This window comes from Glycomyces albidus (assembly GCF_009451885.1).
Lineage (GTDB): Bacteria > Actinomycetota > Actinomycetes > Mycobacteriales > Micromonosporaceae > Glycomyces > Glycomyces albidus.
In genome coordinates, this window is sequence record NZ_WIAO01000041.1 from 1 (window position 1) to 41,719 (window position 41,719).

The 41,719-nt window shown below is 71.6% G+C and carries 32 protein-coding genes and 1 riboswitch; of the genes, 16 read left to right on the plus strand and 16 right to left on the minus strand.

All coding sequences use genetic code 11. The annotated features are described in order from the left end of the window. The 5 genes from GFD30_RS22685 to GFD30_RS22705 all read left to right on the plus strand — a co-directional run. On the plus strand, window positions 1–1,518 hold a 1,518-nt coding region (locus GFD30_RS22685; protein ID WP_153027444.1), incomplete at its 5' end, for a glycosyltransferase. Continuing rightward, on the plus strand, window positions 1,515–3,113 hold the full coding sequence (locus GFD30_RS22690; RefSeq protein ID WP_153027445.1) for a glycosyltransferase family protein: 1,599 nt from the start codon (window positions 1,515–1,517) through the stop codon (window positions 3,111–3,113). The genes GFD30_RS22685 and GFD30_RS22690, both read left to right, overlap by 4 nt. Window positions 3,114–3,702: 589 nt before the next feature. Further along, entirely contained in the window at window positions 3,703–4,389 is a 687-nt protein-coding gene (locus tag GFD30_RS22695; protein WP_153027446.1) for a hypothetical protein, read from the plus strand. Then, on the plus strand, window positions 4,386–5,807 hold the full coding sequence (locus GFD30_RS22700) for a hypothetical protein (RefSeq protein WP_153027447.1): 1,422 nt from the start codon (window positions 4,386–4,388) through the stop codon (window positions 5,805–5,807). The genes GFD30_RS22695 and GFD30_RS22700 overlap by 4 nt, the downstream gene beginning before the upstream one ends. A gap of 102 nt (window positions 5,808–5,909) precedes the next feature. Then, window positions 5,910–6,311, plus strand: coding sequence for a hypothetical protein (locus GFD30_RS22705; protein WP_153027448.1), 402 nt, complete (start codon window positions 5,910–5,912; stop codon window positions 6,309–6,311). Between the two features lie 65 nt (window positions 6,312–6,376). Here GFD30_RS22705 and GFD30_RS22710 read toward each other — a convergent pair whose 3' ends face one another. The 7 genes from GFD30_RS22710 to GFD30_RS28105 all read right to left on the minus strand — a co-directional run bounded on the left by GFD30_RS22710 (window position 6,377) and on the right by GFD30_RS28105 (window position 13,262). Beyond that, window positions 6,377–6,979 carry a hypothetical protein gene (locus GFD30_RS22710; protein ID WP_153027449.1) on the minus strand — a complete coding sequence of 201 codons (603 nt, stop codon included), beginning with the start codon at window positions 6,977–6,979 and terminating at the stop codon, window positions 6,377–6,379. Window positions 6,980–7,010: 31 nt separating this feature from the next. Further along, window positions 7,011–7,952 (minus strand): hypothetical protein, encoded by a 942-nt coding sequence (locus GFD30_RS22715; RefSeq protein WP_153027450.1) that lies wholly within the window; start codon window positions 7,950–7,952, stop codon window positions 7,011–7,013. A 29-nt stretch (window positions 7,953–7,981) separates the two neighbouring features. Beyond that, window positions 7,982–8,425, minus strand: a complete 444-nt coding sequence (locus GFD30_RS22720; protein WP_153027451.1) for a hypothetical protein — start codon at window positions 8,423–8,425, stop codon at window positions 7,982–7,984. A 147-nt stretch (window positions 8,426–8,572) separates the two neighbouring features. Further along, the gene (locus tag GFD30_RS22725; protein ID WP_153027452.1) at window positions 8,573–9,475 is read right to left on the minus strand and encodes a carbohydrate ABC transporter permease; all 903 of its coding nucleotides are present in this window, start codon (window positions 9,473–9,475) and stop codon (window positions 8,573–8,575) included. Further along, window positions 9,475–10,452, minus strand: coding sequence for an ABC transporter permease (locus GFD30_RS22730; RefSeq protein WP_322633520.1), 978 nt, complete (start codon window positions 10,450–10,452; stop codon window positions 9,475–9,477). Before GFD30_RS22730 ends, GFD30_RS22725 begins: the two co-directional genes overlap by 1 nt. Further along, window positions 10,449–12,110: a type 2 periplasmic-binding domain-containing protein gene (locus GFD30_RS22735; RefSeq protein ID WP_153027453.1), complete on the minus strand. Its 1,662-nt coding sequence runs from the start codon at window positions 12,108–12,110 to the stop codon at window positions 10,449–10,451. Before GFD30_RS22735 ends, GFD30_RS22730 begins: the two co-directional genes overlap by 4 nt. A gap of 144 nt (window positions 12,111–12,254) precedes the next feature. Then, complete coding sequence (locus GFD30_RS28105; protein ID WP_322633521.1) at window positions 12,255–13,262, minus strand: hydroxyacid dehydrogenase; 1,008 nt, start codon at window positions 13,260–13,262, stop codon at window positions 12,255–12,257. 299 nt (window positions 13,263–13,561) lie between these two features. On the opposite strand from GFD30_RS28105, the gene GFD30_RS22745 reads away from it, so the two are divergent. From GFD30_RS22745 to GFD30_RS22755, 3 genes are all read left to right on the plus strand, one after another. Next, entirely contained in the window at window positions 13,562–17,839 is a 4,278-nt protein-coding gene (locus GFD30_RS22745; RefSeq protein ID WP_153027454.1) for a putative Ig domain-containing protein, read from the plus strand. Window positions 17,840–18,204: 365 nt separating this feature from the next. Beyond that, the gene (locus tag GFD30_RS22750) at window positions 18,205–18,612 is read left to right on the plus strand and encodes a hypothetical protein (RefSeq protein WP_153027455.1); all 408 of its coding nucleotides are present in this window, start codon (window positions 18,205–18,207) and stop codon (window positions 18,610–18,612) included. Window positions 18,613–18,667: 55 nt separating this feature from the next. Then, window positions 18,668–19,060 (plus strand): VOC family protein, encoded by a 393-nt coding sequence (locus GFD30_RS22755; protein WP_153027456.1) that lies wholly within the window; start codon window positions 18,668–18,670, stop codon window positions 19,058–19,060. A gap of 49 nt (window positions 19,061–19,109) precedes the next feature. Here GFD30_RS22755 and GFD30_RS22760 read toward each other — a convergent pair whose 3' ends face one another. Continuing rightward, on the minus strand, window positions 19,110–19,250 hold the full coding sequence (locus GFD30_RS22760; protein WP_153027457.1) for a GNAT family N-acetyltransferase: 141 nt from the start codon (window positions 19,248–19,250) through the stop codon (window positions 19,110–19,112). Between the two features lie 405 nt (window positions 19,251–19,655). On the opposite strand from GFD30_RS22760, the gene GFD30_RS22765 reads away from it, so the two are divergent. Continuing rightward, window positions 19,656–21,359, plus strand: a complete 1,704-nt coding sequence (locus tag GFD30_RS22765; protein ID WP_153027458.1) for a metallophosphoesterase family protein — start codon at window positions 19,656–19,658, stop codon at window positions 21,357–21,359. A 96-nt stretch (window positions 21,360–21,455) separates the two neighbouring features. Here the strand turns inward: GFD30_RS22765 and GFD30_RS22770 are convergent, their stop codons facing one another. Further along, entirely contained in the window at window positions 21,456–22,994 is a 1,539-nt protein-coding gene (locus tag GFD30_RS22770) for a peptide MFS transporter (protein ID WP_153027459.1), read from the minus strand. Window positions 22,995–23,185: 191 nt separating this feature from the next. Between GFD30_RS22770 and GFD30_RS22775 the strand changes: the two genes are divergently transcribed. The 7 genes from GFD30_RS22775 (at window position 23,186) to GFD30_RS22805 (ending at window position 33,558) form a co-directional block, all read left to right on the plus strand. Then, window positions 23,186–24,139 carry a hypothetical protein gene (locus tag GFD30_RS22775; RefSeq protein WP_153027460.1) on the plus strand — a complete coding sequence of 318 codons (954 nt, stop codon included), beginning with the start codon at window positions 23,186–23,188 and terminating at the stop codon, window positions 24,137–24,139. Window positions 24,140–24,428: 289 nt separating this feature from the next. Continuing rightward, window positions 24,429–26,057, plus strand: coding sequence for a chaperonin GroEL (groL, locus tag GFD30_RS22780; RefSeq protein ID WP_153027461.1), 1,629 nt, complete (start codon window positions 24,429–24,431; stop codon window positions 26,055–26,057). A gap of 335 nt (window positions 26,058–26,392) precedes the next feature. Then, complete coding sequence (locus GFD30_RS27645; protein WP_153027462.1) at window positions 26,393–28,291, plus strand: right-handed parallel beta-helix repeat-containing protein; 1,899 nt, start codon at window positions 26,393–26,395, stop codon at window positions 28,289–28,291. A 24-nt stretch (window positions 28,292–28,315) separates the two neighbouring features. After that, complete coding sequence (locus GFD30_RS22790; protein WP_153027463.1) at window positions 28,316–28,516, plus strand: hypothetical protein; 201 nt, start codon at window positions 28,316–28,318, stop codon at window positions 28,514–28,516. Between the two features lie 63 nt (window positions 28,517–28,579). Further along, entirely contained in the window at window positions 28,580–30,886 is a 2,307-nt protein-coding gene (locus GFD30_RS22795; protein ID WP_322633522.1) for an AAA family ATPase, read from the plus strand. Window positions 30,887–31,498: 612 nt separating this feature from the next. Next, complete coding sequence (locus GFD30_RS22800) at window positions 31,499–32,440, plus strand: NAD-dependent epimerase/dehydratase family protein (protein WP_153027465.1); 942 nt, start codon at window positions 31,499–31,501, stop codon at window positions 32,438–32,440. 98 nt (window positions 32,441–32,538) lie between these two features. After that, window positions 32,539–33,558 (plus strand): glycosyltransferase, encoded by a 1,020-nt coding sequence (locus GFD30_RS22805; RefSeq protein ID WP_194202078.1) that lies wholly within the window; start codon window positions 32,539–32,541, stop codon window positions 33,556–33,558. Window positions 33,559–33,562: 4 nt separating this feature from the next. On the opposite strand, the gene GFD30_RS22810 is transcribed toward GFD30_RS22805, so the two are convergent. The 7 genes from GFD30_RS22810 to GFD30_RS22840 all read right to left on the minus strand — a co-directional run. Next, window positions 33,563–34,600 carry a GNAT family N-acetyltransferase gene (locus GFD30_RS22810; RefSeq protein WP_153027467.1) on the minus strand — a complete coding sequence of 346 codons (1,038 nt, stop codon included), beginning with the start codon at window positions 34,598–34,600 and terminating at the stop codon, window positions 33,563–33,565. A 377-nt stretch (window positions 34,601–34,977) separates the two neighbouring features. Beyond that, a complete protein-coding gene (thrC, locus tag GFD30_RS22815; protein WP_153027468.1) occupies window positions 34,978–36,240 on the minus strand; it encodes a threonine synthase in 1,263 nt (420 codons plus the stop codon). A 14-nt stretch (window positions 36,241–36,254) separates the two neighbouring features. Then, window positions 36,255–36,368: riboswitch (SAM riboswitch) on the minus strand. A gap of 162 nt (window positions 36,369–36,530) precedes the next feature. Next, the gene (folP, locus tag GFD30_RS22820) at window positions 36,531–37,328 is read right to left on the minus strand and encodes a dihydropteroate synthase (protein WP_153027474.1); all 798 of its coding nucleotides are present in this window, start codon (window positions 37,326–37,328) and stop codon (window positions 36,531–36,533) included. A gap of 89 nt (window positions 37,329–37,417) precedes the next feature. Continuing rightward, complete coding sequence (locus GFD30_RS22825; RefSeq protein WP_153027469.1) at window positions 37,418–38,512, minus strand: hypothetical protein; 1,095 nt, start codon at window positions 38,510–38,512, stop codon at window positions 37,418–37,420. Window positions 38,513–38,517: 5 nt separating this feature from the next. Continuing rightward, entirely contained in the window at window positions 38,518–39,423 is a 906-nt protein-coding gene (locus GFD30_RS22830) for an HAD family hydrolase (RefSeq protein WP_322633524.1), read from the minus strand. A gap of 236 nt (window positions 39,424–39,659) precedes the next feature. Next, window positions 39,660–40,817 carry a DUF5667 domain-containing protein gene (locus tag GFD30_RS22835; RefSeq protein ID WP_153027470.1) on the minus strand — a complete coding sequence of 386 codons (1,158 nt, stop codon included), beginning with the start codon at window positions 40,815–40,817 and terminating at the stop codon, window positions 39,660–39,662. 316 nt (window positions 40,818–41,133) lie between these two features. Next, on the minus strand, window positions 41,134–41,719 hold a 586-nt coding region (locus GFD30_RS22840; RefSeq protein ID WP_153027471.1), incomplete at its 5' end, for an ECF subfamily RNA polymerase sigma factor, BldN family.

Here is a 41,719-nt window from a genome sequence, read left to right on the forward strand (position 1 = left end):
ATGGTCTTCGCGGCCGTCCCGGCGCTCGCCGCGGCGCTGATCCTGACCGGCGCCGCGCCGCCCGCACCGGTCGCCCTCGGCGCGCTGTGCCTGCTCGCCGCCGCCGGCCACCTCGCCCTGCGCCGGGCGCTCGACCGGGCCCGCATCGCCGCCGCGAAACCCGGGCACGGCAAGCCCTCCCGCCCGGGGCACCTCCCCGAATCGAAGCGCCTCATGCTCGAGCAGCTCGAGTCCCGGCTCCTCCACGGCTGGTCGGTCTCCGCCGGCGCCGCACTGACCGAGATCGCCGAATCCGACTCGGGCCACTACGAGAGCCAGGTGCGCGCCCTCGCCGCGCTCTGCGCCCACCGTGCGGCATGCGCCGGCCGGACCCCGCGCGAACTCGACCTCGACATCGTCATCGTGTCCACATTGAACCTCCGCGGGGGGACGACCTCCGCGAACGAGGCCGAGATCCTCGCCTACCGCTCCGCCGGCCTCAAGGTCGGCCTCGTGCACCACCCGGTCAAGGACCGCGCCATGGACCGGCCCCTCGAGCCCCGGCTGCTCGAACTCGTCGACGGCGAGCACGTCGTCCGCATCCACCCCGAGGACACCGTCCGCTGCGACCTCGCCATCGTCCGGTTCCCCGTGGCGCTGAACGACCTCATGGAGGACCGCCCGCGGATCGAGGCCGCGAAGATCGTGCTGCTGGTGAACCAGACCCCGTTCGAGGAGTACGGGCTCGACGGCGGGTACGGGACCGCCTGGAGCATCCGCGACGTGCACCGCAACGTCACCGAGTGGCTCGGCCCCCACACCTGGTACCCGATCGGCCCGGCCGTGCGCAAGGTCCTGCTCGAGCACCACGCCGACGAGATCGCCGGGATCGACCTGGCCGCCGACTACTGGTACGAGACGATCGACGCCGCCGCGTGGACGCCCGAGCGGCCGCGGGTCCGCGCCGGCGGCGAGCCGTTCCGGCTCGGCCGGCACAGCCGCGACCACGTCACCAAGTTCCCGAACATGGCCGCGCGCCTGCGCGCCGCCTATCCGGACGCCGACGACGTGGAAGTGCACGTCCTCGGCGGCCACAACTCGCTCAGGCGCCTGCTCGGGGAGATCCCGCCGCGCTGGACCTCGCACCCGTTCGGCTCCATGTCCGCAGTGGACTTCCTGGCGGGCCTCGACGCCTACTCGTACTTCATCGACGAGAACCTCGTCGAAGCGTTCGGCAGGGCGCCGCTGGAGGCCATGGCCGCGGGCGTGCCGTGCATCCTGCCGCCGAGCTTCGCCGAGCTGTTCGGCGACGGCGCCCTCTACTGCGAACCGGACGGCGTCGCCGCCCACGTGCGCCGCCTCGCCGACGACCCCGACTACCGGGCCGAGCGCGCCGCGGCCGGCCTGCGCGTGGTGCACGAGCGGTTCTCCCCGGCGGCCCTGCTGCACCGGGTGAGCGGGCTCGGTGTCGCCCTCGACCGCCCGCGCGTCCCCGCACCGAACGCGCCCGCCGTGCCCAGCCTTGGAGGCGCCCGATGAAGCCGACCGCGACCCCGCCCGCCCGCCGCCGGTTCGACCGGCGGGCCGCCATCGTCGCCGTCGCGGCCGCCACCGCAGCCGCGGCACCGATCGCCCTGCCGCCCTTGGCCGCCGCAGCGGTGACCGGGTTCGCGGCCCTCGGCTTCGCCGGGCTCTGCTGCCGCACCGCCGTCCGGCTCCGGCGCCTGCGCCGCGACGTCGCGGCGGGCGAGCGGACGGCCCTGCTGCTCCACCGGCTCGCCCGCGCCGCCGCGCACGACCCGGGCACCGTCCGGCGGATACGCCGCGTCGCCGAGGCCCTCGCCGGAGGCTTCCCGGTCTCCGCCGCCGACGAGGCCCGCGCGGTCGCCCGATCCGGCGGAGCCCACATCAGCGAACGGCTCGCGCTCGTGCGCTCGATCGCCGAATGGCAGCGCGCCGACCGGCAGTCGCCCCCGCCGGCCGGCCGCGCCGGGTTCGACATCGTCGTCGTCTCCCACTTCGGCCTCCCCGGCGGCACCACCTCCGCGAACGAGGCCGAGATCAAGGTCTGGCGCGACCACGGCCTCAAGGTCGGCCTGCTCCACCACCCCGTCTACGACTGGGAGCCGAACGCGCCGGTCCACCCGCGCATCCAGGCCCTCGTCGACGGCGGCGCGGTCAGCCTCATCGACCGGGAAGCGGCCGTCGAGTGCGACCTCGCGCTCGTGCGCCTGCCGATCGTGATGATGAAACCGCTCGAGCGCCGCCCCGAGATCAGCGCCCGCCGCACCGCCGTCCTGGTCAACCAGACCCCGTACCAGTACTACGGCGACACCGGGCCCCGCCGCCCCGCCTGGGACGTCGCCACCGTCGCACGCAACGTCGAGCAGTGGCTGGGGCGCCCGCACTGGTACGCGGGCGGGCCGCGCGTCCTCGCCGCCCTGCATGAGCACCACGCCGCGGAGATCGCCGGACTCGACCTCGACCCCGAACCGTGGAACGAGGTCATCGAGGTCGCCGACTGGCGCCTCGACGGGCGCCGCGAACCAGACGGCCGCATCCGCATCGGCAGGCACTCCCGCGACCACGAGCTGAAATGGCCCGAGGACCGGCGGACGCTCCTCCAGTGCTACCCGGAGCGGGACCCGTTCGAGATCCACGTCCTCGGCGGTGCCGAGGTGCCGTCCCGGATCCTCGACGGCCTGCCCGCCAACTGGACCGTCCACGAGTTCGGCGCCGTGCCCGCTCGGGACTTCCTCGCGCGGATCGACGTCATGTCGTACTTCATCGCCTCCGACGGCCTCGAGGCGTTCGGGCGCGCCCCGCTCGAAGCGATGGCCGCCGGAGTGCCCGTCATCATGGACCCGCAGTTCGAACCCACGTTCGGCCCGGCCGCCGTCTATTGCGGACCGGCGGAGGCGGCGGCCGCCGCCGAGCGGCTCGCCGCCGACCCGGACGCGTATGCCGCGCAGCGGTCCGCGGCCTGGGACCACCTCGACCGCCACTTCTCGGCCCGGGCGCTCATGGAGCGGCTGCCGCTCGGCTCCGCCTCGGAACGGCCGCGGCAGTGGACCGCGCCGGGCCGGGCAGGCGATCGTCGCCGGGTTCCGGCCGCGGCCGACGACCGGGGATGAGCCTCCCAGGCGCATCGAACGGGTAGGGCAGGTTCGCGGCCGGCTCGCAGCCGAGCCGGTTCCGCGTGGCCGCCGCCGTCGTAGTCGCCGACGGCGGCGGCCGACTTCGAACGTCCCGGCCGCAGTAGAACCGGCCGCTGTCGAGCCGGCCACGATTGGGCCGGGCCGAGGTCGGTCGGGCCGCAGTAGCACCAGTCGCTGTCGATCCGGCCACAGTTGGGCCGGGCCGCCGTCGAATGGGCCGCAGAAGAACCCGGCACGGTCCAACCGGCCACAGTCGAACGGTCACACGGTCGAACAGGCCGCACAGTCGAACGGTCACACAGTCGAACGGGCCGCACAGTCGAACCGCCCGCAGTCGAACCGGCCGAGGCGCGACGTCCGCGCCGCTCGGCCCGGCGTCGAAGGACAGCACTCGGGCCGCCGCGCCGCCCCTCCCCGAATCGCATGGTCCGCCCGTGGCGGGTTTGAACCGGCCGGTGCACCCCGGAACACGACCGTCCATATTCGGCGTCGAATCCGAAAGCGTTTCAGGACGAAATCATTCCAAATAGGTGCAACATCGCAGAAAATCGCTAGGCTCCGATTCGTGATCCTCGCTTTCATGCGGCGGCACCGCCTCGCCGTCGTCGCCGCCGTCGTACCGCTCGCGGTCCTGCTCGCCACGGCCGTGACTGCCGCGCCGCCACCGGACGGGACGTCGCCGCGCACCGTCCAATCAGAACAGCAGACGGACGGGAACCCGGAAGCCGGCCGAGTCTCACTGGCGAGCCCGGGCGCGACCTTCGACCTCCTCGGCCGACCCGAACCGCTCGGCACCGGCGCGCTGACAGGGGTGGTCGACCTCTCGCAGCAGCCGGGGGAGCAGGCCGTCACGACCGCGAACCTGGTCCTCGCGGGGGCCGGCGGGCCGGGGGCCGACTTCGGCAAGACCTCGGTCTCCCTGCGCCCCGACAGCCCCGCCGACTACCGGTACAACCCCGCCGAGGAGGCCATCGTCGTCGAGACCGGCCTCGAATTCCAGGTCGAGCGCGCCCCCGGCATCGGCGTCGACGGCAAACCCGTCTTCTTCTACACCAGCGCACTCCGGCTCCTGCCGACAGAGGCCGCGGACCCGGAGGTGCTCCCCCTCGACGGCCGGACGTTCGCCCTGCCCAGCCCGGTGCTCCTCTGGGAGGGCGCGGCAGGGTTCACCGGCTCCGAGCCCGTCGGCATGCTCAGCGGCCTCGAGATCACCGTCACGCTCCCCACCCAGTCGAAAGGACACGGGGCATGAAGTCGAAAGCGCGCCGGCGCTTGGCGGTGCTCGCCTCAGGAGTCATGTCAGCGCTCATCGCCGGCATCCCGTCGTTCGCGCAGGAGACGGCCGACCGCGGGCCCGTCCTCGAGTTCGCGTCCGCCACCTGCGGCGCCGGAGGCGACCTGGAAGCGGAGTTCCTGCTGACCGAGCCGATCGGCGCACCCGCCCATCCCGAGTACTCGTACGTCGTCGCCGACGCCCGCGTCGAGGCCGCCGGCGCGCAGCCGTCAGCGGTCGCGGGCACCCTCCAGCCCGGCGCCGAACTGCCCGGCCCCGGTGAAGGCTCGCTCTCCGGCAGCGCGTTCGTCGCGCCCGGCGGCGACCGCGTCACGTTCACGGTCGAACTCGACCGGGTCCCCGGCGGCGGCACGAGCACCGTCCGGGGCGAGACCGTGCTGGAACCGTGCGAGCCGGCCGCTCCCCGCGACCCGGCCGCTCCCCGCAACGAGCTCGAAGACCCCGACCGGGTGTGGGGCCCGTACGGCGCCAAGCGGACCATCCCGACCCACGTCTCGCCCCCGGGCGGCCAGACCACCCATCCGAGCGTCCTCCACATCCCCGGCGGCTGGAACGGCTACCGGTACTGGATGGCGCACACCCCCTATCCCGGCGGCAACTCCGCGCACGAGGACCCCAACATCGTCGCCTCCAACGACGGCGTCACCTGGGTCGTGCCGCGCGGCCTGCGCAACCCGATCGACAACCAGCCCGGGCTGCCCGGGCCCTACAACTCCGACACCGAACTGGCGATGGGCCCGTCGAAGACGATGTACCTGTTCTGGCGGGTCGTGATCCCCGACCGGGCGGAGGAGCGCATCAAGTACTCGACCTCGTCCGACGGCGTCCACTGGTCGGCGCCCGCCGAGGCGCTCCGCAGCTCCATGCGCGTGCGCCGGCCGCTCTCGCCGGCATTCCTCTACGAGGACGGCCGCTGGGTCATGTGGGCGATCGACATCCTCCGATCCCCTAACCGCGTCGAGTACGCCGAGGGCGGACCGACGCCCGCGAAGGCCGGCTGGGACTCGCCGGTCCGGGTGGACGTCGGGTCGATGCAGCGGAACAAGGAGCCGTGGCACCTGTCGATGACCAAGGACGGGGACGACTACATCGGCCTGCTCAACGACACCGTGATCGGCTCCACCGGGCGCGAGGGCGACCTGCTGTTCCTCGCAGGCGAGACCCCCGACGAGTTCGACAACTCCGGCACGTCGGTCGTGCCGCGGACCCAGCCGAACCGCCACGACCACCTGTACCGGGCGACCATGGTCGTGGACGACGGGTCGGGCGAGCCCGGGTACCGGATGTGGTACTCGGCGCGCTTGGCGCTCAACCCGGACGTCTGGAACGTGTTCGACACGGTCCTCCACGGCACCGAGGTCCAGCCGGCGCGGTAGCCCGTCAGCGCGATGTCAGCACCGTGTCAGCCCGCCCGCCGACACTTGCTCCATCAAGGCGAAACCGCCGACGAACACCACCGCTAGAAGGAGCGAACCGACATGCCGAACCTGACCCTCACCGCCCAGGACGAGATCACCATCCGCACCGCCGCCTGGGGCACCGTCTCCCTCATGTCCGCCGCCGGCATCGCCGGGTCGGCCCACAAGGTCGGCACCGACGCCTCGCTGGCGCTGGCCTCGGCCACCGGCGCGGTCGGCCACGTCGTCGCCTCCGCCAAGGGCGCCAAGCTCAAGGGCAAGTCCACCGCAGAACTCGCCGACCACGTCTTCCCGGCCCTCACCGAGTCCGTCCGCATCCTCGGACAGGACCCGGAGGAGCTCGAGAACTTCCGGACCCTGATCGGCATCGTCATCGACGCGGCGAACCGCGCCCACCGCGGCGGGCCCAGCCCCGTCATGGCCGAGATGGCCCGCAAGATCAACGAGGCCCTCGACGCGTAGCACCCCGACCTCCTCGGGCCCGAACGAAGGGGCCGGCCGCATCGGCGGACCGGCCCCTCGTCGCGTCATTTCCGGAACACCGACCGCACGAGTTCTCCGATCTCCACGGTCAGATCCTCTACGGACTTGCCGGCGGGACCGAAGTACTCGTCCTCGAAGCCGTTCCCGCCTGGGATGTCCCGGCTCTCGACGGTCAGCCGGAGGTTGCCGGCGGAAGCGATGCATTCATACCTGGACGTGTCGAGGTCGGTGTTGACCTGCCTGCAGAGGCCGTGCTCCCAGCCGTCGAGGGATTCGCGCTCCGCATACCAGTCCTCGGACCCGAGGCCCAGGCTCTCCTCGACCGATGGGTCGAACGGACCGAACTCCCGGTCATCGTCGAGCTCGATCGTCATCGTCAACTGCTGCCCACCGCCGTCGGGTGAGGCCGACCTCCAGATCCACACGCATTCATAGCGGTGGAAGGACTCGCGATCCGCCACTTCGGGCGGCTCGGCGGAGGGTTCCTCCCAGTCGAGGAGCCCCGCGGCGGTCGACTCATCGCCCAGGCAGGTGTCCGACCAGGATTCAGGGACGGCGAATCGGTAGTCGAGGTCGAACCGCATCAACCAGGGAATCAGTCCGAGGACGGCGGTCAGGCCGACAACGACGCCCCCCGCGAGCAGCATCCGCCGCCTGGACCAGGGAGCCCATTTCCACCTAGAGGCTGGATTCATGACTGAAGGTATCCGAATCCACCTCTCCCGCGCCAGGTGGCGCAGGAATCGCGATCTTGCTCATGGTCCACTCGCTGCGAAGCGCGTCGATCTCGTCGAAAATGTCCTCATCGGCGGTGTTGACGGCCGTCTCCAGCTCCGTGAGATTGCCGTCGATCCCGTTGACGAACTCCCCCAGATTCTTCGCGGACATCTCCTTCTCCGACTGGTACACGCTGTACGCGCCGGAGGCCAGGGCGCCGGCGCCGCCACCTATGGCTGATAGGAGGGCCGCCGCACCGGCGGCGGCGGCCAGACCGAACCCCATGGTCGCGAGGCCGATGACCGTGACCGCCACTGCGACGGTCAGGGTGGTCTGCGACTCCCAGTAGGCTTCGATCAGACCCGTCGCCAGCTCGATCGCGCCTTTGATCTGGCTTCGGAGAGCCTCGTTCGCCTGGGTGACCGTGTCGTCAAGGGACTTGCACGCGTTGATCGCCGCAGCGAGGAGCTCCGCTTGGCGCGCCTGGGCAGGGGCATATCCCGAGAAGTACTCCTCGAACGCTTCAGCAGCGTCCCCGTACCAGTTTCCGATTTTGTTCAGTATGTTCCCCGGTGCGCCTTCGAGATCGACCATTTCCAAGGCGATCGATTCGAGCGCGGCCTGGGCGACTCGAAAGGGCTCGGGCTCGATGCCGGCGATGCGCCTGCATCGATCGGGGAACACGCCGAGAATGTCCAGGCCGCCACCCGGATACCGGTCGTCGACCTGCCCGAGCGCGTTCTCGTAGTACACAGGGAAGCTCGGGGCACCGGCGAGCGAGGCGGCTGCGGTCAGCACATCCCAGTCCGCCACCGCCTCTTCAAGGGCGGCCAGCTCCCTGACTTTGGCCGCCAGCTCGGAGAGATCGTTCTCGAGCTGGTCGAGCGTGTACCGTTCTGCCACCGCAGTCGATTCCTTCCGAGGTAATGGGTTCAGCCGTTCTGGAGGGGGTTGCCGCTGTCCGCGTCCGGATAGACCGGCGCCGGCGTCGGCCGAGGTGTTGTGCCCGTGGGGAAGTCCTCGGCTTTGAAGGACTCGAAGTCGGCTCGGGTCGTATCGTCCGTGTCGGCGTAGTTCTCGGTGACTTCGACAAGGGTGGCCGCGGCCGTCTCGATGTTCTCGCTGCTTCGCGCGAAGGCGTACTGGACATCGTCTCGGAGTGACACCAGTGCAGAGCCTGAGCGGAGGGCGCTTTGGCCTCGCCCTACGGATCCGCCCACCGGGGCCGGGTCCAGATTGCAGGAGCGGGTCTCATCGACCGTTGAAGAGAAGTCGCCGTAGAGCCGCGCGAGCGGGCGAAGTTCGTTTTGGGCCACTTCATACAGCTCGTAGAGGTCGGCGGTGAACTGGCCGCCATCGCCGGGGGAGTCGGGCATGCGGGTGCTCCTGGGGTCACAGGGGAAAGGCGCGTCGTTGCGGGGTTACTGGAGGTTACTACGGAATTGTGCCGGTTGGGGTACACGGTTGCCGGGGCACTGCGAAGGGGCCGGCCGCATCGGCGGACCGGCCCCTTGTTCGCGTCCTCAGCCTTTGATGGCGCCGGTGAGGACGCCGGAGGTGAAGTAGCGCTGGAGGAACGGGTAGACGACGAGGATGGGGACGGTGGCGAGGACGATGACGGCCATTTGGAGGGTGACGCCGGGTGGGGGCGGGGCGTCGCCGGGGAGGGTGGCGCCGGGGATCTGGACGCCGGCGAGGACGTATTGCTGGAGGACGACCTGGATGGGCCATTTCTCGGCGTCGTTGAGGTACAGGAGGGCGTTGAAGTAGGTGTTCCAGTAGCCGACGGCGTAGAACAGGCCCGTGACGGCGAGGACCGGTTTCGACAGCGGCAGGACGATCTGGAGGAAGATCCGCCATTCGCCGGCGCCGTCGATCCGTGCGGCTTCGATGAGTTCTTCGGGGAGTCCTTGGAAGAAGTTGCGGATGACGATCATGTTGAACGCGGAGATGAGGCCGGGGATGATCAGCGACCAGGTCGAGTCGAGCAGACCGAGGTATTTGATGAGCATGAAGTTGGGGATGATGCCGGCGGAGAAGAACATGGTGGCCAGGACCATGATCAGGACGGCTTTGGCGCCGGGGACTTGCCGCGTCCTCGCCAGGCCCCAGGCGAGCATCGAGGTGGCCGCGAGGGACAGGACGGTGCCGACGACGGTGATGAACAGCGAGTTCTGCAAGCCTTGAGTGACGGTGCCGCCGTTGAAGATGGCGCGGTAGGCGTCGAGGGAGAACTCGGTGGGGAAGACGACGCCGGCGCGGGCCTGGGAGGGGGCGGCGAAGCTCATCGCGATCACGTAGACGAGGGGGTACAGCATGGTGATCACGATCAGGGCGATCACCACGGCTTTGACCGCGCGGATGCCCGGGGAGGGCGGACTGAGCCAGGGAGCGCCGGCGCGGCGCTGCTGCGCGAGTGAGGCCATCAGTAGATCCCTTCTCCGCCGAGTCGTTTGGCGATCTTGTTGGCCGACAGCACGAGGATGGTGCCGATGACGCCTTTGAGGAGCCCGGCGGCGGTCGCGATGCCCCATTGGCCGCCGAGGACGCCTCTGAAGTAGACGAACGTGTCGAGGACTTCGGCGGCTTCGGCGCCGACCATGGGCTGCTGCAGCAGGAGTTGTTCGAAGCCGACGGTGAGGATCGACCCGATGTTGAGGATGAGCAGGAGCGTGGCGACCGGGACGAGGGCGGGGAGGGTGATGTGCCAGGTCCGCTGCCAGCCCGAGGCGCCGTCGATGGCGGCGGCCTCGTAGCGGTCGTTGGGGATGCTCGCGATCGCGGCGAAGAAGATGATGGTCCCCCAGCCGCAGTCCTTCCAGATCACCTGCGCCACGACGAGGAGCTTGAAGGAGTCCGCGTTCGTCATCGCGTCGAACCCGGGCATCCCGAAGTCGGCCAGGAGGTTCGCGACCATGCCGCCGCCGCCGAGGACCTGCTGCCACACCGAGATCACGATGACCCACGACAGGAAGTACGGCAGGTACACCACGGTCTGGACCATGCGCTTGACCCGCTCCGACAGGAGCGAGTTCAGCAGCAGCGCGAGCGCGATCGGCGCCGGGAACGCGAAGACCAGTTGCAGCACCGCGATGACGAGCGTGTTGCGCAGGGCCATGAGCACTTCGGGGTCGGCCGTGATGGCCGCGAAGTTCGCGAAGCCCACCCACGGCGAGCCCTCGATCCCGCGGAACGGCGTGTACTCCTGGAACGCGACGACGTTGCCGAGCATCGGCACGTACGCGAACACCAGGAAGAACAGCGCGCCCGGGACGATGAACGTGTACGCCCAGCGCTCCCGCCAGATGCGCTGGCGCAGCGACGGTTTCCGCTGCTTCGGCGGGGTGGGCCCCGGGGCCCGCTCGCTGCGGGTCCCGGGGTCGGCGGCGGTCTGGACGCTCACTTGCCCGCGTCCTTGAGCGCCTGCGTGTACTCGTCCTTGACCATCGTGCCGCCCTGCGACATGTAGTTGTCCACGAAGGACTGGAGGTCGTCGGCCGATTCGCGGCCGGTGACGACGCCGCGTTCGAAGTCGTCCCAGAGGGTCTGGAGCTGGGCGCCCTTGGCGACGAACGTGCTCGAGGCGCCTTCGAGGCCGGTCAGGGGCCGGTCGACCGAGTTCTGCGCCATGGCCTCCATGACCTGGGAGAAGGACTCGGCCCACGCGGCCTGGTTCGGGTGGCCGCGGTAGGAGTTGTCGCCGGAGACCACGCCGACATACTGGACGTTGAGCTCGGTGGCGTGCTCACCGGTGGCGACGGGGATGCCGTTCTCGTCGAAGGTGAAGTGGCGTCCTTCGATGCCGCTGGCGATGAAGAGGGCCTCTTCGGACCCGTACGGGGCCGAGAGGTAGTCGAGCACGTTGAGGATCTCGGTGAGCCGGTCCTCGTCCTCGGCGGCCGCGGCGGAGACGCAGGTGGAGCGGCCGTAGGGGATGTTGCGGACGACGAGCTGCCGCGTGCCGTCGAAGCCGGGGAGATCGAAGTAGTCGAAGGTGGCTCCGGGCAGGTCGCGCTCCTTGAGCGCCAGGCCGTCCGGGCCGGTGAACATGGCGCCGACGGCTTCCCAGGAGAAGGCCGCGCCGGAGACGATGTCGGCCGGGTTGGTGGTCATGGCGACCGGGTCGAAGACGCCTTCGGCCCACGCCTGGGCGAGCCATTCGAGCATCGCCTTGTAGTTCTCGGTCTCGGTGGCGTGCACGAGCTCGCCGTCGTCGCCGAGCTGCCAGTCGGGGCCGACCTTGAACAGGCGGCGCCACATGACGGGCTCGTACTTGTTGATCCCGTAGACCTGCTGGCCGCCGGGGCCGGTGCCGAGCGCGGTGACCTCCTTGAGGACGGTGAGGAGCTCGTCGGCATTCGCGGGCGCGAGGCCGACGCTGGTCTGGCCGACCAGGTCGGTGCGGACGATCGGGAGGTTGGTGAGGGCCCAGACGGTCGAGGGGACCTGGTAGATGCGGCCGTCCTTGAGGCTGGCCTGCCAGATCTCCTCGCGGCGGGCGGCGAGGTTGGGCCACTTGAGGATGTTGTCGCCGGAGAAGACCTCGGAGAGGTCGGCGAAGGCGCCGTCCCTGATGCCCTGGAGGTTGACGGCCGACTGGTCGTTGACGAACACGAGGTCGGGGACCTCGCCGGAGGCGAGCATGGTGGCGAACTTCTGGTCGAAGGTCGGCTGCGGCACGAACTGCGGCTCGAAGCTGACACCGAGGCGCTCGTTGAGTTCGGCCCAGTACTCGTTGCCGTCCTCGAGGGGCATGGACGGGTCGCCCCAGGTGAGCTGGAAGGTGGTGACGGCGCCGCCGGAGCCGGGTTCGCGGTCGACGGACTTGAAGAAGGTCTTCACCGGCTCGGTGTAGACGTTCTCCATCCCGGGGGTGTCGCTGGTGAAGTAGGGCTGGACGTCGAGTTCGGGCGCGGCCTGGAACGTGGGCATGTCGTAGGCGCCGCCGACCGCGCCGCCGACGCGGTTGTCGGAGCAGCCGGCGGTCGTGGCGCCGACCGTGGCGGCGGTGGCGGCGGCGCCGACCGCGCCGAGCAGCCTGCGGCGTGAGAATTCGACCATGTGAGGGGCCTCCTTCGAAATGGTTCGGACTATTGAGGGATCTTGCAGGTCAGAAGGTAGAGAACGGTATCATTAAATATCTATATGAGTCAATAATGCTCGCCCTCTTGCTGGATGACTGAGAGAGAGAACGCTTTCTAAGCGTCATGCCTGCCTCCAGAGCGTGTCCGGGTCGACCCGGTGGACCAGGGCCTCGCCGCGCGCCCAGCGTTCGGCCTCCTCGACCATGAACAGCCCCATGCGGGACAGCTCGTTGCCGTGCGAGCCGGCGACGTGCGGGGTGAGGAAGGCGTTCGGCAGGTCGTACAGCGGGGACTCGGCGGGGAGCGGTTCGGGGTGGGTGACGTCGATGACGGCCGAGAGGCGGCCCGCGGCGACCTCGGCGGTGAGCGCGTCGGTGTCGACGAGGCGGCCGCGGGCGGTGTTGACGACGACGGCGCCGTCCTTCATGGCGGCCAGGCGCTCGGCGCCGATGAGGCCCGCGGTCTCGGCCAGGTCGGGGGCGTGGACGCTGACGATGTCGCAGCGGGCCACGAGCGCGTCGAGGTCGACCAGTTCGGCCCCGAGCGCGGCCGCTTCGGCCCCGTCGAGGTACGGGTCGGCGACGAGGACCTCGAAGTCGAAGGGCCGCAGCAGTTCGATGACGCGGCGGCCGATCTTGGAGGCGCCTATGACGCCGATGGTGCGCCCGAAGTTGCCGATCCCGGGGTGGACGTAGCCGAGTTCGAAGGACCGCTGCGCCCGGAACTGCTCCCGCAGGGTGAAGATCCCCTTGCCCGCCATCAGGATCGAGGCGAGCGTGTACTCGGCCACGGGCAGTGCGTTCGCGCCGGACGAGGACGAGACCGCGAGGCCCCGCGCCCAGCCCTCCTCGCCGATGATCGACTTCACGGTCCCGGCCGCGTGGAGCACGGCCCGCAGCCGCGGGGCCTTCGCGAGCGCCTCGGCGTCGAGCCGCGGGGTGCCCCAGCTCGAGACGAGCACCTCGGCCTCGGCGAGCACCGGCTGCACGGCAGGGTCGGCGTAGTCCCGGGCGATCAGACCGGGGTCGAGGTCGAGCGCGTCGCACAGGCGCCGCAGGAGGGGCTCGGGGAAGAGGAGGGGGAGGAACTCGGGGCTCATGGCGAGCAGCGCCCTCGGTCGGTCAGCCACGCGGGGTCCTTCGATCAGCCGGATAGATATCGGTTTCTAGATTAGAGATCGTTCACCGACTTGTCGAGCCTCCGCCATCGACGAATCCGCATGGCTCGCCATGGCCGGGGCATATCGAGTGAGCGATCTTCCTGCTAGAAAACCTGATACGGGAATATAACGATTCGGCAACCGCATCGGTGGCTTCTCCTGGATGCTTCCGATCATGCAGAGACCGTTATCTGCAACGGTCTTGATCCGGGCTCCGGCAGCCGCTATCGTCCGCATAGACATATGCCGATATCCGGAAGGACAGTGCATTGGAACGACGTTCGACGGGGCATGTCCCTCGACGAAGGCGCCTGAGCCTCACGGCCGCGGGCGCCGCCCTCGCCACCGGCCTGGGCCTGCTCGCGCTGCCGGCCCAGGCCCAGGCGGCCGGCTACGACGACCTCCTCACCGACCACGTGGTCGCGATCAACGAGACCGTGAGCGACGCCGGGTTCGTCCACCCCGGCGTGGGCCTCACGGCCGACGACCTGCGCAACGCCCAGGAGATGGCCCGATCCGGCCAGGAGCCGTGGGCCTCGTACTTCGAAGCGATGGCCGCGACCTCGTTCGCGTCCACCGCGTACCGGGCGTCGAACTCGCAGTCCGCGAGCCGGCCGGACGTGGCGCTCGACCCGAACTTCACCCACGTGGGCCTGCGCCACCGCGAGACCAACGACGCCTTCGGCGCCCTCACACAAGCCCTCATGTGGACGGTCACCGGCGACGAGGTCTACCGCCGCAACGCGATCCAGGCCCTGCGCACCTGGGCCAGCATGAACCCCGACGGCTACGCGTACTTCGCCGACGCCCACATCCACACCGGGCACCCGCTCTACCAGTTCCTCATGGCCGCCGAGATCATCCGCGCCACCGAACCGGTCCCCGACGACACCCCCGGCACCTACGGCGGCTACGACGTCACCTGGTCCGCCGAGGACGACGCGGACCTCGTCGGCAACTTCGCCCAGCCGGTCGTCGACACGTTCCTGTACTCGAACGAGCGGTGGATGAACCAGCACAACTTCGGCCTGTTCGGCCGGATCGCGACCGCGATCTACGCCGACGACGCCGAGGGCTACGCCACCGGCGTCGAGTGGTTCACCGTCAACTCCGGCGACACCGCCTACGACAACGGCGCCATGGCCCCGCAGATGCCGCTCATCGACGCCGACGACCCGGCCAACCCGTACGGCGCCGACTTCGTGCAGGTCCGCGAGATGGGCCGCGACCAGGCGCACGGCGAGTGCAACATCGACAACTTCACCGGCCTCGCCCGGATGCTCGAAGTCCAGGGCACCAGGGTCGACCCGGCCGCCGGCACCGTCTCCGACGCGCCGGACGCCGTCAGCGCCTACGACTTCCTCGACCGGCGCCTCCTCGACGGCGCGAACGCCTTCTGGGGCTTCATGATGGGCGCACCCACCCCGTGGATCGACGAGACCGGCGAGGGCGGGTACCTCTCCCAGGCGTACCGCGGCCGGCTGTTCAACCCGGTCAACGAGCTCTACTACGAGTACGCGCTCGAACGCGGCGTCGACGTCGCGGCCGAGGCGCCGCACGTCGCCGAGCTCGCCGACCGCATGACCGGCCCCTACTACTGGTACGGCACGGGCGTCGCGAACTTCTGGGCGCCGGGCGACAAGAACCCCGAGTACTGGGTCGCCTTCCCCGAGGAGCTCGCCGGCACCGAGCCGCCCGCGCTCCCCGAGACCCCGGAGCTGTCCTTCGCCGACGCCGGGCTCGCCCTCGACGAGGGCACTCGGCTCGTCACCGAGGACGGCGCGACCTTCGCGCGCGCCTCGCCCTCCGAGGAGGGCACCACGAGCGTCGTCTCCCGCATGATGTACGGCGCGAACGCCCGCATCGGCGTGCGGTTCCGCAGCGACGGACCCGCCCGACTCGACGTCCTGTCCAAAGAGGAGGCCACCGGTCTGAACCCCGACGAGCAGGAGGCGAAGGTCCTGGCCTCGCTCGAACTGCCCGACACCGGCGGCGAATGGCGGTACGTCACCTACCCGGCCGGCGGCCAGAACGTCAACTTCTTCCGCCTCACCGGCGCCGAAGGGACCGCGGTCGACCTCGGCGGCGTGACCCTCTCGGGCGCCACCGACCTCACCGCCCCCGTCTTCGACGCCGCTGAGGACGCCTTCTACCTGACGGCGCGCGAGGAGTCGGTGATCGACCTCTCGGCCACCGACACCGAAGGGACCGTGGCGTACTCGGCCACGGGGCTCCCGCGCGGCGCCGCGTTCGACACCGCCACCGGCATCCTGACGTGGGAGCCGGCCAAACGCGACAACCGCCGCTACGACGTGCAGATCACCGCCGACGACGGCGAATCGGTCGCGGCCCGCACCGTCGAGCTCGTGGTCGCCCCGAACCGCCGGGGCACGATCGACGCCGCCGTCAAGGACGGCACCGACCGGCACGCCGTCTACACCACCGCCACCCGCGAACCGTACGAAGCCGCACTCGACGCGGCCCGCGACGCCGCCGGCGGCACGCAGGCGGGGTTCGAGGCCGCCCTCGCCGCCCTCCAGGACGCGATCGACGCCCTCGAACTGCTCGATCCGCGCCTCGCCGACGACACGTTCGACTACTCGGATGCGGTGACCCCCACCGGCATCAGCGCCGCCGCGGTCGACGCACTCGCCGACGGCGACACCGGCTCCCACAGCGGCGACCTGCGGTCGGGCTCGTTCACGCTCGACTTCGGCACCCGGTACCGCATCTCGGCCGACGCGTTCGCGTTCCAGGCCCGCGTGCTGTTCCCGAACCGCTCGCAGGGCACCAACGTCTACGGCTCGCACGACGGCATCGCCTGGGACCTCCTCACCGAGCACCCGACCACCGAGACGAGCCGCCCCGAGACGATCCCGGTCGTCCCCGAGCACGCCGGCGAGGCGTACCGGTACCTGAAGCTCCAGGTCGACGAGCCCGGGACCCCGACCGACCCGGCCTACCCGGGCATCTGGTCCATCGGCGAGTTCCGCATCCACGGCGAGCGCAGCGAAGTGCCGGGGACCGTCACCACCGTCTCGGTGACCTCCCCGGACGCCTTGGCGGGCAGGGTGACCGCGGGCGACACCGTGCACGTGTCGTTCGCCGGCCCGACCGCGATCACCGACGTGGCCGTCACCATCGCCGGCCAGGCCCTCGATGCCGCCTCGGAGGACGGCCTGACCTGGACCGCCACCGGCGTCCTCGGCGACCTCGAGGGCGGCGGCCGGCTCGACCTCGCGATCGACCACACCACCGCCGCCGGCGACGCGGCCGCCACGGTCCACGGCTCCACCGACGGGACCGCCCTGTACGGCTCCGACGAACGCAACCTCGTCGACCTCGCCGCCGCCGACGTCGTCACCGCCGCAGGCGAACCCGACACCGCGAAGGCCCCGCACGCCGCCGCCGTGCTCGACGGGAACGCCGCCACGTTCAGCGACGTGCCCGCCGTCGACGGCGAGTCCTCACTGATCTGGGACCTCGGCGACGGCGCCCGGCTCGCACTCGACCGCGCCGACTTCCTCGCCCGCCAGGACAACAACGGCATGATCCGCATGGCCGACCTCGTCCTGGAAGGCTCGAACGACCTCCGGGAATGGACGACGCTGACCGACCCGACCGTGAAGACCCTGTCCTGGCAGCATCTCGACGCCTTCGGCGAGGACGGCTTCCGCTACCTGCGCGTCGTGAACGGCGCCGCGATCGCCATCGCGGAGCTGCGCGTCTTCGGCAGCCTCGACCTCGACCTGGAGGCGATCCTCGCCCGCGCCGACGCGGTCGACCCGGACGCGCACTCGCGCGCCTCGGCGATCCGCTTCCAGCGCGAAGCCGACGAGGTGCGGGCCCTCGCCGCCGAGCCTGACACGGACGAGAACGCGCTCGCCCGGCGGCTCCTGGACGCCTGGGCGCTCCTCGAACCCCCGGCCACCTCCCAGGAGGCGACGGTCGAGCAGGCGTGGGTCGCGGCGAGCTCGGCGTCGTGGGACGGCGCGAAGGACGCCGTCGCGAACGGCTGGGCGATGTTCGACGGCGACACCGCCACGTTCACCGACACCGCGACCGCGAGCGGCTGGGTCCGAGTCCTCCCCGCGGACGCGTCGTTCACCGTCGAGACGGTGCGGTTCCACCCGCGCTCGACCCACGTCTCCCGTGCGGTCGGCGTCCGGTTCCAGGGCTCGAACGACGGCGGCGCGACCTGGACGACCTTCGCGACGGCCGCCAACGCCGCCGCGGGCTGGAACACGATCGACCTCGCCCAGGCCGTCGAGTACGGCGCCCTGCGCGTGTACGCGCCGAGCGGCAACACCAACCTCGCCGAAGCCGAGTTCATGGTCGCGGTCCCCGACCGCACCGGCCTCCGGCTCTACCTCGACGAGACCGCCGCCCTGGCGCAGGCCGACTGGACGCCCGAGTCGTGGGCGGCGCTCGCCGCGGCCCGCGACGCGGCCCAGGCGCTCGAACCGGACGCCGCGCAGGCGGAGGTCGACGCCGCGGCCCGCGCCCTCGCGGACGCCGCCGCCGCACTCGAGCCGGCCCAGGAGTGATGCCCGGGGACGTTGTTCCGCCGGTGAGGAGCCCATTCGTCTGACAGGTGAAGGCCTCCGGTCGTGAAGTGGAGCCGTCCAGTGCACTGCCTCACGACCTGGAGGCCCTCACGTCCCACGCGAACGCCGCCTTGACCCCGCGCGCCCGGCTCCGGCCGGGGCGTTCGCGTACCGGCCCGTCAGCTCCGTGTCAGCGGGTTGTCAGCGCGCCCGCCGACAGTTGACCGCATGAAGGAGAACCACGCTTTCGCCGCGCCGCCGGCCGGCGGTCGGCCTATCGTCGAACGTGCCGGCGCGGTCGGCCGGGCCGTCCAGCCGACCGCTCGGCGCGGGAGCGCCGCCACCATCCGATCAAGGAGCCGAAGATGACCGTCGACCTCACCGCCCGGGACAAGTCCACCATCCGCACCGCCGCCTTCGGCGCCGTCACCCTCATGTCCTACGCGGGCATCGCCGGGTCGGCCCACAAGGTCGCCACCGGCGGCAGTCTCGCCCTCGCGGCCGCCACCGGCGCGGTCGGCCACGTCCTGGCCGGGAAGCAGCGCGACTTCAAACTCCAGGCGAAGTCCTCCGCGGCCCTCGCCGACCAGGTCCTGCCCGCGCTGACCGCATCGGTCAGGCTCCTGCGGGAGCAGGACCCGTCCGAGGCCGACAACTTCCGCCGCACCGTCGCCGTCGCCGTCGAAGCCGCGAACCGCGCCCACAAGGGCGAACCCAGCCCCACGATGGCCGAGATGGCCCGCAAGATCACCGAGGCCATGGACGCCGCGTGACACCGGAGGGCCCCGAACGCGTTTGCGCCGGGGCCCTCGGGCCTACCCTGGCCCGATGAGCGGCACACGACTCGACCTCACCTCGATCACCGTCACCGCGCCCGACCCGCGGGCGCTCGCCGGCTTCTACGCCCGCCTCCTCGGCGCGGCGGTCGCCGTCAGCGAACCGCCGCGCGACGGCGAGCCCGCCGAAGCCGGCTTCGCCCAGGTCCGCGCCGGCGCCCTGACGGTGAACTTCGAGTACGAACGCCACTGGCAGGCCCCGGTCTGGCCCGCCGAACCCGGCCGGACCCACGCCACCCAGCACCTCGACATCCGCGTCGACGACCTCGACCTCGCCGTGGCCCACGCCGTCGAGCAGGGCGCCCGCCTCGCCGACGTCCAACCGCAAGACGACGTGCGCGTCCTCTTCGACCCCGCCGGGCACCCGTTCTGCCTGTTCCTGTGACGCAGGGAACCGCCGGGGCCGCGGCCGCCGCGCCGTCGGGCGCCCCGGGTCAGAACGCGGTGCGGCGCATCGCGGGCTCGTCGGTCCGCGCGAACCCGAGCGACCGGTACAGGCCCTCGCCGGCGCCGGTCGCGTGCAGCTCGACGATGCGGACGTCCCGCTCGTCGAACCACTCCAGGAGCGCGGTCACGCACGCCCGGCTGAAGCCGCGCCCCCGACCCCGGGTCGGTCACGACGTTGACGACCGTGCCGAAGCGCCCGGACAGGTTCCGCGGCGAGGGAAGCCGCTCGTCCAGGAGCCCGGTCGCACAGGCCGCGAGCGCCCCGGACCCGTCCGGCGCCTCCACGGCGGTGACCGCCATGGACGGCTCGGCCGCCGCCAGGCGGCGCGCGAGGATGTCAGCGGTCGCGGCGTGCCAGCCGTTGTCGGCGGTGTCCATCCACTCCGACAGGAGGATCGCGCGGAGCCGGATGATCTCGGGGATGTCGCCGGCGCCGGCGAGTCGGGGGTCCGTCATGGCGCGAGTCTAAGCCGCGGCCGCGTGTCACCCGAAGCGGTTTCCGCGGGTTCCGTTGGCGCCCAGAACGTGCCATCATGGGCTCTATGCCCCGGCGCCCCAAGGACCTCACCCCGACCGAGCTCCGCTTCGTCCCCCAGAAGCCGGTGCGCTGGCTCTCGCCGAGGACGCTCCTGGACACGAGCATGCGGTTCGGGCTCGCGCGGGTGTTCGGCGGCTATGTGGACAAGCGCGAGATCATCGGCAACCGGGCCCAGCCGGTCTACGACCACTCCGGCGCCGAGGAGCTGTGGATCGACTACGTCGCCGACATCGGCGACGGCTTCAACGCGACCTACTCGATCGCGTACCTCATGGCCCAGGACGAGCTGGAGGTCCCCGACGGCGACGGCGGCGCCGTGCGGCTGCCGCGCGGGTCGGTGCTCGTCATGGGCGGCGACGAGGTGTACCCGGCGGGGGACTGGCTCGAGTACGAGCAGCGCATGAAGGGCCCGTACGAGGCCGCGAACCCCGGGAACCCGGTGGCGCTGTACGCCATCCCGGGGAACCACGACTGGTTCGACGGCCTGACGGCGTTCGCCCGCCAGTTCACCGAGGGCCGCACGATCGGCGGCTACCGGACGTTCCAGAAGCGGTCCTACTTCGCGCTGAACCTGCCGCACCGGTGGTGGCTGTTCGCGCTCGACGCCCAGTTCGACACCCACCTGGACCAGAACCAGATCGAGTACTTCCAGCGCGCGGCCCAGCAGATGCGCCCGGGCGACCAGGTGATCCTGTGCGTGGCGCAGCCGACGTGGCTGTGGACCGAGGACGACCCGCGCTCGTTCGACCGGATCGACCACTTCATCCGGGACGTCATCGCCACCCGCGGCGGCCGGGTCCCGCTGATCCTCACCGGCGACCGCCACCACTACGCCCACTACTCCGAAGTGGACGGCGTCCGGCACCTGATCGGCGCCGGCGGCGGCGGCGCGTACCTGTCGCCGACGCACACCCTGCCCGAGTCGATCACGGCCCCGAAGCGGTCGGTCCCCGAACCCGACGCCCCCGAACGCGAGTACCGGCTCACCCAGACCTACCCGTCGAAGGCCAAGTCCCTGAGCTATGCGTTCGGGATCTTCGCCCGGCTGCCGTGGCTGAACAAGGGCTTCGTGGCGCTCATGGCCGTCATCGGCCTCATCTCCACCGTGTCCATCATGGAGGGCACCGGGACGTTCGTCGCCGTCACCGCCGTCCTCCTCGGCGCCGGCGTCGCCTTCGCCCACCCCGGCCAGGGCCGGCGGGTGACCAGGCACTACGTGCTCGGCGGCATCCACGGGCTGGCGCAGGTGGCGCTGGCGTGGGCCGGGTCGCTCCTGATCCGGCAGGCCGACGACGTGTCCTGGCTGACGTACCTGCTGTACCTGCCGATCATCGGCCTGGCCGGGACCTGGCTGGTGGGGCTCTACCTGGTGGTCGCGAACCGGCTGGGCGTCAACGCGAACGAGCTGTTCGCCGGCATGTCGGTGATCGACCAGAAGTGCTTCCTGCGCATCCGCGTGGACCGGGACGGCGCCACCGTCTACGCGATCGGCCTCGACCGGGCCGGCCGCAACTGGGCCGCCGATCCGGAAGGGTCCGAGACCGACTCGTGGATCAAGCCGGTCGAGCCGTTGAAGCCGCGGCTCATCGAGCCCGGTTTCCCGGCCGCGCACCCGGGGCCCTCGAGCGCGGAGCTGCCGCGCCAGAACCCGGTGCGGCGCCTCATGACCCAGGCGAGCACCTGGCTCGCCGGCCGCTGAACGACCGCGCCGGGGCCGTGCTTTCTACCGCGTCCGCGACGGTGCTTCTTACAGTGTCCGCGACCGTGCTTCTTACCGCGTCCGCGACCGTGCTTCTTACCGCGTCCGCGGTTCCGGGGGCGTCTCCATGACCGCGTCCGGGCCGTGCCCGCCGCGGCCCATGAGCCGGTGCAGCGCCGGGCCGAACACCGCGAGCCCCACCGCGGTGAGGATCGCGATCCCGGCGAGGATGTAGAAGAACGCCTGCTCGCCGACCCTCGGGACGAGGAACGCGAACGCCTGCCCGCCCAGCGGCGTGCCCACGGCCGGGCCGAGGAACCAGACGCCCATCAACTGGCCCTTGAGAGTCGCGGGCGCGAGCTGCGTCGTCACCGACAGGCCCACCGGTGAGACGCACAGCTCGCCCCACGTCAGCAGCAGGTACACCACGGCCATCCAGCCGAGCGCGACGAGCGCTCCCCCGTCGGCGCTGCCCTGGAGCAGGCCCAGGAGCACCCACGACAGGCCCGTGATCCCGACGCCGAGCGCGAACTTGTACGCCGTCCCGAACCCCTCGCCGGCCTTGAGCCAGATCAGGCCGAAGACCGGCGAGAACACCAGGATGAAGATCGAGTTGAAGTTCTGGACCCCGCCGGCCGGCAGGTGGAAGCCCCACGAGTCGAGGTCCACCGAGTTCGCCGCGAACGCCGTCAGGATCGAACCCATCTGGAGGTACAGCATCCAGAACACGACCGACGCGATGAACAGGCCCACATAGGCGCGCAGGCCCGCCTTCTCCGCGGCCGTGACGTCCTTCGCCTCCCCGAAGATGTACACGAAGTACCAGATCGCGGCCGCGATCGACAGGATCGTGACCACGGTCGGCACCGTCGCGAGCGTCAGCGTCCCGGTCGCGGCCCAGATCGCGATCGCGACCGCCGCCACCGCCAGCGCGATCGCGCAGATCCGGGCGACCTTCCGCCGCTCGGCGTCCGCGAGCGGCCGCGAGGGCCCGATCCCGGCGTGCGTCAGGCGCGGCCACCCGCGCACGTACCACAGCAGTCCCAGCGCCATCCCGACCGCGGCCGCGCCGAACCCGAGGTGCCACCGGTCCTCCCCGGCCAGGTACGGCGTGATCAGGATGCCGAGGAACGCGCCCAGGTTGATGCCCATGTAGAACACGGAGAACCCGGCGTCGCGGCGCGCGTCCGAGTCGCCGTCGTACAGCCGGCCCACCATCACCGAGATGTTCGGCTTCAGCAGGCCCGAGCCGACCACGACCAGGAACAGGCCGAAGAACACCAGGCCCGCGCCGCTGACGGGGATCGCCATCGAGATGTGGCCGCACATGATGACCACGCCGCCGATGAGGACCGCGCGCCGCGCGCCCAGCACCCGGTCGGCGAGCCATCCGCCCGGCAGCGACGTCAGGTACACCGCGCCCGAGTACAGCGACGCGATCGGGACGGCGACGGTGTCCTCCAGCCCGAGCCCGTTCTGCAGCACGCCCGCCGTCAGGAACGTCAGCAGGATCCCTTGCAGCCCATAGAAGCTGAACCGCTCCCACATCTCGGTGCCGAACAGGACGGCGAGACCCCGGGGATGCCCGAAGAAGGTCGGCTCGCGGCCGGCCGCGCGGTATTCGCGATGGGACATCTCGGGCCCCTCCCGTTCCGATCGGCGATGCGCTGCGCACACCTGTACCCGGCGCGGCGCGCGCCGACACCTGCCGACGCTAACCGCTCCGCCGACAGCGGGCGGGCGAATCGGGCATCCGGCGTCCCCCGAACGAATGCGCTGCGGTCATTTGTCTGATATGCACGGTTGCCTGGTCTACGATCCGGCCTATGAGCGACGATCCCTACTGGAACTCCGCGCACACCGAGGAGCCCTCCGGCCGGTTCTCCGGCGGCGACCCCCTCGTCACCGACACCTTCGAGGACTGGTGGCACGCCTCCCTCGACGTCGTCCAGCGCTCCTGGCGGACCGTCGGCCTCATCCTCCTCATCGGCGTCGTCCTGCCCCGCTGGATCCTCGGCGCCTACAACAACAACGTCCGCGCCCCCGAGCGCGACGTCACCGTCACCGACTGGGGCGCCTTCGTCCGCGAATACTCCCCGGGCGCGCTCGCCGGACTCATCGGCCTCATCCTCACCCTCGCCGTCCTCTACGTCTCCGGCTCGGCCGTCCTCGCCGCCGTCCGCACCGCCGCCGCCGAAGCCGCCGGCGGCTTCCTCAGCCTCGGCGAGGCGTTCTCCTTCGGGTTCAGGCGCGGCGGAATCTTCTTCCTGTGGCTGCTGCTCGCCTGGATCACCATCGCCGCCGGCCTCGTCCTGTGCGTCCTGCCCGGCCTCTGGGCGGTCTTCGCGCTCAGCCTCATGGCCCCCGCGGCCGTCTTCGAGGCCCGCCGCAGCCCCTACGCCCGCTCCATCCAGCTCACGCACTCGGCGTTCTGGCCCGCGCTCGGCCGCATCGTCATCGTCGTCCTCGTCGCCGTCGCCGCCAACCTCGTCATCGCCCTCGTCGGACTCCTCCTCGCCGGCGTCTGGCACGCCGTCTTCGCCGGCTGGCTCGCCGCCGTGCTCACCATCCTCACCGAGGCGGTCATGTCGCTCCTGCTCCTCGCGCCCATGATCTGGATCCTCTCGGCCGCGCTGTGCACCTACGCGTGGCTGCGCGGCCGCGCCGAACCCGTCTCCGCCACGTCCCTCTCCGCCGAAGCGTCCGGCGTCACCGCCCCCGGCGACTACACCGGCCCCGGCGAACCCGGCCACCCCGGCGCTCCCTGGCCGATGCCGTGACGCCCGGCCGCCTCCCGGACCGCCCGCACACCCCCTGCGGCCCTCCCGGCCCGCCCCGGCCGCCGACGCGCACGGCCCCCCGCGCTTTCCACCACTTGTTTCGCGCCCCGGATTGGCACTCTCAAGCCGAGAGTGCTATACCTGACTTGGCACTCGCCTCTGGGGAGTGCTAAACGCTGAACACACGCGATGAGGTGGTCGGGCCGCCGCGCCAACACGCGGGCCCACCGTCGCGGGAACGCCGCCTCACCGTCGACCACGAACGTTATCCGAAAGGAAGCCATAAGCCATGGCGAAGATGATCGCATTCGACGAGGAGGCTCGCCGCGGGCTCGAGCGGGGCATGAACACCCTCGCGGAGGCCGTCAAGGTGACCCTCGGCCCGAAGGGCCGCAACGTGGTGCTGGACAAGAAGTGGGGCGCCCCCACGATCACCAACGACGGCGTCTCCGTCGCCAAGGAGATCGAACTCGAAGACCCGTACGAGCGCATCGGCGCCGAACTGGTCAAGGAAGTCGCCAAGAAGACCGACGACGTCGCCGGCGACGGCACCACCACCGCGACCGTGCTCGCGCAGGCCCTCGTCAAGGAAGGCCTCCGCGCCGTCGCCGCGGGCGCCAACCCGATCGCCATCAAGAAGGGCATCGAGAAGGCCGTCGCGGCCGTCGTCGAGCACCTCCAGTCCACCTCCACCGAGGTCGAGACCGAAGAGCAGATCGCCAACACCGCCTCCATCTCCGCCGGCGACGCCACCGTCGGCGCCATCATCGCCGAGGCGATGGAGAAGGTCGGCAAGGAAGGCGTCATCACCGTCGAGGAGTCCAACACCTTCGGCCTGGACCTCGAGCTCACCGAGGGCATGCGCTTCGACAAGGGCTACCTGTCCGGTTACTTCGTGACCGACCAGGACCGCATGGAGGCCGTCCTCGAGGAGCCCTACATCCTCGTCGCCAACCAGAAGATCTCCGCGGTCAAGGACCTGCTCCCGACCCTGGAGAAGGTCACCCAGACCGGCAAGCCGCTCCTGATCATCGCCGAGGACGTGGACGGCGAGGCCCTCCCGACCCTGGTGGTCAACAAGATCCGCGGCATCTTCAAGTCGGCGGCCGTCAAGGCCCCCGGCTTCGGCGACCGCCGCAAGGCCATGCTCGGCGACATCGCCATCCTCACCGGCGGCCAGGTCATCTCCGAGGAGCTCGGCCTCAAGCTCGAGAACACCGACCTGTCCCTGCTCGGCCAGGCCCGCAAGGTCGTCATCACCAAGGACGACACCATCATCGTCGACGGCGGCGGCGACGAGGACGCGATCCAGGGCCGGATCAACCAGATCCGCGCCGAGATCGAGAACTCCGACTCCGACTACGACCGCGAGAAGCTCCAGGAGCGCCTCGCCCGCCTCGCCGGCGGCGTCGCGGTCATCAAGGTCGGCGCCGCGACCGAGGTCGAGCTCAAGGAGCGCAAGCACCGCGTCGAAGACGCCGTGCGCAACGCCAAGGCCGCGGTCGAAGAGGGCATCCTCGCCGGCGGCGGCACCGCGCTGGCCCAGGCCGGCGCGATCGCGTTCGACAAGATCGAGGCCGAGGGCGACGAGGCCACCGGTGTCGAGATCGTCCGCCGCTCGCTCGGCGCGCCGCTCCGCGCCATCGCAGAGAACGCCGGCCTCGAAGGCGGCGTCGTGGTGGAGAAGGTCCGCGACCTGCCCACCGGCCACGGCCTGAACGCCGCGACCGGCGAATACGGCGACATGCTCGCCGCCGGCATCCCGGACCCGACCAAGGTCACCCGCTCGGCGCTGCAGAACGCCGCGTCGATCGCCGCCCTGTTCCTCACCACCGAGGCCGTCGTCGCCGACGCCCCGGAGAAGGAGACCGCCGGCGGCGCCGGCGGCGGCATGGGCGACATGGGCGGCATGATGTAAGCAGCCCTTCGGGGTTGCCGACTCAGGCCGACTGAGTACTGCACGGGAGGACCGCTCACTGTAAAGTGAGTGGTTCTCCCTTTCTCTGTACTGGCTGCCAGTGCAGACGGCGCAGCCGCTGCGCAAGCGGCATACCGCCCCAACCACGGGCGGTATGCCGCGACGCCGCACCGGCACCGCGCACATGCCGGCACGCGGCGGCTACAGGACCCGCTCACCCCCGTACCCGTCCGCTACAGAACCCCGCACCGTCGCCGCACCGGTGTCCGAAATGTTTGCGCCCCAGCCGATTCGCGGCTCTTCACACCGTGTGCGACCCGGGCTACCCTGTCCTCGTGCCCCCCACACGCCTCGCCAAGCCCCGCTCCGACCACCGCCTGGCCGCCCTCGCCTTCATGACCGGTGTGCTCGCCGTCCTCGTCTTCACCTGCTACGTCGGCGGCACCGCCACCGACTCCCGCCTCGCCGCACCCGACCCCTTCCCGGCCCTGCCCGAAGCCGAACCGCCCGCCTACCGCGACGACGGCACCCTCCTCCTCGTCTGCACCGCCGACGCCGAAGACTTCACCGAACGCAACGCCGGCGTCAACTACAACGACCGCATCGTGAACGAGCGCCTCCAAGAGGACTGCCTCGCCGACGGCCACCGCGACCTGCCCGCCGCCGTCGCCGCCGCCGAACCCGGCACCCGCATCCAGATCCTCCCCGGCCACTACACCGTCGACACCGCGATCACCGTCGAAACCCCCGACCTCCAGATCGAAGGCCTCGGCGACACCCCCGACGACGTCCAGATCTCCGCCCGCTTCAACGCCGACACCGTCCTCACCGCCCACGCCGCCTCCGGCCTCCACCTCAGCGGCATCGCCTTCGGCCAGGCCCGCAGCGCCGCCCTCCGCCTCACCGCCGTCGAAAGCGCCGCCCTCGACGGCGTCGCCGCCTTCCAGAGCGACGGCGCCGGCCTCCACATCGCCGACTCCACCGGCATCGCCCTCACCGGCTGCCGCGCCGAAGCCGCCGACACCGCCGGCATCCTCATCGAGAACTCCAGCGCCGACGTCACCGCCTGCGAAGCCACCGGCAACACCGCCGGAATCGAGATCCGCGGCACCGACACCACCGCCACCGCCACCGCGAACCGCCTGCACGGCAACACCACCGGACTCGTCATCGCCGACACCGGCCCCACCGCCGACGTCACCGCCACCGACAACGTCCTCTACGGCAACAACACCGACCACTACCACCGCCTCGGCACCGCCGCCTGCGACGACCCCGCCACCCGCGACTGGGCCGACGGCGTCCTCTGCCCCGACCGCACCTACCCCTCCGGCGTCGGCCTCCTCCTCGCCGACGCCACCGGCACCACCGTCACCGCCAACCGCATCTGGGACCAGCAGACCGCCGCCATCGCCGCCTGGGGCACCCCCGGCCAGGAAAGCGGCCTCGGCGGCGACCGCAACACCTTCAGCGACAACACCTTCGGTATCCGCGACGACGGCGCCCGCCACCGCAACCGCCTCGACCTCTGGTGGGACGGCACCGGCGTCGGCAACTGCTTCGACGAACCCGGCACCCACCGCACCGCCCCCGCCGTCCTCCCCGCCTGCGGCACCGACGCCGCCCGCATCATCGGCGACCCGCTCCGCTCCCTCAAAGCCTGGGAATGCGGCCTCCAGAGCACCGACGACCTCTCCGCCACCTGCGACTGGCTCGGCGCCCAGTTCACCGACCGCCTCGAATTCCAGGCCGCCGTCGCCTTCGCCGCCGCCCTCCTCTTCCTCGCCGGCGCCGGCTGGCTCGCCGCCGCCCGCTCCCCGAACCCGCCGCGCGCCGGCGCCATGACCTTCTCCGCCATAGCGACCGGCTGCGGCGCCCTCCTCTTCGTCCTCGCCGTCTGGTCCGGCCGTGCCGACCACGAAGCCCTCGCCGTCGCCCTCTGGGGCGCCGGCTGGCTCCTCGCCGGACGCTCCTGGTCCAGCTCCGGCCTGCGCCTCCTCGGTGGCTTCACCGCCATCATCGGCGGCCTCGCCGTCCTCGACGCGATCGACCGCGGCATCGCCACCCTCGCCCCCATGCCCGTCTCCCCCGCCTGGCTCTGGATCGCGCTCCTCCCCTTGTGGACGCTCATCGTCCTCGGCGCGGCCTTCGGCCCCCGCCGCCGCCCCGAAGCGCCCGTGCAGATCGAACGCACACCCGTCACCGCACCCTCGCACGACCGCTGGGACTGGTAGCGCCCGATCGCGTACTGTAGCCCCATGACTTGGACCTGGAAGCTCGAAGACGCCGACGGCAACGCCATCGAAACCCCCGACAGCGACCTTGGCAGTCAAGGCGACGCGGAGTCGTGGCTGGGCGAGCGCTGGCGCGAGTTCGCCGACCAGGGCGCGACCACCGCGGTCCTCCTCGAGGACGGCAAGACCGTCTACCGCATGGACCTCAGCCCGGCGGAGGAGTAGGACGGGCCCCGGCCGGGAGGCGAGCGTCGCCGTTCGGCACCGGGCCGTAATAGGCTGGGCCGCGTGACCGAACCAGGCACCCTCACACTCACCGCCACCCGCGCCCGCGCGGCGCTCGACGCGCGGCGCGGCATCGTCCGGCTCCACCCCGAAGCCCTCACCGCTCTGGGCCTGCGCCCCGGCGACGCCGTCGGGATCACCGGGCGGCGCTCGACGGCCGCGATCGCGCTCGAAGCCGACCGGTACGCGTCCCGCCGCGCCCTCTACGCCGACGACCTCACCCTCGGCAACATCGGGGCCCGCGACGGCGACCCGGTGCGGCTCGCCGCCGTCGACCTGGAGGCCGCCGACCGGGTGGTCCTGTCCGGCCCGGCGTCGGCGGTGGCCGTGGTCGACCCGGACACGCTGCGGCTCGCGCTCCTGTCGAAGGTCGTGTGCGAGGGCGACGACGTGTCGCTCCTGCCGATCGAGCTCGGCTCCTCGGCGCGCGAAGCGGTCACCGCGACCCGGCGCACCCTCAACAACACGCTCGGCATGGGCTGGACCACCATGGTGCTCAACGTGGTCGAGGCCAGCCCCGCCCGCGGCGCCATGATCACCTCCGACACCCGCGTCGAATGGGCGAGCACGGCCCGCCCCGCCGCGGAGGCCTCCGCGGCCCTGCCGCCGTCTCCGGGCCGCGCCGCGCGCATGCCGGCCTCCTACGGCGGCACCGCCGCCCGGCCCCGAACCGAGCCCCGTGCCGAGTCCCGCTCCGAGCTGCGTCCCGCACCGGCGGACTCCCGTGCGCCCGAGGCGGTCCCGGGGCTCGCGGCGATCCCCTACGACGAGCTCGCGGGCGCCAAGATCCCCGCCGAGGAGCTGCGCGAACTGCTCGACCTCGGCTTCAACCACCGCGAGGTCCTCAAGGTCGTCGGCACCGACATGGCCTTGGGCGTCCTCGTCTCGGGCCCGTCGGGCGCCGGGAAGGCCACGATCGTCCGCTCGGTCGCCGAGGCGGTCGGCGCGGCCGTCAGCGAGGTCTCCGGCTCCGACCTGGCAGCCCTGGAGGCGAACGCCGCGGCCGACCGGCTCCGCTCGGCCGTCGCCGCGCTCAGGGTCCCGGGGGTCCTGCTGGTCCGCGGCGTCGAGCACCTGGCCCCCGCCGGGCGCCGGACCCCGTTGGGCACCATGTTCTCCCGCCTCGTCGAAGAGGTCCTCGCCGAACCGGGCGAGCACGCCGTGGTGTGCACGACCGCCCGGGTCGAGGACGTGGACGCGGCCCTGCGATCGCGCCTCGAACACGAGGTCGTCGTCCCGATGCCGGACGCCGAGGCCCGCCGCGACCTCCTCGTCTACTTCACCCGCTCCATGAAGGTCGCCGAAGACGTCAAACTCGAGTCGGTCGCGCACCGCGCCCCCGGCTACGTCGCCTCCGACCTCGCCGTCATGGTCCGCGAAGCCGGCGTGCGGGCCGCGTTGCGCGCCAAGGACGGCGGCGCCACGGCCCTCCAGACCGCCGACTTCGACGGCGCCCTGGAGTCGGTGCGCCCCACGAGCCTCGCCGGCGACTCGGTCGAACTCGGCGGCCTCACCCTCGCCGACGTCGGCGGCATGGAGGCCCTGAAGCAGACCCTCACCGAGACGGTCCTGTGGCCGCTGACCTACCCGGACGCCTTCACGCGCCTGGGCATCGACGCCCCGCGGGGGATCCTCCTGTACGGCCCGCCCGGCTGCGGCAAGACCTACATCGTGCGCGCGGTCGCCGGCGAGGGCCACGCGAACGTCATGAGCATCAAGGGCTCCGAGCTGCTCAACAAGTGGGTCGGCGAATCGGAGAAGAACGTCCGCGACCTCTTCCGCCGCGCCCGCCAGGCCAGCCCGACCCTGATGTTCTTCGACGAACTCGACGCCCTCGCCCCGGTCCGCGGCGGCGGCACCGACGGCGGCACCGCCGACCGGGTGGTGGCCGCGCTCCTGACCGAACTCGACGGGGCCGAGGCCCTGCGCGACGTCGTCGTCGTGGGCGCGACGAACCGGCCCGACATGATCGACCCGGCCCTGCTGCGCCCGGGCCGCCTCGAACGGCTCGTGTACGTCCCGCCGCCGGACGCGCGCGGGCGCGCGGACATCCTGCGGGCCAACGCGAAGAACGTGCCGTTCGCCGACGACGTCGACCTCGACGCGGTCGCCGACGAGCTGTGGCTCTACTCGGCCGCCGACTGCGCCGCGCTCATCCGCGAAGCCGCGCTCACGGCCATGCGCGAATCCCTCGACGCCAGCATCGTCACCGCGGCGCACCTGGAGCAGGCGATGGAGCGGGTCCGCCCGAGCCTGGACCCCGAGCAGCTCGAGTACCTCGAGAATTACGCCCAGAACCGCGAAGGCTAGTCACCGCCGGCCCGCCGGGGTCCGGCCCGGTGGGGCTCGGCGGGCGCGGAGGTCTTGTAGCGCTTCGCTCGCCTGCCGGGGTTTGAGCGGCGGCCTGTGCGCGGGCCGCGTACTGTCGTTGCGCTGGTGCGGACCTGGTTTCGGCAGCGGTGTGTCGGTCGGTCGTGCACGTCTCCCGGTTCGTGCGATGGCTGTGGTCGTGTGGGCTGGTGTGGTTCTTGCGGGCGGCCGGCCTCGTCAGGTCGGCCGCCCGCGCATGCTCCGCGCGGAGCGTTCGGACCGGCGGGGACCGCCGCGCGGGCGGCTTCCCGCGCGCGGTCTCGGTATGGCGACGTTCGCGAATCCCCATCTGTCGCCGCCATCCCGCCGGTCCGGCTGATGACGTTTTTGCTATCCACTACAACAGGCAGGGGCAGTCAGTGTCGAACGCGAAGAAGCTACTTGTGGATAACGCTGTGTGCTCGTGCGCAACGGGCCCTCGATGCGCCGGACCGACAGGGGAATGAGAGCGGGGGATCACAAACGAGAGCAGTGCTCTTGCAATCTCGGCGAGAGTGTGCGATCGTTGTTCTCAACAGAGAGCACTGCTCTCGATTGAGAGAGGGAACTCCCATGACCGACCACGTCATCCTCGGCAAAGGCCAGATCGGCTCCACCGTCGCCTCCATCCTCGCCGCGCGCGGCGAGCGCGTGCGCGTCCTCAGCCGCTCCGGCGGGCCCGACCTGCCCGGCATCGAGCACATCAAGGTCGACGCCCGCGACGCCGCGGCGCTCACCGCCGCCGCCAAGGGCGCCGACGTCATCTACAACTGCGCCAACCCCGCCGGCTACCACCAGTGGGCCGACGAGTGGCCGCCCATGTTCGCCGCCATCCTCGCCGCAGCGAAGAACAACGGCGCCGGGCTCGTCAACACCGGCAACCTCTACGTCTACGGCCCCGTCACCGAACCCATGACCGAGCGCACCCCGCTCAACTCGCCCGGGCACAAGGGACGGATCCGCATCAGGATGTGGAACGACGCCATGGCCCTCCACCGTAGCGGCGACATCCGCTTCACCGAAGCCCGCGGCTCCGACTACTTCGGCCCCGGCGCCCTCGCCGACGCCATGCTCGGCGAGCGCGTCGTCCGACCCGTCGTCGAAGGCAAGGGCGTCACCGTCTTCGGCGACCCCGACGCCCCGCACACCTTCACCTACATCCCCGACGTCGCCCGCGCCCTCATCCGCCTCGGCGGCGACGACCGCGCCTGGGGCCGCCCCTGGCACGTCCCCTCCGCGCCCGCCGCCTCCCAGCGCGAGATGGTCCAGGCGATGGCCCGCCTCCTCGGCCGCGGCCCCGTCCGCGTCACCCGGCTGCCCTGGTGGCTCCTCATCCACGTCGTCGGCGCCTTCGCGCCCGCGATGAAGGGCATGACCGAGACCCGCCACCAGTGGGACGGCCCCTACATCATGGAGTCCGGGGAATTCACCGACACGTTCGGCGACGAGCCGACCGACACCGACACGGCGCTCGCCGAAACCCTCGACTGGTGGCGCGCCCGACTTGCGCGGTGACGGGAGTTGGCGGACAGTTCACCTGGACGCCGACAACTGTCCACATGGTCGGAGCGTTCTTCATACAGAGCCCGCCCGCGCCCACAGGAAGTGAACCCATGCGCCTGTCCCCACGGTCCGCCGCCGCAGCCCTGCGGCGCCGCCTCCGCGACGCCGCCCCGCGGTCGAAGGAGTTCCTGCACGTCATCGCCACCCGCCATGGGATCGGTGTCTTCGACGAGCAGTGGTTCGCCTACCGGCAGCTCATGATGGAGCACTTGACGCTCGCCTCGCTGGACGCCCAGGAGGACCGCGACTTCGTCTGGGTCGTCGCGGTCGACCGCGACATGCCGCCCCGGGCGCGCAAGCGCCTCGACGGCCTGGCCGAGAGCCGCCCGTACCTCCGCATCGCCGAGACCGAGCTCAAACGCGACTTCGTGCCCGACCTCGCCGCGTGGACCGCCGCGGAGGCCAAGGCCCGCAAGAAGGGCTGGGTCCTCACCACGCGGCTCGACGACGACGACGCGATCCACCGCGGCCTGGTCGGGCGACTCCGCGAGGAGGCCGCCGCGTACCTCGCCGGCGGTGGCAGGGCGTCGGTGATCCTCTCGCCCGTGCTCGGCGTGAACTGGGTCCCCGCGAAGGCGGCCGGGCACCGCGCCTACCACCACAGCCCCTCGATCGGGCTGAGCCTCCTCGAACGGGCGGAGGACCCGCGCACGGTGTACCGCAACAACCACCGCACCCTCGCGCAGGCCCTCGTCCCCTGGGACTACAACGTCCGGCACCTCGACGGCGAGACCCCCTGGTGGCTGTACGCCCACACCGGCCTCTCCCATATGCAGAGCGAGGGCAGCGACCGCATGGACAAGGTCGCCGGGCACCGGCGGGCGTTCAAGCTCGACGCCGCGCGGCTGGCCCCGTTCGGCGTGACCGCCGCCGGGGCGAGGATCATCCGCGAGACCCCCGAACCGGAGGTCACCGAGAGCCTCTTCGAACTCAACCGGCGCGGCCTCGACCTGGAGGACGAGATCCACGGCCTCCGGGAGGCCGCGCGCGGCGGCGACGAGGCGGCGCGCGAGCGCATCGCCGAGCTCCACGCCGAGCGCCGCCGCATCCACGAGCGGCTCGTCCGGTAGGCCGCTACGCCGAGGGGGAGCCGAGCTTCTTCTGGAACACCGCGTTGGCGCCGGCGAGGCGGTACCCGACGGACTCGTTGATGGCGATCATGTGCGTGTTCGCCACGGCGTTGCCGGTCCACACGTACCGCATCCACGGCCGCATCGAGCACAGCCGCCGCTGGTTCGCGATCTTGAGGATCGTGCCGAGGCGGTGGCCGCGGTAGCGCGGGTCCACGATGGTGTCGCCCTGGAGGCAGTGCCGCTCGTCGCCGGCCTGGACATGGATCTCGGTGAGCCCGGCGACGTCGCCGCTCTCCTTGTGGATCACGGCGGCCTGGATGTTGAGGACTCCGCGCTGGAGGCGCTGGCGCTCCCAGGCGCGGACGGTGTCGGCGGTGATGGCGGCCTCCTGGAGGTCCCAGTCTCCCCGGGGCATGTCGGTGTACATGCGGGCGTGGAGGTAGGCGACGCCTTCGATGATCCGCTGGTTCGGGACCCCGTGGTAGACGGTGAGCTCGAAGCCTTCGGCCCGCTTCCACGACTCGTCCCACAGCCGGTCGAGCGCGTCGTCGTCGACCGCCGCGAGTTCGCACACGCGCAGGGCGCCTTCGAGGGACCGCTGGTAGCCCTTGGCGATCAGGAACGGCCCGCCGTCGCCGCGGACGTCGGGGGAGTGCTCGCTCGGCAGGTCGACCCAGCTCGTGAGGCTGGTGCGCCCGTCTTCGAGCGCCCGCTCTTCGGCGTGGCGGAGCAGGGCCGAGCCGATGCCGCGGCGCCGGGACGCGGGGTGGACGCCGAGCTGGAAGCCGGCGAGGTGGGTGTTGTCGCGGTCGTGGAGGGCGATGCCGAGGTAGCCGAGGACCTGGCCGTCGCACACGGCCGCCCAGTGCTCGCGCCGGCTGTCGGGGTCGTGGACGACGAGGCCGACGAGGACCTGGTGCGGGTTGAACGGGCGGAGGCCCTGGAAGTCGTGCTCGTGCACCGCTTCCTGTGCGGCGAGCCAGGACTCGACGAGGGAGGGGTCCGAGGGGTCCACGGGGACGATGTCGAAGTGCGTCATGGCCCGAGCCTGGCAGAGGACCGCGGTGCGGGGCAAGCCGATAGCGCGCAGCCGCGGCGGGAAGGTTTGGGGGAGCGGGGTTCCGGTAATCCGTCGACCGGGGGCGGTTGGTCGGGAGACCGCAGTTCCTGACACCGGCTGGCGCTGCTCGACACGTTCTAGCCCCAGGACTCGCAGTCAACCGGGTGAGTGGCGACAGGACATCTGCGGCCTCCCGCACAAGAATTCTTACTCATTCAGTGAATACGGTCAAGACCCGAACTTGGCTTCTTTTTGTCGGGTACCCGACAAAGACCTTCACATCGGTCACTGAGAGTGATAATTTCAGGAGTTCGGAAAGCGTTTGACGAGCCCGCATTCCGAACTCCTCGCTCCACTTAAGATTGCAGCAATCCGGCTTCCTTGGCTGCTTTCAGCGACGGCTTCACCGTGTGCGTGGGCCCCACCAGCGACGACACGGCGTCCAAAGTCTTCAGGCCTTCACCGGTGTTGTAAATGACCGTCTCGGCCTCCGGATCGAGCCGCCCCGACTCCAAGAGCTTACGGAGCGTAGCCACGACCACGCCGCCGGCCGTTTCAGCGAATACGCCGGTCGTCGCGGCGAGGAGCTTCACGCTGTCGCGGATCTCGTCGTCGGAGACCTTCGCCATCCCGCCGCCCGTCGAGCGGCACGCCTCGATCGCGTACGGCCCGGCCGCCGGGTCGCCGATGTTGAGGCTCTTGGCGATCCCCGTCGGCTTGACCGGGGTGATCACGTCGGTGCCGGCGTCGAACGCGTCCGCGATCGGGCTGCACCCCGCCGACTGGGCGCCGAACATGCGGACCTTGCCCGTCTCGGTCAGGCCGATCTCCGCGGTCTCCTCGAACGCCTTGTGGATCTTGGTGAGCAGCTCGCCCGACGCCATCGGGACCACGACCTGCTCGGGCAGCCGCCAGCCGAGCTGCTCGGCCACCTCGTAACCGAGGGTCTTCGACCCCTCGGCGTAGTACGGGCGGATGTTCACGTTGACGAACGCGGTCGACTCGAACTCGTCGGTCTCCGTCAGCTCCGAGCACAGGCGGTTCACGTCGTCGTACGAGCCCTGCACGGCCACGAGCGTGCCGCCGTAGATCGCCGACTGCACGATCTTGCCCGGCTCCAGGTCCGAGGGGATGAACACGATCGACGGCACCCCGGCGCGGGCGGCGTGCGCCGCGACCGAGTTCGCCAGGTTCCCCGTCGACGCGCACGCGAACCGGTCGAAGCCGAGCTTCACGGCCGCCGACACCGCCGTCGACACGACCCGGTCCTTGAACGAGTGGGTCGGGTTCGCGCTGTCGTCCTTGACCCAGAGCTTGCGCATCCCCAGGGCCTTCGCCAGGTGCTTCGCGTCGATGAGCGGGGTCAGGCCGGGGTTCAGGCTCACCCGGTCCTCGGGGTGGACGCCGACCGGCAGCAGCGGCGCGTACCGCCAGATGTTCTGCGGCCCCGCCTCGATCCGCTCGCGCGTCACCTTCGCGAGCTCTTCAGGATCGTAGTCGACCTCGAGCGGCCCGAAACACTGCCAACAGGCGTGCTGGGCGACCAGGTCATACGTGGCGTTGCAGTTGCGGCACACCAGGCCCTTGGCCGGGCTGTCGGCGAACAGTGCATTGGACATACGAGAAGGCTCCTCCCTCATCTTCCCCGCGCTGGCGGGCCGGAATTGGCACCTGCCGCCGCACGGAGGCGGGACGGTGGTTGCCGCAGCGTCGCAGGGCCGGACCCCTCAGCTGCTCTGGATGAAGTACGAGGCGAATGCTACGGGTGTGTTGCATGAATCGGCAACAACCGTTCCAACTTCCGAGACGCGATCGCGGTAGCGCGCCCCGCCCCGGACGGCGCGAACCCGCAGGTCCGTCCCGGCGCCGCCGACCCGGGCCCGACCGGGCTCTGTCGGCGATCCGTCGGCTACCGCGCCGCGCGCGTCGCCAGCCACACCGCGCGCGCGTCCGCCGTCCCGGCCACGTCGTGCACCCGGACCCCCCACACGCCGGCCTCGAACGCCAGCACCGACGTCGCCAGCGTCGCGGCCTCCCGCTGCCCGACCGGGCGCGGCTTCCCGCTCTCGTCCGCCAGCAGCCGCCCCAGGTACGACTTCCGCGACGACCCGAACAGCACCGGGTACCCCAGCGCCACGAACTCGTCCAGGTGCGCCGACAGCCGCCAGTTGTGCTCGGCGGTCTTCGCGAACCCCAGGCCCGGGTCCAGGATCAGCCGCTCGCGGTCCACACCGGAGTCCAGGGCCGCCTCGACCCGGTCCTCGAGCTCGGCCTTCACGTCGGCGACCACGCTCTCGTACCGCGCCAGCCGCTGCATGTCGCTCGAGTGCCCGCGCCAGTGCATGAGGACCCACCGCACGCCCGTGTCGGCCACGACCCGCGCCATGTCCGGGTCCGCCAGGCCGCCCGAGACGTCGTTGACGACGCTCGCGCCCGCCTCGATCGCGGCCGCCGCCACGGCGGCCCGCGTCGTGTCGATCGAGACCGCCAGGCCCCGTTCGACGAGCGCCGCGATCACGTCGACCACCCGGGACGTCTCCGTCGCCGCGTCGACCCGCTCGGCCCCCGGCCGCGTCGACTCGCCGCCGACGTCGATGAGGTCGGCGCCCTCGGCGCCCATCTGCTCGCCGTGCGCGACCGCGTCGCCGAAGTCGAGATAGCGCCCGCCGTCGGAGAACGAGTCGGGGGTGACGTTGAGGACCCCCATGATCTGCGGGCGAGCCGGCCCGTCCGGGGCGCTGTGCGGAGTGGTCACGGCATCGACGTTACTCGCGCCCGGCGCGTGAACGCCTCGCATCAAGCGAGGTCCGTGAGGTCGAGCACGTGCCACACCAGGAGCTCCCCGGTCCCGGTCGACCACCACAGGCTCCGCGCGTCCGCCCCGGTCCGGCCGGCGCGCGACGCCACCAGGTACGCCTCGCCCGCCTGCAGGTCGAACAGCGTCACCTCGGTGCCCTCGCCGGTGGCCGTCCGGTTCTCAGCGAGCGGCTCGAACCGGTCGATCAGCCCCGGGTCGGGCGACACCGCGGACGTGAAGCCCTCCGCCACGGTCACCCGCTCCGTCCCGTCTGGACGGACGAGGTCGACGCGGGCGCCGTCCTCGGCGTTCACGATGAGCCGGCACCACGTCGCCGAGCACAATGTCAGCTCCTCCGAACCGGAGAAGACCTGCACGCCCGCACCGGTGTCGGTGCGCACGAGCCGCGCGCCGCCCAGCGAGTCCGAGCCGGCGCTGGCCAGCCACGGCCACGCGGCCGCCTGCCAGGCGCCGAGGTGCCCGGTCACGGTCACCTCGCCGCCCTCGACCGGGACCGACCGGTGCTCGGTCACCAGCGTCGCCCCGCGGGCGGTCGACAGCCAGTGGAGCCCTTCGGCGGCGAACTGGAGGTCGTACGCCGAGCCGGCGGCGATCACGTCCCCGGTGTCGGCCGTCAGCAGCGACGCCGCGCCCGGCCGGCCGTCCTCGCCGCGCGGGGCCGTCCACAGTTCGGAGACGACCCGGCCCCGCTCGTCCGGGACCGACGCGATCCATGCGAGCCGCTCGTCGGTGGCCGCGGTCGCGATGACGCCGGGGACCCCGCCGGGCTCGGCCACGACCGACACGGCCGCGTCCCCGCTGCCGTCGAGCTCCACATAGAGCAGGTTCCCGGCCTCATCGGTGCCGAGCGCCGCGCCCGCCCCCGCACCGCCGTCGTCGAGGACCTGCACCGGCGTCCACGCCCGGCCGTCGACCACGCCGGGCCAGTCGACCGGTTCGGCGTCCCACGTCTCCCACACCGTCGGCACCACCGGGGCGGCCGCGGTCTCGGGGCGGTCGGGCGACGGCCACGCCAGCCAGGCGACGGCGAGGACCGCCGTCCCGGCGAGCGTCAGGCGCTGCGCGGTGTCCAACGGCGCTAGTCGCGTTCGCGGGACTTGTACAGGTAGAGCAGGCCCGCGCCGACGCCGGCGGCGGTCGCGGCGGGCAGTGCGAGCTTCGCGGCGCGGCGGCCGCGCCGGTAGTCGAGGACCGGCCAGCCGTGGTGGCGGGCCTGGCGGGCCAGGCGCGTGTCCGGGTTGACGGCGATGGCGCGCCCGACCTTCCGCAGCATCGGCAGGTCGTTCGCCGAATCGGAGTAGGCGGTGCACTGGGCCAGGTCGAGGCCGCGTTCGGCGGCGAGCTGGGCGATCCCCTCGGCCTTCGCGGGGCCGTGCATGAGGTCGCCGACGAGCCGGCCGGTGTAGCAGCCGTTCTCGATCTCGGCGATCGTGCCGAGCGCGCCGGTCAGGCCCAGCCGCGAGGCGAGGACCCCGGCGAGCTCCACCGGGCTGGCGGTGACGAGCCAGACCTCCTGGTCGTCCGCGAGGTGCCGCTCGGCGAGCCGGCGGACCGGCGCGAGGATCCGCGGGGAGATGTCGCGGTCGACGACCTCCTCGCACAGGGCGCGCATCTCGTCGACCGGGAACCCGGCGACGAGCTCGAGCGCCGACGACTTGATGGACGAGATGTGCCCGTGGTTCTCGATGCCCTGGAACTTGAAGCGGGCCTGCTTCCAGGCGAAGCCGAGGATGTCGCGCCCCGACAGGACGCCGTGGCGGGCCAGCGCGCGGGCCAGGTAGTAGGTGGAGGCGCCGTGCATGAGCGTGTTGTCGACGTCGAAGAACGCCGCGGAGGGGATGTGGGCGAGTTCGTCTTCGCCGGGCGCGTCGGGCTCGACGACGACGGAGTGGGCGTTTGACTGCGTGCGGGCGACGCCGCCGCCCCGGACGGCGTTCGGTCGGGGTGTGGCGGAGGCGCTGAATGAAGCCTCGATCTCAGACACCCTAAAAGCCTACAAGCCCAAGGCAGACGGCCTGTAACGCGAGGACGCGAGCCCGGTAAATTTCCAGTGTGGCCTTGTTCATGTTATGGCCCCGCTCGCGTCCCGAGGCGGCTGCTGGGCGGAAATGCGTGGTTCGCTCCGCCCGTTCCGTGCAAGGGGACCGGGGCGGACGACGCCGCCCCGGTCCCGTGCTCCGCACCTTGCCTTGGTTCCGGCCGCGCTGCCGCGGCGGGTGATCAATCGAACAGGTCTGAGACGATCCCGGTCAGTTCGCCGAGGACGTCGTCCTCTTCCTCCGTGCCGGTGGTGTCGTCGCCGACGGGGCTGCTCGTGCCGCCGCCGGTCGGGTCGGACAGGGGCGTGCCCTCGTCCTCGGACGGGTCCGCGCCGGTCGCGGCGCCGCCGTCCTGGTCCTCGTCGGGTTCGCCGGTGGCGGGGTCGCCGCCGGTGTCCTCGCCGGTGCCGCTGCTCGCGCCCGGTTCGGCGTCGGGGGTGCCGTCGACGGCGTTCTGCGCGCACGAGCCCGGGATCGGACCGAGCTCGTCGGAGTCGCCGCCCGGATCGGTGCAGTCGAGCGCGCCGCGCAGCTCCACCGACCGCAGCGCCGCGGCCTCGAGCACGGACGCCAGCTCCTCGCCGGCGTCCCGCGCTTCGCCGTCGAGCCCGCTGACGAGGTCGTCGAGCACCCAGCGGTGCTCGTTGGCGAACAGGTCGAGGTAGTCCAGCGGCGCGGGGTCGCCGTTCGACACGGCGAGCTCGCCGAGGAGCGCGCTGGCGCTCTTGAGCTCGGTCGCGGCGTCGCCGAGCGCGTTCGCGGCGGCTTCGTCGTCGTCGGCGACGAGCGCCGCCTCCTGGATGCGCGTGCGTGCGAACTCGAGGTAGAGCTGCGCGCGGCCGAGGTCGTTGCCCGCGAGGGCGAGCTGCGCCCGCTCGGTGGAGCGCTTGACGTTGTAGAGCGTCTCGCCGGGGAGGGCGTCGCCCGAGGCGGCGGAGACTCCGGAGATGGCGACGGTGCCGGTGAGGAGGGCCGCGACGATCGCGATCCGCCGGCCGCCGCGGGGGCGGCGGGGGAACATCTCGTCGTGGACGGGCGGCCGCTTCGTCTCGGGGACGGCCGCGCTGGCGCGGTGCCTGGCGGTGACGCCGATGCCCTCTTCCGCGGCGACCGCCATCAGCCGCCTGCGGGTGGCGTCGTGCCACTCCCGGGACGGCCGGGTGGCGTTGACGAGCTGGTCGCCCAGTCCGCCGAGCCGTTCGGTGACGCCGACGAGTTCGGCGTACGCCTCTGCTTCTGCTGACGCGCCCGATGCGTCCGCGCTGCGGCGCGAGTGAGGGAGGGTGGAACCGCCTGAGTCAAGCAGCCGCGCGAATTCCTCCGCGCGTCGGCGCTCCATAGGGTTCAATGTCACCGGGCACACCCCCTCTCACTGCATGGATCCTGCTCCTGTACTGAGAACAACGCACGAGTAGCCCCTGAGGTTACGGTTCGCCGCGAACCTTGCGACCGGGACCACATCGTCGTGGCCGCGGCTGGATCTCGCGGCGGCAGAGGGCCGACGAGCGGCCCTGACCTGGCACTTGCGGTCCGTGAGGCGGACCGTCGGTTTCGGGATGGCGGGCCGGAGCCCTTGGGATGAACGGGTTCTGTCGGGTTCCCGACCGCGGCGCCGGGCCGGGTCGGGACGGGGTGGCCGGGGATCGGACTGCCTCTCAGCCGCGGAAGCCGTCGGGCAGCAACCGGGCGAGCGTGCGCACCGCCCGGTACTGGAGCGCCTTGACGGCGCCTTCGTTCTTGCCCATGGTGCGGGCCGTCTCGGCGACGGTGAAACCCTGGAGGAAGCGGAGCACGATGCACTCCTGCTGGTCGGGGTTGAGCTTCTTGACCGCCGTCAGGAGCGTCGCGTTCGTCAGCTTCTCCAGCGCGGCGGTCTCGGGCGAGGTGGACGGGTCGCTGTCCTGCGCGTCGGCGCCCAGGACGTCCGGCTTCACGATCTCGAGGCGGTACCGGCCGGACTTGAAGTGGTCGACCACGAGGTTCCGCGCGATGGTCACCAGCCACGCGCCGAACGCCCTGCCCTGCCAGCTGAAGCTGGAGATCCGCCGCAGCGCCCGCAGGAACGTCTCGGACGCGAGGTCCTCGGCGAGCTGGGCGTTGTTCACGCGGAAGTAGATGTAGCGGTAGACCGTGTCGCTGTAGCGGTCGTAGATCTCCCCGAAGGCGCCCGGGTCGCCGTCCTGGGCGCGGGCGACGAGGTCGGCGACCTCGTCGCCGTCGACCTGGTCCTCGTGGTGGTCG

What these genes read in the sequence shown, in the direction of transcription:
- GFD30_RS22835 (WP_153027470.1), bottom strand. Translation starts at nt 40,817, where the DNA reads ATGGAGCGCCGACGCGCGGAGGAATTCGCGCGGCTGCTTGACTCAGGC.
- GFD30_RS22710 (WP_153027449.1), bottom strand. Translation starts at nt 6,979, where the DNA reads ATGCTGCTCGCGGGGGGCGTCGTTGTCGGCCTGACCGCCGTCCTCGGA.
- GFD30_RS22725 (WP_153027452.1), bottom strand. Translation starts at nt 9,475, where the DNA reads ATGGCCTCACTCGCGCAGCAGCGCCGCGCCGGCGCTCCCTGGCTCAGT.
- GFD30_RS22720 (WP_153027451.1), bottom strand. Translation starts at nt 8,425, where the DNA reads ATGCCCGACTCCCCCGGCGATGGCGGCCAGTTCACCGCCGACCTCTAC.
- groL (WP_153027461.1), top strand. Translation starts at nt 24,429, where the DNA reads ATGGCGAAGATGATCGCATTCGACGAGGAGGCTCGCCGCGGGCTCGAG.
- folP (WP_153027474.1), bottom strand. Translation starts at nt 37,328, where the DNA reads ATGGGGGTCCTCAACGTCACCCCCGACTCGTTCTCCGACGGCGGGCGC.
- GFD30_RS22735 (WP_153027453.1), bottom strand. Translation starts at nt 12,110, where the DNA reads ATGGTCGAATTCTCACGCCGCAGGCTGCTCGGCGCGGTCGGCGCCGCC.
- GFD30_RS22700 (WP_153027447.1), top strand. Translation starts at nt 4,386, where the DNA reads ATGAAGTCGAAAGCGCGCCGGCGCTTGGCGGTGCTCGCCTCAGGAGTC.
- GFD30_RS22805 (WP_194202078.1), top strand. Translation starts at nt 32,539, where the DNA reads ATGCGCCTGTCCCCACGGTCCGCCGCCGCAGCCCTGCGGCGCCGCCTC.
- GFD30_RS22705 (WP_153027448.1), top strand. Translation starts at nt 5,910, where the DNA reads ATGCCGAACCTGACCCTCACCGCCCAGGACGAGATCACCATCCGCACC.
- GFD30_RS22750 (WP_153027455.1), top strand. Translation starts at nt 18,205, where the DNA reads ATGACCGTCGACCTCACCGCCCGGGACAAGTCCACCATCCGCACCGCC.
- GFD30_RS22775 (WP_153027460.1), top strand. Translation starts at nt 23,186, where the DNA reads ATGAGCGACGATCCCTACTGGAACTCCGCGCACACCGAGGAGCCCTCC.
- GFD30_RS22690 (WP_153027445.1), top strand. Translation starts at nt 1,515, where the DNA reads ATGAAGCCGACCGCGACCCCGCCCGCCCGCCGCCGGTTCGACCGGCGG.
- GFD30_RS22765 (WP_153027458.1), top strand. Translation starts at nt 19,656, where the DNA reads ATGGGCTCTATGCCCCGGCGCCCCAAGGACCTCACCCCGACCGAGCTC.
- GFD30_RS22800 (WP_153027465.1), top strand. Translation starts at nt 31,499, where the DNA reads ATGACCGACCACGTCATCCTCGGCAAAGGCCAGATCGGCTCCACCGTC.
- thrC (WP_153027468.1), bottom strand. Translation starts at nt 36,240, where the DNA reads ATGTCCAATGCACTGTTCGCCGACAGCCCGGCCAAGGGCCTGGTGTGC.
- GFD30_RS22790 (WP_153027463.1), top strand. Translation starts at nt 28,316, where the DNA reads ATGACTTGGACCTGGAAGCTCGAAGACGCCGACGGCAACGCCATCGAA.
- GFD30_RS22770 (WP_153027459.1), bottom strand. Translation starts at nt 22,994, where the DNA reads ATGTCCCATCGCGAATACCGCGCGGCCGGCCGCGAGCCGACCTTCTTC.
- GFD30_RS22810 (WP_153027467.1), bottom strand. Translation starts at nt 34,600, where the DNA reads ATGACGCACTTCGACATCGTCCCCGTGGACCCCTCGGACCCCTCCCTC.
- GFD30_RS22755 (WP_153027456.1), top strand. Translation starts at nt 18,668, where the DNA reads ATGAGCGGCACACGACTCGACCTCACCTCGATCACCGTCACCGCGCCC.